This is a genomic window from Vibrio maerlii (assembly GCF_003415655.1).
Lineage (GTDB): Bacteria > Pseudomonadota > Gammaproteobacteria > Enterobacterales > Vibrionaceae > Vibrio > Vibrio maerlii.
The window spans coordinates 1-57,014 of the sequence record NZ_QRHC01000018.1; the positions used below are offsets into that span (position 1 = coordinate 1).

At 43.9% G+C, this 57,014-nt stretch carries 44 protein-coding genes; 25 read left to right on the plus strand and 19 right to left on the minus strand.

The annotated features are described in order from the left end of the window. From DPF91_RS20770 to DPF91_RS20810, 9 genes are all read right to left on the minus strand, one after another. A partial coding sequence (locus tag DPF91_RS20770) for a transposase (protein WP_206355536.1) occupies positions 1-207 on the minus strand: 207 nt, incomplete at its 3' end. Positions 208-303: 96 nt separating this feature from the next. Beyond that, the gene (locus DPF91_RS20775; RefSeq protein WP_117236347.1) at positions 304-2,175 is read right to left on the minus strand and encodes a response regulator; all 1,872 of its coding nucleotides are present in this window, start codon (positions 2,173-2,175) and stop codon (positions 304-306) included. 4 nt (positions 2,176-2,179) lie between these two features. After that, positions 2,180-4,534 carry an ATP-binding protein gene (locus DPF91_RS20780; protein ID WP_117236348.1) on the minus strand — a complete coding sequence of 785 codons (2,355 nt, stop codon included), beginning with the start codon at positions 4,532-4,534 and terminating at the stop codon, positions 2,180-2,182. Then, positions 4,521-5,624, minus strand: a complete 1,104-nt coding sequence (locus DPF91_RS20785) for a cytochrome-c peroxidase (protein ID WP_117236349.1) — start codon at positions 5,622-5,624, stop codon at positions 4,521-4,523. Before DPF91_RS20785 ends, DPF91_RS20780 begins: the two co-directional genes overlap by 14 nt. A 147-nt stretch (positions 5,625-5,771) precedes the next feature. Continuing rightward, positions 5,772-6,824: a porin gene (locus DPF91_RS20790; RefSeq protein ID WP_117236350.1), complete on the minus strand. Its 1,053-nt coding sequence runs from the start codon at positions 6,822-6,824 to the stop codon at positions 5,772-5,774. 1 nt (position 6,825) lies between these two features. Next, a complete protein-coding gene (locus tag DPF91_RS20795; RefSeq protein ID WP_117236351.1) occupies positions 6,826-7,281 on the minus strand; it encodes a hypothetical protein in 456 nt (151 codons plus the stop codon). Next, positions 7,272-10,376 (minus strand): response regulator, encoded by a 3,105-nt coding sequence (locus DPF91_RS20800; RefSeq protein WP_117236352.1) that lies wholly within the window; start codon positions 10,374-10,376, stop codon positions 7,272-7,274. The genes DPF91_RS20795 and DPF91_RS20800 overlap by 10 nt, the downstream gene beginning before the upstream one ends. A 241-nt stretch (positions 10,377-10,617) precedes the next feature. Beyond that, a complete protein-coding gene (locus DPF91_RS20805; protein WP_117236353.1) occupies positions 10,618-13,089 on the minus strand; it encodes an ATP-binding protein in 2,472 nt (823 codons plus the stop codon). Positions 13,090-13,230: 141 nt separating this feature from the next. Then, positions 13,231-13,638, minus strand: coding sequence for a hypothetical protein (locus tag DPF91_RS20810; protein ID WP_117236354.1), 408 nt, complete (start codon positions 13,636-13,638; stop codon positions 13,231-13,233). 493 nt (positions 13,639-14,131) lie between these two features. Between DPF91_RS20810 and DPF91_RS20815 the strand changes: the two genes are divergently transcribed. Beyond that, complete coding sequence (locus tag DPF91_RS20815; RefSeq protein WP_117236355.1) at positions 14,132-14,620, plus strand: L,D-transpeptidase family protein; 489 nt, start codon at positions 14,132-14,134, stop codon at positions 14,618-14,620. A 153-nt stretch (positions 14,621-14,773) separates the two neighbouring features. Here DPF91_RS20815 and DPF91_RS20820 read toward each other — a convergent pair whose 3' ends face one another. Together DPF91_RS20820 and DPF91_RS20825 are read right to left on the minus strand one after the other, a co-directional pair. Further along, positions 14,774-21,709 carry a calcium-binding protein gene (locus DPF91_RS20820; RefSeq protein WP_117236356.1) on the minus strand — a complete coding sequence of 2,312 codons (6,936 nt, stop codon included), beginning with the start codon at positions 21,707-21,709 and terminating at the stop codon, positions 14,774-14,776. A gap of 124 nt (positions 21,710-21,833) precedes the next feature. Further along, a complete protein-coding gene (locus DPF91_RS20825; RefSeq protein WP_241033866.1) occupies positions 21,834-22,859 on the minus strand; it encodes a hypothetical protein in 1,026 nt (341 codons plus the stop codon). A 239-nt stretch (positions 22,860-23,098) separates the two neighbouring features. Between DPF91_RS20825 and DPF91_RS20830 the strand changes: the two genes are divergently transcribed. The 11 genes from DPF91_RS20830 (at position 23,099) to DPF91_RS20880 (ending at position 34,781) form a co-directional block, all read left to right on the plus strand. Beyond that, entirely contained in the window at positions 23,099-24,352 is a 1,254-nt protein-coding gene (locus DPF91_RS20830; RefSeq protein ID WP_117236357.1) for a PP2C family protein-serine/threonine phosphatase, read from the plus strand. Beyond that, a complete protein-coding gene (locus DPF91_RS20835) occupies positions 24,304-24,636 on the plus strand; it encodes an STAS domain-containing protein (protein WP_117236358.1) in 333 nt (110 codons plus the stop codon). The genes DPF91_RS20830 and DPF91_RS20835 overlap by 49 nt, the downstream gene beginning before the upstream one ends. A 10-nt stretch (positions 24,637-24,646) precedes the next feature. Beyond that, positions 24,647-25,771 (plus strand): nucleotidyltransferase family protein, encoded by a 1,125-nt coding sequence (locus tag DPF91_RS20840; protein WP_117236359.1) that lies wholly within the window; start codon positions 24,647-24,649, stop codon positions 25,769-25,771. Between the two features lie 14 nt (positions 25,772-25,785). Beyond that, on the plus strand, positions 25,786-26,244 hold the full coding sequence (locus tag DPF91_RS20845; protein ID WP_117236360.1) for an ATP-binding protein: 459 nt from the start codon (positions 25,786-25,788) through the stop codon (positions 26,242-26,244). Positions 26,245-26,315: 71 nt separating this feature from the next. Beyond that, positions 26,316-28,178, plus strand: a complete 1,863-nt coding sequence (locus tag DPF91_RS20850) for a glycosyltransferase family 2 protein (RefSeq protein WP_117236361.1) — start codon at positions 26,316-26,318, stop codon at positions 28,176-28,178. Beyond that, on the plus strand, positions 28,168-29,496 hold the full coding sequence (locus DPF91_RS20855; RefSeq protein ID WP_117236362.1) for a DUF3131 domain-containing protein: 1,329 nt from the start codon (positions 28,168-28,170) through the stop codon (positions 29,494-29,496). Before DPF91_RS20850 ends, DPF91_RS20855 begins: the two co-directional genes overlap by 11 nt. 9 nt (positions 29,497-29,505) lie before the next feature. Next, positions 29,506-30,912, plus strand: coding sequence for a DUF3131 domain-containing protein (locus tag DPF91_RS20860; RefSeq protein WP_117236363.1), 1,407 nt, complete (start codon positions 29,506-29,508; stop codon positions 30,910-30,912). 30 nt (positions 30,913-30,942) lie between these two features. Continuing rightward, entirely contained in the window at positions 30,943-32,304 is a 1,362-nt protein-coding gene (locus DPF91_RS20865; RefSeq protein WP_241033867.1) for a DUF3131 domain-containing protein, read from the plus strand. Continuing rightward, a complete protein-coding gene (locus DPF91_RS20870; RefSeq protein WP_117236365.1) occupies positions 32,301-32,618 on the plus strand; it encodes a hypothetical protein in 318 nt (105 codons plus the stop codon). The genes DPF91_RS20865 and DPF91_RS20870 overlap by 4 nt, the downstream gene beginning before the upstream one ends. Before the next feature lie 16 nt (positions 32,619-32,634). Next, positions 32,635-33,423: a family 16 glycosylhydrolase gene (locus DPF91_RS20875; RefSeq protein WP_241033868.1), complete on the plus strand. Its 789-nt coding sequence runs from the start codon at positions 32,635-32,637 to the stop codon at positions 33,421-33,423. 74 nt (positions 33,424-33,497) lie between these two features. Continuing rightward, positions 33,498-34,781: a glycosyltransferase family protein gene (locus tag DPF91_RS20880; protein ID WP_117236366.1), complete on the plus strand. Its 1,284-nt coding sequence runs from the start codon at positions 33,498-33,500 to the stop codon at positions 34,779-34,781. A gap of 112 nt (positions 34,782-34,893) precedes the next feature. Here the strand turns inward: DPF91_RS20880 and DPF91_RS20885 are convergent, their stop codons facing one another. The 3 genes from DPF91_RS20885 to DPF91_RS20895 form a co-directional block, all read right to left on the minus strand. Next, positions 34,894-35,247: a hypothetical protein gene (locus tag DPF91_RS20885; protein WP_117236367.1), complete on the minus strand. Its 354-nt coding sequence runs from the start codon at positions 35,245-35,247 to the stop codon at positions 34,894-34,896. 66 nt (positions 35,248-35,313) lie between these two features. Next, entirely contained in the window at positions 35,314-36,417 is a 1,104-nt protein-coding gene (locus DPF91_RS20890; RefSeq protein WP_117236368.1) for a hypothetical protein, read from the minus strand. 320 nt (positions 36,418-36,737) lie between these two features. Then, a complete protein-coding gene (locus DPF91_RS20895) occupies positions 36,738-38,153 on the minus strand; it encodes a DUF3131 domain-containing protein (RefSeq protein WP_164684258.1) in 1,416 nt (471 codons plus the stop codon). A 158-nt stretch (positions 38,154-38,311) separates the two neighbouring features. On the opposite strand from DPF91_RS20895, the gene DPF91_RS20900 reads away from it, so the two are divergent. The 3 genes from DPF91_RS20900 to DPF91_RS20915 all read left to right on the plus strand — a co-directional run bounded on the left by DPF91_RS20900 (position 38,312) and on the right by DPF91_RS20915 (position 42,320). Then, positions 38,312-40,012, plus strand: a complete 1,701-nt coding sequence (locus DPF91_RS20900) for a type I secretion system permease/ATPase (protein WP_241033869.1) — start codon at positions 38,312-38,314, stop codon at positions 40,010-40,012. A 5-nt stretch (positions 40,013-40,017) separates the two neighbouring features. Continuing rightward, on the plus strand, positions 40,018-41,337 hold the full coding sequence (locus DPF91_RS20905; RefSeq protein WP_117236371.1) for an HlyD family type I secretion periplasmic adaptor subunit: 1,320 nt from the start codon (positions 40,018-40,020) through the stop codon (positions 41,335-41,337). A gap of 263 nt (positions 41,338-41,600) precedes the next feature. Further along, entirely contained in the window at positions 41,601-42,320 is a 720-nt protein-coding gene (locus DPF91_RS20915) for an LUC7 domain-containing protein (RefSeq protein ID WP_117236373.1), read from the plus strand. A 104-nt stretch (positions 42,321-42,424) separates the two neighbouring features. Here the strand turns inward: DPF91_RS20915 and DPF91_RS20920 are convergent, their stop codons facing one another. Next, entirely contained in the window at positions 42,425-43,096 is a 672-nt protein-coding gene (locus DPF91_RS20920) for an aldolase/citrate lyase/malate synthase family protein (RefSeq protein ID WP_117236374.1), read from the minus strand. A 345-nt stretch (positions 43,097-43,441) separates the two neighbouring features. Here DPF91_RS20920 and DPF91_RS20925 point away from each other — a divergent pair, with 345 nt between their 5' ends. Further along, positions 43,442-43,810: a nuclear transport factor 2 family protein gene (locus DPF91_RS20925; RefSeq protein WP_241033870.1), complete on the plus strand. Its 369-nt coding sequence runs from the start codon at positions 43,442-43,444 to the stop codon at positions 43,808-43,810. Between the two features lie 180 nt (positions 43,811-43,990). On the opposite strand, the gene DPF91_RS20930 is transcribed toward DPF91_RS20925, so the two are convergent. Next, positions 43,991-45,883 (minus strand): fructose-specific PTS transporter subunit EIIC, encoded by a 1,893-nt coding sequence (locus DPF91_RS20930; RefSeq protein WP_117236375.1) that lies wholly within the window; start codon positions 45,881-45,883, stop codon positions 43,991-43,993. A gap of 196 nt (positions 45,884-46,079) precedes the next feature. Here DPF91_RS20930 and DPF91_RS20935 point away from each other — a divergent pair, with 196 nt between their 5' ends. Next, positions 46,080-46,385, plus strand: a complete 306-nt coding sequence (locus DPF91_RS20935; protein WP_117236376.1) for a PTS fructose transporter subunit IIB — start codon at positions 46,080-46,082, stop codon at positions 46,383-46,385. 28 nt (positions 46,386-46,413) lie between these two features. Then, complete coding sequence (locus tag DPF91_RS20940) at positions 46,414-47,190, plus strand: PTS sugar transporter subunit IIA (RefSeq protein ID WP_117236377.1); 777 nt, start codon at positions 46,414-46,416, stop codon at positions 47,188-47,190. Between the two features lie 3 nt (positions 47,191-47,193). Here the strand turns inward: DPF91_RS20940 and DPF91_RS20945 are convergent, their stop codons facing one another. Further along, positions 47,194-48,033: an AraC family transcriptional regulator gene (locus DPF91_RS20945; RefSeq protein ID WP_117236378.1), complete on the minus strand. Its 840-nt coding sequence runs from the start codon at positions 48,031-48,033 to the stop codon at positions 47,194-47,196. A gap of 429 nt (positions 48,034-48,462) precedes the next feature. Between DPF91_RS20945 and DPF91_RS20950 the strand changes: the two genes are divergently transcribed. Together DPF91_RS20950 and DPF91_RS20955 are read left to right on the plus strand one after the other, a co-directional pair. Beyond that, positions 48,463-48,903, plus strand: coding sequence for a PTS sugar transporter subunit IIA (locus DPF91_RS20950; RefSeq protein WP_117236379.1), 441 nt, complete (start codon positions 48,463-48,465; stop codon positions 48,901-48,903). A gap of 11 nt (positions 48,904-48,914) precedes the next feature. Then, positions 48,915-50,312 carry a PTS fructose transporter subunit IIBC gene (locus DPF91_RS20955; RefSeq protein ID WP_117236380.1) on the plus strand — a complete coding sequence of 466 codons (1,398 nt, stop codon included), beginning with the start codon at positions 48,915-48,917 and terminating at the stop codon, positions 50,310-50,312. Positions 50,313-50,481: 169 nt separating this feature from the next. On the opposite strand, the gene DPF91_RS20960 is transcribed toward DPF91_RS20955, so the two are convergent. Beyond that, positions 50,482-51,495: a TRAP transporter substrate-binding protein gene (locus DPF91_RS20960; RefSeq protein WP_420855630.1), complete on the minus strand. Its 1,014-nt coding sequence runs from the start codon at positions 51,493-51,495 to the stop codon at positions 50,482-50,484. A 623-nt stretch (positions 51,496-52,118) separates the two neighbouring features. On the opposite strand from DPF91_RS20960, the gene hppD reads away from it, so the two are divergent. From hppD to maiA, 4 genes are read left to right on the plus strand one after another with little or no spacing between them, the layout of a single operon-like run. Further along, positions 52,119-53,192 carry a 4-hydroxyphenylpyruvate dioxygenase gene (hppD, locus tag DPF91_RS20965; RefSeq protein WP_117236382.1) on the plus strand — a complete coding sequence of 358 codons (1,074 nt, stop codon included), beginning with the start codon at positions 52,119-52,121 and terminating at the stop codon, positions 53,190-53,192. Further along, positions 53,185-54,336: a homogentisate 1,2-dioxygenase gene (locus DPF91_RS20970; RefSeq protein WP_117236383.1), complete on the plus strand. Its 1,152-nt coding sequence runs from the start codon at positions 53,185-53,187 to the stop codon at positions 54,334-54,336. Before hppD ends, DPF91_RS20970 begins: the two co-directional genes overlap by 8 nt. Positions 54,337-54,363: 27 nt before the next feature. Continuing rightward, the gene (locus DPF91_RS20975) at positions 54,364-55,398 is read left to right on the plus strand and encodes a fumarylacetoacetate hydrolase family protein (RefSeq protein ID WP_117236384.1); all 1,035 of its coding nucleotides are present in this window, start codon (positions 54,364-54,366) and stop codon (positions 55,396-55,398) included. A 19-nt stretch (positions 55,399-55,417) separates the two neighbouring features. Then, positions 55,418-56,086 (plus strand): maleylacetoacetate isomerase, encoded by a 669-nt coding sequence (gene maiA / locus DPF91_RS20980; protein WP_117236385.1) that lies wholly within the window; start codon positions 55,418-55,420, stop codon positions 56,084-56,086. A 44-nt stretch (positions 56,087-56,130) separates the two neighbouring features. On the opposite strand, the gene DPF91_RS20985 is transcribed toward maiA, so the two are convergent. Further along, positions 56,131-56,475, minus strand: coding sequence for a DMT family transporter (locus DPF91_RS20985; RefSeq protein WP_117236386.1), 345 nt, complete (start codon positions 56,473-56,475; stop codon positions 56,131-56,133). Positions 56,476-56,807: 332 nt separating this feature from the next. Between DPF91_RS20985 and DPF91_RS20990 the strand changes: the two genes are divergently transcribed. After that, positions 56,808-57,014: transposase (locus tag DPF91_RS20990; RefSeq protein WP_206355536.1), on the plus strand; the 207-nt coding region annotated here is incomplete at its 3' end.

Consider the following 57,014-nt stretch of genomic DNA (forward strand, 5'->3'; position numbering starts at 1 on the left):
TACACTCTTGGAACTCTTTCCATTTCGGCTGTTATTGGATTTAGAAGGTTGGTGTTTTTCATAGCCAAGATGCTCATCCATTTCAGCGTTGAGAGCAGCCTCAACAGTGATCTTTTTGAGCATCTGACTGAATTCAGTTAAGTCTTCGGGAGTTTTAATTCCCTTTGCAGCTTCTTTAGCAAAAGCTTCAAGTGCTTTCTTATCCATGTGCCTATCCTTAGCCATTACGGCTTTAAGTTTAGACAGTTACACAGAATTTAAGACAGTCTCTCCCCCTCAGATTACGCCTTCAGAATTGTTGCTTTAACCTGTCGCTTTTAACTTCTGAGAAACCATCAGCACTTCTTCTATCGCAGACTTCTTCAATGGCTTATAAATGACCGCGTTGGCACCATTGTTGATAAACTCTTGTCTAGCCAGTTCAGATGTATCTGCAGTACAAGCAATAATATTTGCGTCGGCGTCTACCTGACTAATGATGATATCCGTTGCTTCTGTACCGGTCATGACGGGCATATGGTTATCCATAAATATGGCGTAATACTGATTTCTTTTTGTTAACTCGATGGCCTCAGCACCGTTTAGTGCGTGGTCAATACTTTCAAATCCCAGATTCTTCAAGAACTTCATCAGTATCATGGCATTTACGCGGTTATCCTCAGCAACGAGAACGCGCTTTTGAGGTTTCTCAACTCGGCTTGAATTGCTTTCAATGGCAAGGGGTAGGGTGATCGATATTCGAGTTTGCCCCTTATCTTCTAAGTGTTCTAGTGAAAGTCGGCCGTTTAGTTGTTTGATGATTTCGTTTGCTAACTGAAAGCAGGAAGCCATACCGGCACTGACTTGTTTCGAGTTGGCAGCGTCAGAATGGTTAATGGCGTTAATTCTTCTATAACTCTTTCCATTGTCATCAACGGTGATCTCGTAAGCGATGATAGCATTTGTTGGTTCATTCTCTTGATTAAGATCGAGACATCTCATTTGAACGACTCCTTCGTTCATACTAGTGATGGTGTTGAGAGCGAAAAAATAGAACACATTGTGGATCAATTTCTCGTCGCCACAATATAGAGAATCTACATTGAGTGATACGTCTTTGATGAAATGAACCTGACGGTATCGGGTTAATTGAGAAATATGCGTAGCAATAGAGTTAACCGTTTTAGTTAATGAAAACGCTTGTTTGTTCATTGAGAGGGCATCTAAATCAATGCATGATAGAGCATTGAGGTTTGTTGTGATGTCTTGAATGGATTCACCAATTTGCATGACCTCTTGAGCAAAAGATTGGACGTTGGTATCTGAGCTTTCATTCTTGAAAGCCTTGGCTCTGACATTAAGGTCAGAGAGAGGACCGCTGATTTCGTGTGCCATGAGTGCCATGAAATGCGTTTTAGTCGTATTTGCTTGTTGAGAGATATTGACTCCACTTTCTAGGCGAAGCTCCAGCTGCTTTCGTTTCGTGATATCTCGTTCTACTGCAACAAATCTAACAAGCTCTCCCTTCTCAAATACGGGCGTAATAGAAATATCAATCCAGTACGGGGTGCCGCTCTTATGGTAGTTTATGATCTCGAGCTCAACAGCCTGGGCAGATTTCACCGCGTTGGAGAGTGTTTTTACTGCCATTAGATCTGTTTCAGGACCTTGTAAGATATCTCCGGGCTTCTTATTGATGACCTCGTCAAGCGTATAACCTGAAATATTAGTGAAACCTTTATTTACCCATGTTACCAAACCCTTTGCGTCGGTAATTATGATGGCATCTGTCGCATACTCAGCGACTTCCCCGAGGGTCGAGCGAAATTCTGCTACAGCCAAGTCAGATTCTGCTTTGGCTAGATTTCTTGCTTTATGAATCAATACCAGACTCACAATTGCGACAATCCAAATGGCATAGATAGCTAATATTCGGTTTGAAACTACTTTCCACGCTTCTCCGCCAAAAGGAGATAAATAAAAACCTGCAAGCGTGAGTAGGGTACAAATGATGGCCCACGAAAAGGTATGTGCTGGTTTACTGGTGATAAGTGCGAACAGTATGACCGTGATATAGGGAACACCCGCTGCAACACCAAGTGGTATAGTGAGATCTAAGATAAACACGACAGATGCGAGAATGGCTAAGCATGCTTGATACATCCACGGATTCAGTTCATTAATTCTTTGAATCATGCAGTCACCCTGCCTGTTGATGATTTTGGATCTGTTTGATCATTCGTTGAGTCTGATGGCTATTAACGAGCATCAAATTGATAAGCTTTTGGAGTATGTCACCGTCAGGAACCGTTCCATTGCGAGCTGATAGTTCAGCTTCTCCGGAAAGACTAGTCAAATTACTGAACTGCATTTCTGCCGAGCTCCCTTTAATTGAATGAAGCAGCGAATGAAGCTCTTTGACGTTGTTGTTCGAGAAAGCTTCGATGACCGCCAGAGACTTGGTTTCAAACTCCTCATGTACAGATTGTAATAAAACTATGGTCTCCTCATCGCTCAATTCCATTTCATTGATCATTGGGCTTTGAGAAAGTTCTTCTTCGGTGAGTGCAAGTCTTTCCACGCTTGGTCTAAATAATGAAACCACATTGCTTGCTTGGTCGCAGGAAGGTGAGGCGACTTTATGGCGATAAACGATATCTTCAAATTGACGAATAGCACGTTCAAGATTTTGTTTTTGCAGCGGTTTGGTCAATACAAAATCGGCACCCGCGGTTAGAAACTCATCGTGAGCCTCTTTAAATACATCAGCGGTATACGCGAAGATGGCGGTGTCTAGGTTTAACTCTTGTCTGACACGTTTAATCGTTTCGACACCACTTAAATTAGGCATATGATTATCCATCACAATGAGGTCAAAACGTTGTTCTTTGAGTTTGTCGATAGCCAGTAAACCGTCTGTTACCCATTCAATTGTGTGACCACAAGAGTTTAGGAAGCTTTGTGCGACAATCGCATTCACTCGATTGTCTTCTACTAAGAGTATGCTCAACGCGGGGAGGTTGTCGGTCTCATTTTGAATCGGGTGTTGTTGAGGTTGTTCATCTTTAATGACCTCGAAACCAATCGGTATGTTGAGTGTGAATTCTGTTCCTACATTGGGCTGACTAAATATCTCGACCTCTCCACCCATTAGCTCGGCAAGTTGTTTAACAATGGCAAGACCTAAACCCGTACCTCCAAATTTGCGTGTAGTAGAGAGATCCGCTTGCTCAAAGGGACTAAAGATGGTGTCGAGTTTGTGCCTTTCAATGCCGACACCTGAATCCGCGACTTGAATGTGTAGAAGCGATTGTGGAGTGTAATTGAGCTCAATTTTTACATCGACATGGCCGATGTTGGTGAATTTAATGGCGTTCCCTGCCAAGTTGAAAAGAATCTGCCTCAAACGAGCGGAATCACCATGCAAACGCACATTGCTCGGAATTGAATTGTTGATGTTGAATTCAATATTTTTATCGTCTGCCAGTGGAGACAAAGAGTGAATAAGGTGCTGAATGACCTCGTCGATAACAAACGGTCGGCTCTCTAGCTCCATTTTGCCTTCTTCAACTTTTGAAAAGTCTAAAATGTCATTCAATAACGTGACAAGGTGCTGGCCTGAATCCACTATGACTTTAGCATGCTCTCGAGACTCTGGGTCGGGTGATTCTTCTTTAATAATCTGCGCCAGTCCGAGTACACCGTTCATTGGAGTTCGAAGTTCATGACTCATATTCGCTAAGAACATCGACTTTGCGTGATTTGCCTTGTCTTTTTGTTTGAGTGTTTCCTCAAGTGCACGTTGGTTCGTTTTTATTTCCTTCATTCTGAATAAGTAAAGAGTGAAGGCAACGATGGCGATAATGAGTATAAAACTGGTCTCCAATTGGACAATATGACCCCGAGTTAGAGTCTCAAAATCATTCATTTGATGCTCTACTCGCTCGACAAAATTAGTGTTCTCATGATTGAGGAGAAAGGCAAACAGTGCTTGTTTTTGTTTTTCGACTTCTTGATAGCTGTTTATGATATTTGAGAGCTTGGGGTATTCTTCGATGTTTATTTGGGCAGATTGTAGCTTCCTTAATAGTATATTTCGCTGTGCTGAATTTAAGGTTGAGTTCTCCGCTTCATACGCTAGTTGCTTGGTTAATGATGCTAGCATCGACTCTTGAGCAACCAATAAGCCGATGACATGGTCTAAGGCATCGGTGATTAAGACCGCATCAACAGTAAACTCTTTAATGGCAGAATAGGTTTCTTGCTTGTACAAGCCAACGGTACCCTTGGACTCTCGTTGGTAGGTCGTTAGCATGTCTTCGATATTTTGCTCCATTCCCACCACTGCGTTGGCAAGGTAAAACGGGTCAGATGTTTGATTTAGAGCTTGTTTGGTCACTCTATCCTTGAGTTCAATCAACTCGTGACCAACACCACCTAGAGTCATCCTATGCTTAGCTAATCGCTCTGATTCTAAGTACAGAAAATACGCAGCTGTCAGCATCAATAACGTAATGACGAAGGCGGCCAAAAATAATGGCTTACTCTTGTTCATTAGCAAACTCCTTCAATATTGATGGGTTTTCACCTGATAAGCTGTTTAGAAACGCTACGATATCATCAATAGTTTGGGGTTCGAGTGTCTTACCTAGTTGACTCTCACCCATAATGGTGACTGCTTCTTCAAGCGATTGAGTTCTACCGTCATGAAAGTAGGGTGCGGTTTTCGCTACATTTCGTAGGCTTGCCACTCTGAATAAAAACATATCTTCTGCTTTCGAAGTGGTAAGGAATCGCCCAGTATCTTCGCTTCGTTTATTGCCCATTTTGTCTTCACCGAAAAAGCCGAATCGCATTACCATTCCACCACCGATGTTTTGCCCCCGGTGACACGTCACACAGCCTTCGTCTTGAAATTTCTGCCAACCACGTTTAGCGCTGCTATTCAAAGCCTCTCTATTGCCCAATAGGTATTGGTCAAAATCAGAGTTTGGCGTATTGAGTGCTTCCATAAACTCAACCAAGGCGGACTTGATGGATTGTTCAGATATTTTCAAACCGAGCTTTTCGAAGTCATCCGAATAGCGTTTGGACTGTTTGACATAGGTTTCGATATTGTTCCAGTTCGAATCCATCTCTTGTGGATCATGAATAGGGCCATCAATCTGCTCAGAGAGACGATTCACACGACCATCCCAAAAAAAGCGGTAGTTGTAGGCGACATTGAACACCGTCAAAGAGTTACGAGTACCTTGGCCACCAACTCCAACAGATACCTCGGTAAGTTCAGCGCCGTTGGTGTTGAGGTTATGGCAGGTTTCGCAGCTAACGCGGCCATTTGAAGAAAGATTGGGGTCCTTAAATAACTTCCATCCCAGTTTGGCTTTTTCTTTATCTATATGATCAATAGAAGTAGGAATTGGGATAATGACGCTTTGGTTGGCAGTGACCGGATTATAGGACTCTGGGTGGTGCGAGTGGTCATGGCCGACATCTGCGTGCTCGGAAGTATGACTATCTGCTTGAGAAACGTCTTGGTGGTGATCAGAATCGTTGTTCGCAGGATGGAATGCATGAGAGAGCAGAAGGCCTACACTCCCTAAAACGATCACACTGCCAGAGAATATCCATTTCTTGTTTTCCATGCTTTGTTCCGTTTTCTATAACTGCAACAAATTCCATAAAGAGCAGTAAATATAAAAAGTGTAGGATATCCATTTGTGTTTTCTACAAAATCACTGCCTTAATTACTCTTTTATGTCCATGACTTTTATAATGTTAAAGCGCCAAGGCTAAAAAACATAATTAAGCATAATAGTGTATAGATTGGCTGACTGACCAAAGCCAGTCGTGAATGAACCTCGTCGAGATCCTTCTTCGACTGTATCAAAGTACTGCCATTCGGCATTGAGCGAAACGCTTGGTCTAAGGTTATATCTCAGCCCTGCTGTGAAGCTGTCAGAGGATTTGTCGTTATCTTCACCATAGATTTCGCCGTACTGCACATAAGGAATCAGGCTATGGAATGTGGTCTGGACATTGGTATACCAGGACTTTGACACCCGATTTCTTTGGCCTTCAATAGACAGCGTTAAGTGTTCAAACTCATACATGCCACCTAATGTCCACACAGAGATATCTTGGTCTTTGAAAGTGGGAAGAGTCATACTGCCCAGCGTTACGGTCATATCGTATTCTGACTCAAGGTAGGTTGTGCGTAGCTTGCCCCTATCAAACTCCAAATCAACAGATACACCATACATTCTTTTGGTATCAAAATGGTACTCTTGGAAGTCATTGAAGCGTACATCTGAGTCTCGCTGAATCGCATAGAACGGCTCAATAGATAAGGCCATCTCGTCATTGACCTCGGTGCTGTATTGTATGCTCCCGCCATCGAAAGAAGTGATACCAAGCACGCTATTATACACTTCATCTGAAGGTCGAGCTGTGGTGTAAGCATGGCCAACATAGTAGTACTCAGATAGCAAGAATAGCGGGAGCCTTAATCGACCTAGTCGAAAGTTAAAGTTGTCGGTTTCGTATCCAATATAAGCCCATTCTACCTCTGGAGAGCTCCATTCATCTTGAGGCCTTTTAACGACTTGAAGTGATGTGCTGAACGCTTCGTAATAATAATCCAGCTGAAGTCCAAAAGTGGTATCACAATCCCAACATGATTCGTCGTTTATTTCTCTATTGATGAGCAGATCATTCTCGTTGTCAGATTTGACCCACGAGGTTGAGCCAAATCCGCTGACGAACAGATTGTCCGTAATCTCTATAGCAGAAAATGCCGGTGTAGATAACAAGGTGGAACAGAGAAGATAAGGTCTAACATTCATATTATTTCTCCGCTTCGATGACGTAAATAACATTGGCTGATTCGGGTAAAATGTAGAGTGGGGCATATCCTAATCGGTTGTTTTTCTGAGACATCCAGTTCAATAAGTAGGTAACATCAGGCTCTGATATTTCTTTGGGTGGGCGAGTCCCTGAAAAAGTAAGGCTGGCCCAGTGAGAGTTCATCTGAGCAGAGTCTTTTCCCAATAACTCCTGATAGAAGTTATCTCGTATTTTGCTGTTCTTGGGCCAGTCTGATAACTCAACCCGTTTACCACTGAGCCTGGTGGTTTTGCCTCGATATATCTTTCGTGCTTTCACTTTGGATATGGGTTTTATCGAGTCATCTAGCGTGAAAATAGCTATATCCGCGTTGGCTTTGGCTTCCCAGTTGGTAAGCACTGATAGAGAAATGAGCAATACCATTGGAGTGATGGACCGACAGAGATTTATGCACATGCGTTACGCTCCTGCCTATGTAGCTTATGGATTTCATCCAACAGCTTTTGTTTCTTGATGGGTTTAGAAACATAGGCGTCCATGCCTGAATCGAAGCAAAGCTTAATATCATCATCAATTACACTGGCTGTTAATGCGATAATAGGGGTTCTATCAAGGGTGTTTTGTTGCTCAAAGTCGCGAATACTACGAGAGGCTTCAAAACCATCCATTACTGGCATCATGCAATCCATCAATATGATGTCGTACTGATTGTGTTGCTTCATAAGGTTTAGAGCTTCTAATCCGTTGTCAGCGATATCGAGGTTGAATCCTGCCTTGTTCAGCAGCACAGAAGCCACTTTCTGATTTACTCGGTTGTCTTCTACTAGAAGAATTTTACTCGCTGAGTCGGATGGTACCTGAATGGCCGTTTGCTCAGAGTTGCTGCTACCATCCTTAGCCTGGTTAATTGCTTTATTGAGCTTCTCTTTGAGGATGTTCGATTTAAAGGGTTTAGGGATGTAGTCGTTCATTCCAACATCAAAACATCGAGTGATGTCGTCTTCTAAGATACTCGCAGTAAGTGCCAATATCGGAATGGGTTTTTCTACCTTGATTTCTTGCTCAAATGCCCGGATTCTTTTGGTAGCTTCAAAGCCGTCCATCACTGGCATCATACAGTCCATTAAAATCGCGACATAGGCATTGTTTGAGCGATACTTTTGAACACCCTCTTGCCCGTCGTTGGCAAATTCGAAGTCAAAACCAGCTCGTTTGACGTGCAATCCTGCAATCTTTTGGTTTACTGCATTGTCTTCAACAATGAGTATGGTTTTGTTTGCAGATCTATCAGGAGAAGCATCTTGCTGAGGTGAGTCTATGAGACATTGTTCCAATGCATTTAAAAGGCGGGAGCCATAAATAGGTTGGTTTATCAATGCATTGATACTGTTCCCAAAGTCGTGAGTATCTGACAAAAACATACGAACTAAGCAAATAGGAAAGCCGGCTTGTTTCAAATTGCTTAATGCAGAGTCTTTTCCTTTCAAGGTGAAATCTTGCGATTCGACAATCAATAAAACAGGTTTTGATGATTTGCTATCAAGATAATCATTCTGGTCTGGTAGTTGATTGATGACCGATAAAGAGGAGTGAGGGCAAAGTAACTGAACTTCTCGTTCTATTATCCCAATAGCATTGGACTCTTGCCCAACAATGCATATCGCTCGGTTTTGGGATAGGTGACTGTGTTGTCCTGCTTCATCAATCTTTACATCAACATCGAAGTAAAAGCGGCTTCCTTGTCCTTTTTCCGATTCAAGCTGAATTTTTCCACCCATCAATTCGACAAGTTGTGTACTGATGGCAAGGCCAAGGCCGGTTCCACCAAATTGGCGTGTTGTTGAATCATCCTCTTGGGAGAAGGGTTCGAAGATCTTTTTCTGTTGTGTTTTGTCAATGCCCAGCCCAGTATCTTGAACCGAGAATTCAAGTGTTGTGTTATCTGGGTTATAGCGTTTAACTTTGACCCCCAAAGTTACGGTGCCCTCTGAGGTGAACTTGACCGCGTTGGACATGAAATTCATGAGGATCTGTCTTAGACGATGATCATCCACCATAAGGCGATAAGGTAAGCGTGGGTCGATATTCACCTCTAAGTCGACTTGTTTTTCTTTTGCTTTGGGTGCAACGATTGATGCAATGTCGTATAGCGTCTCTTTAATGTTAGTTGAATGAGGACTAATCAATAGCATTCCCGATTCAATCTTAGAAAAATCCAAAATATCGTTGATTAAGCTAAGCAGTAGTTGCGATGAGGTTTCTATGGTATCGACATAATCCCGCTGCGTTGCCGTCAGCTTGGTATCTGAAAGAACCTCGGAAATTCCGATTACGCCATTGAGCGGTGTGCGTATTTCATGGGACATGTTGGCGAGGAAACTGCTTTTGGCTTTACTTGCAAGGATGGCCTGGTCTTTTGCTTTCTCAGCGGAAGTTTTAGCTGTTTCAAGTTTTGTATTTGCTTCTTCCTTTTCGGCGGTTAATCTCAATACCTCTCTGGCGAACTGACTGAGCTCGTTTCTCCCATCGCTGATGGAGGCAATGAACTCACGTGAGGCTTCTGGACTGTCTTGTACGAAATGCAGGATGTTATTCAGTTTGCCGGTGATGCCAGATGCAAGCTTCCAAACGATGAATGCAGCAATGGTAAAGGCAATGAAAAGAGCAGATACGTATAGGTAGATGAGTTTTTCTGCGGTATAAGCTTCTTGGTTAATCGCGACTAGAAGTTCAGATTCTATGGTTCGTCCAACGTTGTCCAATAGATTTAATCTCGCTCTTAACTCAGAAAAACCGAGCTCTAATGTTTGTGTTGCCAGAGGTGTGGTGAATTTGTGGTTGAATACGAGTTCTTTGAACTCTCGGCTCGAGTTGAAAATGGGGTTTGAGAACACTTCTACCATAAGCTCTACTTGAGTTTCATTGGCATTCAGATCAATAAAGCGTTTTAATAAAAATGCTTGATTGAGTTGTAACACCTTTGCTCTCTCTTTGAGTTCTTGGGCGTATTCAATGTCTTCTTTTGCAATGGCGACAAAGGCTTCCGTTAAAAGCTCCTCTTCATGAGCCCAGAACAATATCCATTCGATTTGAATCAACGCTGTTAAATGGCTGGCTGTTTCACTACTTAAGTCACCAATTTCGATGGCTTCTAGTTTTGTGAGGAGATCGGAGTAAAGAGATGCTCGCCACTCGTCATTATCGATACTTTCATATATATCTTCGGGTTCGTGGATAGTAGCTTGTTTGAACTCATCAAACGTACTCGAGACAATTTGACTATTCTCTGTGAATAGATGTTCGATTTGATGGTCAATCGATTCACTCGCTGCCAACTCTTGTTGTTGGTGATTTACTGAGCTTTGATAGACATTAGACAGATGCTTGAGGTAACCGGCATAGTCTTTAGTTTTGTCTAAACTCTCTATCTTGGTGTTCAGCAACATCAGTTCTACAGCTGAAACGGCTATAAGTAACGTGACGGGCATTATCACAATCGCCATGAGTTGTTGCTTGATGGTGAGCTTACTCATTAGTTGGTCTAGTTTCATAGGTAATCCGTTACATTATTCCGTAGCCAATCTGACACTCGATGAGATCTGTACTTGAATCTGCATGAGCCGTAAGTATTATCGGTAATACTTTTGAATAACTTAGGAGATGAGTTGGAGTTTCCAACTTTAATTTACTGAGAAATTAACAATTAAGATTGAATGTCTAAGAATTTGAGGGCTTCGAAGAAAAGCCGTTAGGGTAAGAAGGGCTGTATAGCAGTTATATTGAGTGTGAAAACTATGGATGTTTTGGTGTTCTGAATTGGAGTAGAGCGCCTTCTGGAGGAGCTTGCTCCAATATTCGCTCACCTTCATGTAAGTTAACCTGTAACAGATTAATGAGTTGTTGAACGGCTTCACTCGGTGGAAGGATGCCGTTTCTAACCTGTTCGTCTAGGCTGAGCACTAGCTTTGAAAGGGTAGGTAGGTTCATACTGATACACATGCCTTTGAGTGAGTGCAATGCTTTGTGTAGCGGTTCCAACTCTTTAGTCGCATAGTTGTCGAGTATGATGTTCATGGCTTGTTCAAATTCAAAGCACATCAATTTAACCAGTTCATTTCGCGAAGCGATATTACCTTTCAGGCCTTTTAACGTTTCTGAGTGCGTCAGTTCTTCTTCAGTCAATTTGAGTTCATCGACAGGCTGCCGGTGCAGGATAGACATATTGCTCTCAACTTTGTGACTGAGTTTGTTTCTGTTGAGCCTGGTTGCAAATCGATCGAGAGCACTCAAAAAACTGTCATATTGTAGTGGTTTAGTGAGCACATGATCAACGCCAGCGTGAATCAGTTTATCGTGAGCCTCTCTAAATACATCTGCAGTGTAAGCAAAAATCAATAAGTCAGAGCTAATGTGTTTGCGAATATAGTCGGTAGCTTCAACCCCATTCATGTTTGGCATATGGTTATCCATGACTACTAAGTCATAGTGCTTGGCCCTTAGCATTTTTGTCGCGATGACACCGTCTTCGGCAACGTCGACTAAGTAACCGAGATCCTCACAAAAACGGCGGGCTACGACGGCGTTAACTTTGTTATCTTCCGCAATAAGAATATTGAGAGATAGGTTTACGCTAGAATGTTTGCTGTCCTTTTCGTCGTGCGAATCTTGTTTGGTGAAGCTTTCACTCCATTGTATTGGAAGCTGCACTAAAAACTGGCTCCCAACACCGACTTCGCTGGTTAGGGTGACTTCACCATCCATCAAGTCGATCAGCTTTTTGACAATAGTTAAGCCAAGCCCTGTACCCCCAAATTCGCGGGTGGCCGAGTTGTCTACTTGTTGAAAGCTACTGAATATCGCGATGTGTTTGTCTTGCGGAATCCCTATGCCAGTATCATGTACAGATAGGTTTAAGATACCGCGATTCTTATTCAGGGAAACTTTAATGAGTACATGCCCTTGCTGCGTGAACTTAATGGCATTGCCAACTAAGTTGAACAGTACTTGTCGTAGTCTTGCGCTGTCCCCTGTAAATCCAATATTTCTTGGCAAGTCATTCTGTAAAAGAAGCTCAACGTTTTTATCTTGTGCAAGAGGGGAAAGGGTATTCCACACAGGTTCAAGCACTTGGTTAAAGAAGAAGTGTGAATAATCGAGCTCGGTTTTATTCTCATCAATCTTAGTGAGATCGAGGATGTCATTCAAAATAGTAAGGAGATGCTGACCAGAGTTGAGAATCATCTCTGAATATTCTCGAGTCTTCTGTTCATTGGTTTCATTATTGATGATCTGCGCGATACCCAGCACCCCGTTTAACGGAGTGCGGATTTCGTGGCTCATAGTAGACAGAAAATCGCCCTTGGCTTGAGCTGCAGCTTCAGATTTCTCAGAGGCCTTGATGAGCTTTTCGTTGTATTCCAGCATCTTGTTGTCTTTTTCGACCAGGCTTGTTGTCATGTAATAAAAGCTTTCTGTTAGTTCACTGATTTCATCTTTTTTGGTGTTTCCAATGTGACGACTTAACGATTCAATCCCTAATTGCAAGTGCCCCGAAGAAATGTCTTTAGTCGTTTTTACTAATGACTTTATTCGTCTGTTAATTCGAGAAGAGGAAAGGACAGAGACGGCAATAGAAATGAGTGCCGCTAATATGGTTCCGGTGAAAAGAATGAAAGAAGTCGATTGCGCAGAATACTCTGATTTTGCGGCTTGTATCTCGATAAGCTGCTCTTCAACCCTGACAAAAGCGTTTAACTCGTTACGTATTGAGTCAATAATTTCTTTGTTGGCTCGAGCCTTTATTATGTTGTTCATTGAGTCAGCAGGGATAACGCCTTGACCAATTAATCGACGATGGTCTATCTCTTGCTGCCCCGCGATAGAGAGCCACTGCAAGTACAGTTCTTTTATGCGTTTTAATCGATCAACTTGCTGTGGGTTGTGACTAACTTGCTTGGTGAGCACGCCGATTTTGTCACCTAATAACAAGTTGGCTTCATTGTACGGTGATAAAAACTCCTCTTCACCGGTAATGAGAAAACCCCGCTGACCATTTTCCATATCTACGATAAGGATCAATACTTCTTGAGCTCTAGCGATAGTGAGATGGGTATCAACGACACGTTTGTTGTCGTCAGACATAGATTGAGTGTTTCTGTGAACCGCAATAGACACCGATAGCATCAAAATCACTGGGATACTAAAGCAAATAAAGAGTTTTGAACGTAATGAGATTTCGTCAAACCATCGCGAAACTGATGACATGTACTCTACCTATTTGGGTGTTTAAAACAGTCTAGGATAAGAACAATAGTTGACCACTAATTTGGGCAAGAAAGATTAACGCCTAACGATAGACCTTACATCGAAAATAATAAGAGTAGCTGGGCGTTAAACTAATATTGTCTAGTGCCTCAATCTCTCAAGGACATCATTGGGTAAGCGAATTTGTGTATTTTCTTGTCCGACTAATTGAACGAGCTGACTCACGATATACTGCTCTGCAAAATCAATGAACTTGGCATCATCATCAATGACATACAAATCGATCGCTTTACACATTGTTTGTTGTGCGACATCAATAAGGTCGATGAGGTTGAACTGCTTATGCACCAGTGGCAGTGTTTTTCGTGCTAGATGGACAAGTAAAGGTAGGTGCCGTTTTACGATGCGTTGTAAAGCTGCATCATCACCGATTTGGGCAAGCTTACATTCAAGAGCGTCTGGGTCGTAGACATCTTTCGGTGACGATCCTGATTGGAACACAGTATCTGTGATTGCGTAGTTTATGTTGGCTACTTTCTTAGGGTTCAATCTCGAATTCCTTCTCTGTGTACTTTAAGAAACCAAAGATCCGTCATTTGGTAATGCTTCATCAAAAGTAGATAGGTTGTAGACATAAAGTTTATGTAAAGAACTAGTCGTAAGACTCTTTAATTACATATAAGACTAGTTGCAATCCTATTAATGGTCAATTAGACCAACAGCGCATATTGTAATTATTTCGAACTTGTATGGTTTTAGATTAAATGCTCGTTTTTATTTGGTTTTTACTAAATTAAAGTGTTTCTTCATAAGTATCTGTTTATATTTATGTATTATGACGCCCTTGTGATCTTAATGTCTTCTATAAATTATTATCATTCATATAAATTTGATGAGTGCATCAATTAATAACCCTCTAAATTAGTATGATTAATACTTTATGGTTACTTCAATTGTTTGTTGAAGACCAGTTCTTTCTTCCTATCTTGATTATATGCCCAATGAGCTAACTTACTGACGTGTTAATAAGGATATGAAGGTTATGGATAAGAAAAAAGCAAAACGCGTAATCACCTCTCTATTGATATTTATATCCCAAACAACCTTAGCGATAGACTTGGTCAAAGTTGATAAGTCTGAGCGCAGAATGTACTTATTGAAAGCCACTGAGGTGGTGATGGAGTTTCAGGTAGCACTCGGCAAACAACCCAAAGGACACAAGTTACAGCGTGGTGACCAGCGCACACCTGAGGGCAGGTATGTACTTGATTATGTGAAGCTTGATTCGGACTTCTACCGAGCGATGCGTATCAGCTACCCCAATGAGAAAGACATAGAGCATGCAGTTCAACGTAATGTATCTCCAGGAGGGAGTATCATGATTCACGGTATTAAAAATGGTGAGACGATTCCTGCAGAATATATCCAAAGATTTAACTGGACCGACGGCTGTATCGCGATTACCAATCCGGAGATGGATATATTTTTGGACTTGGTGAAAGTAGGGACGCCAATCGAAATCCAATGGTGATAATTCTAGAGAGTCATCATGCACAGTAAAGGAGCGAAAATGCTGCTTTTTTGTCCTGATTTACGCAAGTTTCGAATCATGTCCCGTTAAAAAACGTATTAATTAAATGAACCTCCACTACGGGAGGCTCTTTGATAATCGCAAAGTTTTTAATTATGAGTTGGAAGAGTCATCAGGGAAGTTGATCAACTCTTGAGATGAGTCAAGCCACAATCCAACCTCTTGCCCGGCCTCGTTCTCAAAGCGGTAACCATAGAGCGTACCGGTGTCAATATCGCTCGCTTGATAAATACTTTCGAGTTGAGCTCCCATCTCAATATTGCTCTCAATTAGATGCCAACCTGCTCCTGATATATCGATAGTAGATGCACCAGAGACAACAAACTGGCCTGCTGCTTCGCCTGTTGTGTTGTTCGCTGCAATCTTATCGAGAGCGATTGCTACATCTGTATCTGATGCACTGATGCGTAATCCCTCAATTTCCTGTATCGACGTATTGGTCATATCGATGCTTTGACCACTTGAAGACTCATTCACTACGAGCACATCAAAACCGGATCCTCCGCCAAAGTTGACCATACCATCTTCCACTACCAAGTCTTCCGCATCATAAATCAAGGTATCATTCCCGGCGCCACCATAGAGAACATCGGTACCGCTACCACCATCGAGTAAATCGTTACCAGTTTGACCGTAAAGTGTGTCATCACCTTCATCCCCAGAGAGCTGATCGTTACCTAAACCTCCGTCGAGGACATCTGCATCAGCATTACCGCTTATGATGTCATCACCTTCTGCGCCAGATATTTCATCAGAGCCTGAACCACCTTGCATCATATCGTTACCCTCCATGCCGTAGAGTTTATCGTCACCGTCTCCTCCCGAGACAATATCGTTACCATCGCCTGCATAAACGGTATCTACGCCATCGCTACCAAATACGGTGTCGTCACCTTCTTCGGCTTCAACAGTATTGTTGCCAGTCGCTAGGGTAATGGTGTCATCGCCCAGGCCAGCATTTACCGTGTTGTTTTGACCAGATACAGTGACCGTATCGTCACCTGTTCCTGCATCAACGATGTTACTTTGACCGGTGAGATTAATGGTGTCGTCGTCTGCACCCGCGTTGATTTGGGTGTGATTGTCACCACTGATATTGATGACGTCATCGCCATCACCGGTATCTAATGAAGTGCTATCGGCTGTGATATTAACGGTGTCATTACCAAAGCCTGTATTGATGGTGTTGTAGTGACCCGTCACCGAAACCGTGTCATCACCTTCGCCTGTGGTTACAGTGTTGGCTTGACCATGAAGTACGACAGTGTCGTCGCCATCACCGCCATCAACGATGTTGTAATGGCTTGAGTCTTCAATGTAATCATTACCTTCACCACCTTGAAGATTATCGACACCAGCGCCGCCGAATATGATGTCATCACCAACGCCACCTTGGATTAAGTCGTTGCCGTCACCACCATCGATAGTGTCATTACCTTCGCCGCCGAGTAGGGTATCTTGACCGTCGCCCGCACTGATGCTGTCGTTGCCATCGCCTGCGTCGACAATGTTTGAGCCGCCACTTATGCTGATGGAGTCATTACCTGAACCGGCATCGACTGTATTGTTGTGGCCGACGACTGTGATGGTGTCATCGTCATCTCCCGCAGATATCTGGCTGTTATTGTTACCCATGACTTGGATATTATCGTCACCTTTACCACCAGAAATATCGTTGTTTTCACCGGAAACTTGGATAGTATCGTTACCTTCACCACCGATGATCGTGCTGCTACCAGAATCATCTTGAATCAAGTCATTGCCGGTACCACCATCAAGCGTATCCATGCCAGCGCCACCAACTAGGGTGTCGTTACCGCTGCCACCAAGGAGTTGGTCATCGCCTTCTTCACCGTACAGTTTGTCACTGCCAGATCCGCCATCTAGCGTATCGTCACCGGTACCGGCCCACAAGGTATCTGAGCCACCGTTCCCTTCAAGAGCGTCATTACCCTCGTTAGCAATCAGCGTATCTTTACCAGAGCCGCCTAGCATGGTGTCGTTACCCAAGCCGCCGGATAGGGCATCGTTGCCGTCGCCGCCGGATAGAACGTCATCGCCATCGCCACCAGAGATGGCATCGTTACCGCCACCGCCAGAGATGTTATCTGCGCCGATGTCACCGTATAGGGCGTCGTTGCCGCTGCCGGCAGTAATGGTGTCATCACCAGTACCGGCATAAACGGTGTTGGAGCCTGAGCCTACAGTTACGTTATCGTCACCTGATCCTGAATCTACAATGTTGCCATCACCTGCAACGACAACCGTATCCGCGTCATCGCCAGAAGCGATTTGGGTATTGTTGTCGCCAGTGACGGAGATTGTGTCTTCACCTGCACCACCAATAACGATGTTGTCATCACCAGTAACGGAGATGGAGTCGTCACCGATGCCGCCATCAAGGGTATTACCGTCAGAGTTTGCAGAAAGAGTATCGTTGCCTGCCTCACCGTAAAGGGAGTTTGCGCCTGTTCCGGCGTTGATCACGTCGTTACCAGCACCACCAAATATGGAATCATTACCAGAGTCTGTAGTGACGGTGTCACTGCCATCGCCAGCTAGGATGGTATTTGAGCCACCTGTCGCATTAACAGTGTCATCACCGTCGCCAGCATCAATGGTGTTGCCTGATCCGGTTACGGTGATATTGTCAATATCGTCACCGCCAGAGACCTGTGAGTTGTTACCGCTCAGCTCAATGGTGTCTTCGCCGTCACCACCAGAGATAGTGTTGGCGTTACCTGTGACGTTAATCATGTCGTCGCCAGTGCCACCACCAACTTGGTTGTTGTTGCCTTCGACATCTATGGTGTCGATACCAGCGCCTCCGGTTACGATATTTCCGCTGCCGTTAAGCACGATGGTGTCTTCACCTTCACCACCATCAACGATGTTGTTGCCTGAACTGTCTTCAATGTAGTCGTTATCGGCACCACCTTTGAGGGTGTCGGCGCCTGTGCCGCCGAGTAGGGTATCGTCACCTTCACCACCTTCTAGGACGTTATCACCGCCTTCAGCAAGCAGTTTATCTTCGCCTTCACCGCCATAAAGGGTGTCGTTACCAATGCCTGAGTAAAGCTCATCATTACCAGCATCTCCAGATAGGGTATCGTTGCCAGCGCCGCCAAAGATCAAGTCGTTGTCGTCACCACCAGAAACCGTATCGTGACCTTCGCCAGCATCGATAAGGTCTTCACCTTCACCGCCAGAGAGATTATCGTTACCGCCTGCGCCTGATAGGGTATCAGCGCCCAAACCACCCGTTGCGGTATCCGCGCCATCACCACCGTAGAGGGTGTCATCACCTTCGCCTAGGGCAATGGTATTACTGCCTGATTCGCCGTAGACCGTGTCATTGCCTGTACCTGCATCGATTTGATCGTTGCCAGAACCTGCAAATAGGGTGTCGTCGCCACCTGCGCCTGTAATGGTATCGCTGCCTTCACCGCCATAGAGCGTATCGGCTGAATCGCTACCAATTAAGGTATCATCACCTTCGCCACCAAAGATGTTGTGGCTACCGCCTTCTGCAGCGATTAGGGTATCGTCACCACCTTCACCAAGAATGAAGTCTTCGCCGTCATCTTGGATGGTATCGTTACCTTCACCACCGGCTAGGAAGTCGAATCCGGCACCGCCGACAAGTGTATCGTCGCCATCGCCGCCGAATAGGGCATCATTACCTTCACCACCGTGAAGCGTATCGTCACCAGAACCAGCGTCGATGTGGTCATCACCAAGACCAGCAGCAATAACGTCATCCCCGTCACCAGCGTAGATTTGGTCGTTGTCTGCACCGGTATCTATGTTGTCACTGTTTACACCGCCAAATACAAGGTCTGAACCTGCGCCAGTTGTAATGGTATTACTACCAGCTTCACCGTAAACCGTGTCATCGCCGTCACCGGTGTCGAGGGTATCGGTACCAGAGCCTGCGTAGACCGTATCGTTACCCGCACCGGAAGAGATTTGGTCATTACCGGCACCACCAGAAAGGATGTCGTCTTGGTCAGAACTGATCAGGGTATCGTTGCCGTCTTCACCGTAGAGCTCGCTTCGACCTTCGCCACCGTCTAGGGTATCGTGACCAGTACCACCGACAAGAATGTCGTCACCGGCTTCACCACGGAGGATATCGTCACCATCTTCACCGAGTAGAACATCATTACCTTCACCACCGAGTAGGGTATCGTTGTCGCCACCACCAAACAGGGTATCGTTACCTTCACCTGCGGTAATAACATCATCACCTTGGTTACCTTCGATAACGTCATCGCCGAGGCCTGCACTAATCACATCATCACCGCCGCCACCGTATAGTTGGTCACCCTCTACTGAACCGGTGATGTCATCTTGACCTGTACCACCGTGAATGATGCTTGCGTTTAGACCGGCGACAATGGTGTCATCACCGCCTTCACCGTAGAGTTCGTTGTTACCTGATACACCTTGGATATCATCGTTACCTTCGCCTGCATACACGGTATCGCTGCCTGCACCGACGTTGATTTGGTCATCGCCGGATCCAGTAAACGCCGTATCGTGACCATCACCGAGGTCTACGATGTCGGCATCCGCACCGGAATAAACCGTGTCGTCGCCAGCGCCAGCAGTAATCGTATCTTCACCAGCACCGCCGTAAAGCATGTCAGCTTCATCGCCACTGATGATGGTGTCGTCACCGTCTTCGCCGTAGATTTCGCTGCGGCCAGTGCCGCCATCAAGGGTATCGTTACCGGCGCCACCAACAAGAATATCGTCGCCAGCTTCGCCCTTGAGGATATCGTCACCGTCTTCACCGATAAGGGTATCGTTACCAGCGCCACCCAAGATGGTGTCATCGTCGTTACCGCCGAATGCTACATCGTGACCATCGCCGGCGTTAATGACATCACGACCATCGTTACCTTCGATAAGATCATCACCAGCATTGCCTTCAATAACATCATCACCTTGACCACCGTAAAGCTGATCACTCTCGTCTGAGCCGGTAATGGTGTCATCACCGCTGCCACCGTAAACTTGGCTGGCGTTCGTCCCTGCGTAGATAGTGTCGTTGCCTTCTTCACCAAACAGTTGGTTGTTACCTTCTGTGCCGTAAATAGTATCGTCGCCTTCGCCTGCATAGACTTGGTCATTACCGCTTCCGGCTGTGATCGTATCTGTGCCATCGCCGGTAAACGCAGCATCGTTACCAGAGCCTAGTGTGATAGTGTCATCGCCGCTGCCTGAGTAGACGCTATCGTGGTCATCACCAGAATCAACGACGTTATCGCCATCGCCAGCATAAATGGTGTCGAAGCCTGCACCGGTTTGAATGTCGTCATTGCCGCCTTCGGCATACATCAAATCGTCGCCTTCACCTGTGCGTAGGACGTTATCACCGGCACCTGAGTAAATTTCGTCATGGCCTTCGCCAGAAATAATGTGGTCATCGCCTGCGTCAACGTAGATAGTGTCGTCACCGGATGCGGAATCAATTTGGTTGTTGCCCGTTTCACCGAAGATGACGTCTGAGCCTTCACCGGTCGAAATAACATCATCACCGTCGCCCGCGTAAACTTGGTCATTACCTTCACCAGTGGTAATGATGTCGTCACCCTCGTTAGCGTGGATAATATCGTCACCAATACCACCATCGAGTGTATCGTTACCCTCACCACCAAACAGTTGGTCGTTGCCTGCGCCACCGGTAATGGTGTCATCACCAGAATCACCGAACATGGTGTCGTGACCTTCGCCACCGATGAGGGTGTCGTCGCCGTATTCACCGACTAGGACATCATCCCCCTCATCACCGCGAATGATATCGTCATCGTCGCCACCAAGAAGCAAGTCGTTGCCTTCACCACCACTGATGTCATCTTGTCCGGCACCACCTAAAACCAGATCATCGCCAGAACCTGCGCTGATTACATCGTCGCCTTCTTCACCATGGATCTCATCGGCTCCTTCGTTGCCTTCGAGAATATCAGCACCTTTACCACCAAATAGCTTATCGTTGCCTTCGCCGCCGTAGAGCTTGTCCGCACCATCATCACCAATAAGGGTGTCATTTCCGACATCGCCGTAAAGAACATCGTCTCCGATTTCACCCATTAATAAGTCGTCACCTTCGCCGCCAGAAAGTACATCATCACCATCGGAGCCGAGTAGGGTATCGCTACCGGCATCGCCTTGTAGCCTGTCGTCACCACGACCACCAATTAAGACATCATCACCTTCGCCACCGTATAGGGTGTCATCGTTAATATCGCCATCAAGGAAGTCGTTACCTTCACCACCAAAGATGGTGTCATTGCCTTGTTGCCCTTTAATGATGTCGTCACCGGAACCACCATCAATGGTGTCGTCGTAGATTCCGCGAACGGCAATATTTAAACTCAGCATGGTATCGATGACGTTATCTTGGTCGTCGTAAAAAGTGAATGTCGCGAGTCCATCATCAGGTAAACTGCCTTCAGGGATATCGATCTCTGCCATCAACATGCCATCTTCAGACGTTTTGATGTCTTCTGTCGCAATCACATTGCCCGCACTGTCTGTAATCACAACCGTCACGACTTGGTCAGCTTCAAAGCCAGAACCGGACGCTGAAGTACTGACGTTCTGATTCACCGCGTAGCTATTATTCATCTGAGTGGTATGAGACGAGCGCCCACTACTTTCGCCTCCCTCATCGCTAGAGCTCCCGTCATACTCATAAACCGTTTGACCGTTACCCCAAGAGTCATCATTAGATGCGGGTTGGTTTTGATCTTCTTGAGGGTACTCAACATCGCCTAATACGGTATCGGCGCCGCTACCGGAGTTAATTTGGTCACTACCTTCGCCACCAGCAATAAAGTCATCGCCTTCCTTGGTATCGATGTAGTCATTACCGGCTCGGCTGTTTACTGCGTCAGCTTGGTCGGTACCGATGATCACGTCATCGTTCATGGTTTCTTGATCAACAGAGTTGATCATTGATTGGTCTTGTTGTTGATTGCTCTGTGAAGAGGCGGAATTGTCCGATGTGTTTCCTGCCATGACACGTCTCCCTTATTTGTGACAAGCGGGTGCTTGTTGCGAGTGGTCTTAAAGGCAAGTTAGTAATCGAGAGAGTAAAATCCACGAAATTTTAAGGATATTTTCGGTTGGGTAGGGTTAAGCATTAAAAATCGAAGCTATAAGCAATCATAATTGAACCATGTTTAAATAAACCGGTATCTTCTGCCCTTTCACTTGATCGCCAGCGATTGCCCGAATAGTTGTTGTATTGAACAGTAATGGTGCCAGGCCGCCAATCAAAATAACCAAAACCGTAAGTAAAGTCTGGGTTCCACGGTTGTCTTTGTTCTTTATCGAAGTAGTAAAAAGCCGTACCGTTGATATACCAATTACCTACGATTGAATACTTGCACCCAAGGCTAAGGGTTTTGTGATGATTCTTGTAACTGGTTGAAGCAAGATCAAAATATTCAGGGGTGTAGTTAAAATCGAACTGACAGCCAATAGAGCCATCATCGGTAAAAGTCAGAAGTTCTTTGAACGGAGATGTGATGGGAAACTTCCAACCTAACGCCCATGTACCTTGTTGAAACTCGGTCACTTTATTCCCATCTTCTGGGTTGAATCTGTTCCCCCCATAGTTGGAGTAAACCAAGCTAAAGGTATACGGCCGCCAATCGCTGTAACCAAAGACATAAGTAAAATCAGGGTTCCAAGACTGCTTTTGGTCCTGGTCTATGTAGTAATAAAAGCTACTTGAAACAAACCAGTTACCAATTATCGAGTACTTGAGAGACAAAGACGCGACCTGATTGTAGTTAGATGCACTCTGGCCGCTACCCGCCGGCAAATTAGCCGGTTCAGTTTCCGTTAGCGGTTGGTTGAATGCGATATTCGCCGACCAGCGATCCCAAAAGCTTCCATCTTCCCACTCTTCAAATGGGAGGCTGAAGGAGCTGTTTACGCCATTCCAAATATCGTCAAACGTTTCACTTTCATCTTGCTCATCTTTCGATTTTTGATTGTCGCTGTTGCCCCAATGGTAGGTTGGAGCTTCTTTTTGAACTGCGATGGGCGCAGTTTTAGTCGCATAATCATCGGCTTGAGCTGAAATTGATATCAGCAAAGCACCGTATAAGCAGAGTGAACGGTTAGACCTCTTTAAGTGGCGTAAGCTTTTGTAAAACATGAGTTAAAAATCCATTTCAATTCAGTCTTTGCGTTGCTCTTTGGCCTGTCTATAAGCAGCCGAAAAAGAACGATATACATAACTTAGGAGATAGAAAGTGAAAGTCGATTCTTAAAATTTAGAAAAAATATTTGAATCATAGAATTACCTACCTAACTTACCTTTTAACTACTCAACACAAAGGCCGTAACGAAGGATTCGTTACACAAGGCCAGAATGATAAGAATAAAAGGTTACACATGAGCACTATTTTATTGGTCGATGATAACCGCACAATATTGGTATTTATGGGTACGCTTCTGAAAAAGCGGGGCTACCAACTGCACACTGCAACGAGCGGTGAGCAGGCTCTCGAGATTTTGGCGGAACATCAAGATATACAGTTTGTACTCAGCGATTGGGAAATGCCGGGTATGAATGGTGTAGAGTTGTGCCAAGCGCTCAAGTCAAAAGACTTCAGTCGTTATATTTTCTTTGTTTTGCTTTCATCGAGAAGCGACAAACAGTCAATTATTGATGGTATTAATGCCGGTGCCGATGACTTCGTTGATAAGAAGACATCCGTTGATGAGTTAGAAGCACGCATCAAAGCAGGGTTTCGAACCCTTGATTTGCACAATGAAATCACTGAAACCAACAGACATCTAGATAGTGCTTACGAAACAATGAAGCGAGATTTGGATTCCGCGAGCGATCTTATTCGTCAAATCTTACCGAAATCACGCAGCTTTCCTGCTGTTGAACTGAGTTACGTTTCTTTACCGAGCGCCCAAATTGGTGGGGACATGTTGGGCTATATGCAGCTCGATGATTCCCATATTGCTTTTTACCTTCTTGATGTAGCGGGTCACGGTGTGTCTTCGGCTTTAATGTCCTTCTCTGTGCAAACCACGCTATCAGTCATTAATGGCAGTTCATCTATTGTTATGACAAATGACGATGACGGTTCACATATTACGCCACCTCAAGAAGTCGTATCGCGCCTTAACCAAATGTATATGGGTAGCGAAAATAGTCTGCTTTATTTCACCATGATATACGGCGTGTTGGATATAGAGTCAGGTCAACTCTCATATTGTAGCGCGGGTCATCCACCTCTTGTGTGGTATCACAGCCATTCGGGACAAGCAGAATTAATCGGCCAAGACAATTTTGTTGTTGGCGTGTTTGATGAAGCGGATTACGAACCGGCAACCATTCAATTGGAGCCTTTCGATAAGGTTTGGTTTTACTCGGATGGCATTACAGAAGCAGAGCGCAATTCCGCTCAATTCTCGGAAGATGGATTGAAAAGCACAGTCGAGGAGTTGCACCCATACCCAACTCATCAACAAACCCAAATGGTAATCAACAAGGTAAGAGACTGGCAAAAATCTGAGTCATTTGAAGATGATGTCAGTGTTCTTGTCGCCCAATGGACCGGTCCTTCTCAAGGAGTTAGACAATGCAATATGAAATTAGTCAACAAGGCAACAGCACAGTTCTTCAAGTAAATGAAGCGCGTTTTGATGCGAAGTTAGCACCTGAGTTTCGAAATCAAATTGAATCGATCAAAGAAGATCTTTCGGAAAACCTGATTTTGGATATTGAAAGTGTGAGATTTATGGATAGCAGTGGCCTAGGAGCTGTAATGGGAGTGTATAAGTTGTTGAAAGACAAACGTATCCTCGTTGCGAATGCTCAACAACCGGTTCTTGATTTATTCAAGCTGACTCGAATGGATCGCTTAATTAAGACATATCCGAGTTTGGATGAAGCATTACACGTGGCAGTTTAAGGAGGCTGTTATGAAAGGGATGATTCTCGCAGCGGGTAAAGGAACTCGAGTTCGACCAATTACTCAGTCGATACCTAAACCTATGATCCCAATCTTAGGTAAGCCTGTCATGGAGTCTATGATAGAGCTCTTTGCTCAACATAGCATTGATAAAATCGTTATTAACACTAGTCACCTTGCAGAGGCGATAGAAGGTTACTTTGGTGATGGTCACCATTTTGATGTTCAGCTTTCTTACTCTTATGAGCGAGAACTGATAGATGGTGAATACCAAAGTAAGGTCTTAGGTTCCGCTGGTGGGATGAAAAAAATCCAACAGTTTTCGGGTTTCTTTGACGATACTTTTGTCGTTGTTTGCGGTGATGCTTGGATTGACTTGGATCTCTCCGAGGCCGTTAAACAGCACAAGCGAAAAGGCGGTATTGCCACGATTATCACCAAGCAAGTTCCCATTAATGAGGTAGAAAAATACGGTGTTGTCGTCACCAATAACCGAGGCATGGTAACCAGCTTCCAAGAGAAGCCGAAGCAAGAAGATGCTCTGTCTCAGCAGATTAATACCGGTATCTATATCTTTGAACCAGCGATTTTCGACCATATCCCAGAACAAGGCGAATACGATATTGGTAGCGAGCTATTCCCTGATCTGGTTGAAAAGCACCTACCGCTTTACGCGATAGACATGCCATTTCAATGGTTAGACGTGGGTAACGTTACTGATATATGGAGTGTGACCCGGGATATTCTTGATGGCAAAGTGCCTGGTTATCGAATTCCTGGAACTCAAATACGTTCAGGTATCTGGCAGGGTATTAATACATGCATTAATTTAGACGCTTGCAATATCGAGCCTCCGGTAGTAATTGCCAGCGGATGCAAAATTGAAGATGGTGCAACGATTATTGGTCCTGCAATCATTGGCCCTAATGGTGTAATCGATAAAAACAGTGTCGTCGAAGAGTCTCTCATTTTCGACTACATACACGTCAAAGAAGGGGCTCATGTTAAGAACCAAACCATCTTTGGTGATTACAGCTTTGATCACAACGGTGTTGCTTGCCCGAAATACGATTGGGAGCACTTGCGTTCAAGTGGTCAAAACAAGCGAGTAACCGATCTTCTTACAGCTCTGTAGGAGTGGGATGAGATATGAAACAGTTGAGATTCGAATCGACTTACCCGAGTTCTTTGGATGCTTCAAGAGAAGCTGGTGAAGCGTTGACTGATTTCCTTAACACGCACCACATTGATGATATTACGGTTACTCAGGTGGAGTTGTGCATCGTTGAGATGGTCAACAACGCATACGAGCATGCGTACCAAGAGCAAGAAGGTAAACCTGTAACGGTTTCTTGCGTGCTTAGTCCGAGAGTTGACGGGCACTCGTTAGAGATTGAAATTGTCGATTCGGGTGAAAGCTTGACTCAACAAGAACTAGAAACTGCGTTGAGCAAAGACTTTATCGAGGCCGATCCTGAAGATGAAACCACATGGGAAACATCAGGTCGTGGTTTTACCATCGTCAAAACCATCATGGACTCTGTGCAGGTGAATACCGAAGGCAATCTCAATCGTTTCTTGATGAAGAAAGCACTCGTCACTGGATAAACATAATGTCACGTTGATTAATATTCAGCGCAACACCTTTGGCTAGGTGACCCAAAACAGGGAGTGAACAAATGGATAGATATTTTGAAAAGTTCGAGCATCGAACGCCACCGGAACCCGTTCCCCACAGTATTCCGAGGGAACTACTCTATCAGTACTTAGCAACATGTAATCTGACATTAGGTATTTGGTACTTGGGTTGGCGGTGGATGTATGCGCTTAACTATGAGGCCTTGTGGTTTTCGTTGCCATTAGCCTTTGCGGAATCCTGTGCATTTATTGGCTCTCTACTATTTACCTATAACCTTTGGCGTACTGACGACGAACCCAAAAAGGCGCCACCTTTTAAGATTGCGGAATGCACCAAAGATAATGATGAAGAGAGACCAATCAGTGTCGATATGTTCTTTCCATCTTACGATGAAGAACCAGAGCTTGTTCGTTTAAGTATCCGTGATGCAAAGAAAGTGCGTTATCCGCACCCTATCGATATTAAGATTTATATCCTTGATGATGGCAATCGCCAGGAAATGAAAGAGCTTGCTGAAGAGATGAATGTAGGTTACATCACTCGTGATGGCAATGTTGGCTTTAAAGCCGGTAATCTTCGTAATGCGATGGAACGAACCAGTGGTGACTTTGTTGTTATCTGTGATGCAGATACTCGTCCATTCCCAACCATGCTCGAAAATACACTTGGTTACTTCAGAGATCCAAATGTAGCTTGGGTTCAAACTCCGCAATGGTTTTTTGACCTTCCCGAAGGCGAGCGTTTACCAGACTGGATGGAAAAGCGTTTAGGTAGATGGTCTCGTTTCATGGGGAGTGGCTTCGAGAAACTCTATGGTCCGGTGACATTAGGTGAAGATCCTTATGTGAATGATCCTCAGATGTTTTATGACGTCATCCAGCGTCGTAGAAATGGAGCCAATGCGTCGTTTTGCTGTGGTGCTGGTTCTATTCATCGACGCGAGGCGGTGATGGAAGCAGCGTTGCGAGCTTATGCAGAGCAGATCACCAAAGAACAAGATGAAGTAGAGAAACAGATTCGTAGTCTAACCAAAGAGAAAAGCGTGGATAGTGCGATATCTGAAAACCTGCGCAATGAAATACTGTTTGATACTGAGTTTACACCATATAAATTTCATGTATCGGAGGACTTGTATACCTCAATCGTTCTGCATTCCGATAGCGAACGTAATTGGCGCTCGGTGATGCACCCGCAGGTAGAGAGTAAAATGCTTTCACCTCAAGACCTACAAACCTGGATGGTGCAACGTTTTAAGTACTCCGGTGGCTCAATTGATATCTTCATGAACGATAACCCTATCTTTCGTAAAGGGCTGAGTTTGAAACAGAAGCTGATGTACGGCGCGAGTTTTTGGTCTAATTTGTCGGCCATTTGGAATATCATCTTCCTTGCCTGTCCGATTATCTACTTCTTGACATCGATTGCACCAGTGAGTGCTTATGATGTGACCTTCTATCTACACTTTTTGCCTTATGTCATCACGGCGGAGCTCGCGATGATGGTGGGTACTTGGGGCGTGGCAGGTTACAAAGGGAAAACTAACTTCCTTTCCTTCTTCCCAATCAACTTTCGAGCGTTATGGACGGTTTTGAGAGGGAAGAAGATTAGTTTCCCAACCACACCAAAAGAGCGCCAGACCGGTAACTTCTTTAAATTGGTCATACCGCAGACTGCCGTGTTCTTACTGAGCTTGTTCAGTATGTGTTTCGCATGGTGGGGCTATCTAACAGGCATGTGGGGCAACTATTCTGCTGGAGGACTGATTTTCAACTCATTTTGGACTTTGAACAACATGATGGCGATGTGGGGAATGATTGCATCCGCCTTTTGGACACCTGAGGGACAATCAGACGGCGGGCAAGAAAGCACGGTCGAGTCTGAGGAGGTAAACTATGGCATTTAATAAATCACTACTGGCTGCACGCCACCACATTGTTTTTCTAATTGGTTTGATGAGTGCACTTGTTATTGCATTCGCTATAGAGTCACGCGAATACAAAAGAGTACTTGGCAATATTACGTTCGAGGCATCAGAAGAGATACCATTTAAAGAATCGAGAGTCTTGTCATCTAAGGAGTACGATTGGGCAACGATTGCTTGGCAATACTTTGAAAACAACTATCAAGAAAACACCGGGTTGGTTAACTCTGTTGATGGTTATCCTTCAACAACGATGTGGGATACGGCGTCATACTTGATGGGATTAATTGCAGCTGAAAAGATCAACGTTGTTACTCAGGATGTGTTTACATTGCGTATGGAGAAGGCACTCACAACCTTGGCTCGATTGCCACTAGTGGATGGCAAGTTGCCAAACAAGGTATATAACACCCAAACCCTTGAGATGGTGGATTATGCCAATAACCCTCAAGAGTATGGTATTGGATGGTCAGCAATTGATATTGGTCGAATCTTAGTGCCAATCAATATTTTGGTTTGGCAGTACCCTCAGTTCAACAAACAAGTAAACGACATTTTAAATCATTGGAAAATCAGTGAAATGCTGATTGATGGCTATATGTACGGTGCTCGCAACCTACATGAAGGTTCACAAGAAATGGAACTGGTACAAGAGGGTCGAATTGGCTATGAAGAGTATGCGTCTAAATCGTTGGCTTTGATGGGCAGAGATGTATTTAACTCAATGAAGTATATCGATTTTCTAAATCTGGTTGACATCTATGGCGTTGAAATCCCAACAGATTATCGAGACCCTGACAAATACCACGCGCACAACTACGTGGTGAGTGAGTCCTATATTCTCGATAGCATCGAGTTTGGAGCAGATAGTGTATCAAAAGTGTTCGCGCATCGAGTCTACAAAGCACAAGAAAATCGCTTTGAAGATACCGGAATCTTAACGGCCGTCAGTGAAGATAATGTCGATGAGGAACCTTACTTTGTCTACAACACGGTCTTTTCTGATGGTAAAAAGTGGAATGCGATCTCTGATGATGGTAAAGACCAATCACATCTTAAAACACTATCAACCAAAGCTGCATTCGGTTGGTATGCCTTGTACGACGCTAAATACACCGACTTATTGATAGATGCTACTTCCGACCTCTATACAGAAGAAAAAGGCTGGTATTCAGGTCGTTATGAATCTGACCAACGCATCAACAAAGCAATCACAGCGAACACAAATGGAATTGTCTTAGAGTCACTTGCCTATATCGAAAATGGTCCGTTGCTAAAGGTAGGCGAGAGCGATAAATAAGGATGAGCTATGAAAGCAAAAATACTCAACATATGTATGGTATCTCTGTTAGCCGCAGGTTGCGGAAATAAATATAATCAATTTTCAGAAGATATCGTAGAAAGAAAATCTCATTGGGATGTACCAAGTGCACGATTTGGTGACTTAACTGAAGAAGAGATGAAGCTTGCTAGAGTGGCCTGGCGTTACTTTGAAAACAATTATCAAGAGAGTACCGGTTTAGTTAACGCGGTAAACAATTATCCGTCAGTAACATGGTGGGATGCTGCCTCTTACTTGGCAGGTATGGTGAGTGCGAGAGAGCTAGGCATTATCGATAAGCAAGAGTTTGATCGCCGCCTTGTTGCTTTTCTAACGACCTTGAATACGCTCGATCTGTTTCGTGGCGAATTACCAAATAAGGCCTACAACACGCAGACAGCAGAAAAGGTGGATTACGGTAACCAACCTGGTGAGATTGGCTATTCCGCTCTCGATTTGGGGCGCTTGATGATTTGGCTATATATCATCAAACAGCGATACCCTGAGTTTACAACTAGCATTGATTCTGTGCTGTTGAGATGGAATTACTGCAACGTGGTCGATGAAAACGGCACCATGTTTGGTGCATTACTTGAGAAAGATAAGCCAGTTCAATATCTACAAGAAGGTCGGTTAGGTTACGAAGAATATGCAGCCAAAGGTTTTGAGCTGTGGGGCTTTAACACTAAGCAAGCCGCAATGGCTGAACCTTATGCAACAATTAACCTGTTTGGTTACGATGTACCTTATGACACACGAGACCCGCGCAAACTAAAGGCACACAGTTATGTGGTAACTGAGAGCTACGTTCTTGATGGTATTGAACTTGGTTGGGATCTGGTTGAAGATCGAACTCCTCATGATTACAGCTACAGTCACGATTGGGTTGCGGAATTTGCACTGCAAATCTATCGAGTTCAAGAAGAGCGATATAAGCAAACCGGTATTATTACCGCACGTACAGAGCATCAATTAGATAAAGCGCCTTACTTCGTGTACGACACGATCTACACAGACGGCTTTGCTTGGAACACGATATCTGAGCCAGGAGACTACCTACCTCAATACGCAGCAGTGGCAATAAAAGGTGCGATGGGCATGTGGGTGCTTTGGGATACGCCATACACTGACCTTTTGTATGACCATGTCTCGACCGCTTATCACCCTGAAAAAGGGTTCTATGAGGGTATCTATGAAAATGGTACAGGGATGATCAATACCTTTACCTCGAATAATAATGGAATCACTTTAGAAATCCTCTTGTACAAGCAGCAAGGCAAACTTCTTACTTACAAAGAAAACCCAGCGCCAAGCTTGTGGGAGAAAGCGCTAGAGTCTCCATTTGGTTATGAGGGTCAGTGCCTGCCAAGAAAAAATGTAGCCTTGACGAAGTAAGGGCTCCCTATGCGAAAGGAATTGATTGCTATGGTTTTAGCTCTATCTGTTTCTGGGTGCGGGGTTATCTATCGAGGTGTGAGTGAAGGCGTGACGGCTATAAATCAATCACAGTTTTTACGTCAAGGTAGGTATGGCCAGTTAACGGAACTTGAAGTGGCCTGGGCTCAAACCGCATGGAAATACATAGAGAACAACACCCAAGTGTCAACGGGCCTTGTCAATAATTTAGACAAGTATCCCACTACCAACATGGAAGGGGTGGCGGACTACATTATCTCGCTGCTTGCCGCGAGAGAGCTAGAGCTGATTACATCAAAAGAGTATGACGAGCGCCTTACGCTGGTATTACGTTTCTTGAACACGATGGATCTTAGTTATGGTCGGGCTCCAAATCGTGTTTATAGCACTGAAACAGGGAAAAAGGTTAACTATGCCAACCAAGAACAAGATATCGGCTATTCCTCACTTGAAGTCGGTCGTGTATTGGTTGCTTTAGCGTTGGTAAAACAATATTCACCAGAATTCTCAGAATATGTCGATAAAGCGGTATTGAGATGGAATTTTTGTCACTTAGTGGGTGAAGATGGTGAGCTATATTCGGCAACAGTTCATGATGGGCAATTACAGCGTCATAAAGATGGTCGGCTAGGAATCGAAGAATACGCTTCTTATGGGTATCTCGAATGGCAAATCATTCCCTTTAAAGCCATGAGCATCGAACCCTATGATGTTGCAACGATATACGATGTAGACATCCTTTTCGATGGGCGAGATCCACGGGAATTTGAATCCTTAAGACCAGTGTATAGCACGCCTTATCTGCGGATGGGACTCGAGTACAATTGGGATTATCATGACGATGTTAGTTCAACCGATGCAAGCCACAGTTATCAAACCATGTCTGCCATCGCCGACTCAATCTACCGTGTTCAAGAGTTGCGCTGGGAAAATGAAAGAATCTACACTGCTCGTGCTGAACACGTGACGACTGAATATCCACACTTTGTTTATGACGCCATTTATGCGCTTGGCACTCCATGGTTCACGGTTGCTCCTGATGCTACTTCATATGACGAGTTAGCCCTAGTATCGACTCGTGTTGCCTTCCAAATGTGGGTGTTATGGGAAACTGATTACACCGACAGACTTGTCACATTGGTGAAAGAGCTTTATGACGAGCAGCGAGGTTGGTATGAAGGGAGATATGAGCTGACTAGTGCCTATGAGCGAAGCATCACGCTTAAAACAAATGCTGGTGTGCTCGAAGCCTTGTTGTACAAAAAACAAGGAAAGTTAAGTAAACAGCGAGACGTGAAAGAGTACAAAGACGTCAGATTCGATTCTCGCTTTGACCATCCGGGTAACTGCTTTGTGGAGACATTCCGATGAAAAGTTATGCCGTCACAGTCTTTTTGTGTTTATCGACTTTCGTTGTGTGTGCGAAACCAGTATATGAGGAGCCTGTATATGAGGACATAGTTATCGCGACCCCTCTGGACGTGCAACCGGTGATAATTGAGTTTGACTACGTTTCTGGTGAAGAATTGCGTATTGAACATAACCTGATTAGTAACAACTCTGAACTACAGACACCATCTTCTCAACCCAAAGCTTCGCAGATTTATACAGGCAAACCAACAACGGTAGAAGGCGGCCCGCGCCATTTTGCAAGGGGTATGCGTTTGAACAACACTGACGAATAATACGGAGCTCGCATTTATGACGCTAAAAGGATGTATTCGACAGATAATGCGTAAGATGCTTATAGGCAGTGGCATTAGTCTGCAAGTGGTATCGGCAGGAGAGTTTGAAGATTCTCTTCAAGCATTGGAAACAGAAAAATGGCGAGTGGCAGATGGTTGGGGAAATGGTTATCCCTTTGTCAACGATTGGGATGATGGAGCGATAACCTTTAACGAGCAAGGGATGGCGATAACCTTAATGACTCAGTCTTTGCCCAAGACCCCGATGATGTCCGGTGAGATAAGAAGTCATGGGTTCTATGGCTATGGTTGTTTCGAAGTCGATATGAAACCAATAAAAGCCCCTGGGGTGGTGAGTTCTTTTTTCTTGTTTTCAGGGCCACATGATAAACCGGAAGATGGAAATGGGATACATAACGAAATCGATATTGAATTTTTGGGCTCGAATACCAACATGGTTCAACTTAACTTTTGGACCGACGATGACGCTTATGAAAACAGCCATGAAAGCTTAGTTTTTTTGCCGTTTGATGCCTCAAAATCTTTTCATCGTTACAGCATTGACTGGAGCGAAAAGGGGATAGATTGGTTGATCGATGGTAAATTGGTTCTAAGAGCCAAAAATAATAAATCCGATCCAACCCCAAGTGTGAACAGCTCAAAATTAAGAATAATGAAAAATGTCTGGGTGGTAGATAGGAAGTTGTCAAATTGGGCTGGAAAGTTTAAGTTAGACAAGAAGAAAACGTATTCTGCATATTATAAAAATTTCAAATACACACCCAATAAAAAATGCTCGTTATAGAGTGAATTAAATTTGAGATTAAAAATATTCATCCTAATTTATTTTTGAGATATTCAAATAGTTAGGAAAAGAATATGGAAACTCAACTATCTAGAACAATGGATTTAATTAGTAATGCTAACCAAGAGTTTGATCTTACCAATCCATTTCATCAAAAAAGTCTCATATCTTTATCTGAGCATTTATTACAGTTAAATAAAATTACGATTGATAATCACAAAGAGCTCATTCGTAGGTTGAATACGCCTCTTGAATATCAACTTGCTGTTAAGCTACTGGAGTCGCGTCGTTGTATAGAGAACATTGCTCAACCTTTGAATATCGCTGTCGTCTTCGCGATGTGGGGAGAGCACAATCGCTTGCTCCCCAAGACGGAACAAAATCAGAATGGTGAAGACTCATTAATCGCTAAAATATCTCAACTTGAGTGGATCACTCGTGGCACCAAGGTTAATTGGCATCTTTATGCTGTTGATGATGGATGCCCTCATCAAAGTGGTGCAATAGCCCAACAACAACTAGAACGCTGCACACAAGCCACAAGGGAGAAAGTAACGGTTCTTCATTTGGAAGATGCGTTACCCGCAGAATCGGGGCCGCTTGTTAACCTTAAAAGTGCAAACGATTCGAGAAAAGGTGGTGCTATCGTATATGGATGCCACCAAGCATTAGCGCAAAAAGTCGATGCAGTTATTTATACCGATGCAGATAACTCCGTACACTTGGGTCAAGTGGGTCTACTTTTAGAAAAGTTTGTCGAACAAGGCTCCCATGTCGTACTTGGGAACCGTAAACACCCGGACTCAATTCTTGTAAAACAAGAAGAGCGCTGGGGTATTGGTATTAAAACATTGCGCCATATGCAACGCATGATTGGTTCAGAGATTTTTGAGAAAGGTATCAAAGACACTCAAGCCGCGTTTAAGCTTTACAGTGCAGATGCATTAGAGGTTATTCTCGCAAAACCAACGGTTTATGACTTTTCTTTCGACACGGATTGGATATTCGCCGCGATGGAAAAGAACCTACCGATTGTCACGGTACCTTTTGCTTTCATTGATTCTGCGGCTGAATCAGCCTCTATCGTGCAAGGGCCAATGACAACCTGGTACGTTTTACTTGATGGTTTAGTACAAGCAGCTCGGGCGAGAGGCATCTCTCATAGTGAGGAAATGGCGGATGTATTTAAAAGTGAGATTTCATCGCATGAAGATCTTGAGTTGATCATTGACACTTTACCTCCTGAGCTTGCTTCGGCCAAAGAGCAAGATCTAGGTAATCCAGCAGTGATGTCGCCTCAATCGGTGAGAATGTGGTTGCACAGTGCCAAGTCTATGAAAGCTCAAGCTGCGATGTAAACTGTCTCGACTAATAAAACCCATAGCCAACACTGTTGGATATGGGTTTATTGATATTGGTAGAAAGGTGAGAATGGGGGGATAAGGTTGAGTGAAACTTGTTGGTTAAATTTCAAAGGTACATTTCTCTCTTAAAATCAGTCACTAATTGGGTTTGTATTTGATATTTAATATCGATGAGTCCCATAATCGATAACTTAATATCTTCTTCATATGGAACATTATCTCCTTTTGATGAGTGCTCAATTTTTCTAATGTACCGCGCAGTTTCATTTTCACATAATAGATGTAATGCGTAGGATAGGTGGTGAGTTAGGTGATAGAGTTTTCGCCACTGATGATTTTTATATAGTAGGTTGATGTCTTCATGGGCAAATTTATTCTTCTCCATATATTGATTTAAAATGGTTTTAACTGCTTCTTGGTCGTTGTGCAAACGCTCGTTTAATTTAATCATATTAATCATAACAAACTCCGATTTAGTAAGTGTTTATTGATGATCTAAGTTAACCTAGTGATAGGCATATTTAGGCTATGTGTCTTGGTTATCTATCTCTTTATTGCCCGGAGTGTAAGTCAGAGAGATAATGCCTTTAAATTCGTAATTAGGATAAAAGTCGTAACTTTTTTGAATAGAAACATCATCAGATATGGAAACAAATGAATCATTGGCCAGATCGATTAGCTTTCCATTACGTACTTGCAAATCAAATGCTAAATCAGAAGATATTTGTGAGAGTGGGGTGCCTTTTAGAATAAGGTTTGGATCAATGGACTCATAAGCCATGGTGAAGCTTTGAATCTCAATGTTGGTGATAGGCTTTTCTTCATCACAAAGCTCGAGGTGTTCATATTCACTGCCTAATACCGCTAAGCTACCTTCTTTGATGACTAAGCCTTGAGACAGACAGGCAGAAGCAATTTGTTGATGGTTATCGAACAGTAATAGCTTGCCATCCTTACTATCCCATGTGATCACAAGGTTGTGCTGCTGGCCATCGTTGACGTTGATTTCCTCAAAGGCAACGCGACTATCTGAGTCAAAATCAATACCCAGTCCACCGGTTTTATTAAGAACGTAAAGGCTTATCCCTTGCGTATGTTGGTGGTCGTTACTTACACCGAAAATATTTTCTATTAGACCTTGATGCTCGCCCGTTGATTGGTAACTAAATTCGATAGTAAAGGCGTCGTAAGACTCTAACGTATCGGCAAGCTTTATCTGTCCTAAGCCATTACCACTGAATGTGATGGTGTTGTTTTCAACCAATTTTCCTGCGTTACCTGAGTATTGAAGGTTATGGATTTGTTCTTGATCGTTAAGCTCAAGTCCCAAACTTTGCTTAATTTGGGTGGAACTTAGATGAAACTTGACCTGATTTGGTTCAATCTTGGTGTTGATACAGTCATATCGGGTTCGTCTATCTTCGACACTTTCCTCTAGTCGTGAAACGATGTGTATTGATTGAAATTCAGTAAAGGAGTTCGCAGCTGCGTAAGTTTGTAGATCGACAATGTCGAGTGGCTGAAGATTATCGCTGTATGAGTAATGATTAGAATCTAAGTCACTCGATGAGTACGTACCTTTGGTATCGTCGAGTGCGTCCCTGATTGGGTTAAAGTTTCCAATTGACATTCCATTGCTCACTTTTAGTGTCACTTTATCTAGCAATATAGGAACAAAAAACGTTATTTCTAATAAATTTTCAGCTCAAACACGTATTTATCCGTTTGGCATCGAAAATCTTAAGTGATTGATTTTAAGTGGTATATAAAGTGAACAAAAATTTGTCTCTCAAAAACTATCTACTAGACTGCCTTTTACAAAAACACGCGATCATACATTGCCTTTAATTTTCACTTTGTACTTAAGTCACTTTTAACTTCAAGTCTTGAGAGGAGAAACGGGAGAGTGATAAGAGTTATTGGTTTGTGTTGAGTATTTTGGAGTGCTAGTCACTCCGTTTTTTTTTGCTCGTTTAGTATCGGTTGATTGCCCCTTTGCTTGTACCAGAGGGCGACAAGGATTAGGGAGTTCGTGTTAATGTTGAACGCAGTGTTTAGTCTACCATCCTGGTAGATGCCCGTCGGAATTGAGCGATAGGTAAGGCTACTATCCAATACTTGATTGAACAAGGCATGACTGTAGTTGTCATTGAATAGGACACTAAACCCGATAGCAGCTTTACTGCTGAAAGTTTGTGGGTTGTCTATTTTGTTGCCACCCGGTGAGACACTTACCCATGATCTTCCAGCATAATGAACATTGTTATATGCAAACCAAGGTTTACGATTCATCGCATCTTCTGCATAAGCGGTAAGAACACCAGAATCCAACCATTGTTCTTTATGTAGCTGATAAAAATGGTCTAGCTGATTCCATTGCCTATCGATACCGTATTCTAATGCTGCCAGTATTAGAGGGTCACTGGTGAGATAAGGTAAGTTGCGACTATCGATTTGTATGGAAACGCCTTCTATTTCGACAAGTTTAAGGAAACCTGGGAGATCAGGTAGGTCAACATCAACCCCATGCAATCTAAAACCATGAGCCGCATACTCGAGATAGCCGTGCCGCCCTTCCTGGCGATAGTACTCTTTTGATTTAGTTAGCTTGGTACCAAACAAAGTGCCTTTGTTTACTGCAAGCTCTAATGTCCAATCGTTAATAATTTCAGCCACTTGTAGTTCTAGATTCGGATGGTATTGGGTAACAATATCAAGCCAAATCAATAATCGCCCAAGATCTAATGCAGACCAACCGTTACCATTGGACGTTGACTGACTGTATCTTCCGGCAGGCAGGGCATCTTTGGTGCTGTACTCTCGGTTTGGAAGCTTGTCCTTGTACAAGCGTAAAGATCTGATGGTAGTCAGTAGCTTTTCTAAGGTAGCAGTTGTTTGCTCATGGCTTTCCATCCCCAAACCTTCTAACGCCAGCGTTGCTGCAATCCCGCTGGCGATATCCCACATTGTCGTGTAAGGGTATCCCTGTACAGAATCCCATAGGCCTGTATCTGCTCTTAAATTTCTAGAGAAGTAGTAACCTGCCTTTTTTGCTAGAAGGCGCTCGTTACGGCTCAGCGGTTGGATAATGTTGGGGATCTGCTTTGGCGAACTTATTGTGTCTAAGCTTTCCAATTGTGCATCGATAGTGAGTTTATCGATAGGCGGAGCGATCGCCCTTTGCGTGAATCCTAGTTGCTTCTGTTGAGTTTGAGGTGCATGAAAGACACTTCTTTGGCCGTAGAAGCTTGCTTCTTCATCAGGGTGCGCAGATACGTCCTCTACATTTGCTAAACATGTAGAAGATAAGAAGGATAAAACGCAAAGTGATGTGAGCCCTTTGGACTTGATTGTTCTTCCTGACAATATGCTGTCCCTAATTAGCACGTCCTTAAATGATAATAAGATAAAAGCGTAATGTTTCGAGGTTAATTGTCAGATTTATCTTGGGAAGTGAATAAATTAGCCATCGTTGATTGCCATCCTATACTGCTGAAAATGACACAACGTAGATGGCAATAATTATGAAAAAAGGACCTTTTTCTGCTGTACGAAAGGAGTGCTGGGCAGCGTTTTCGTTTAGTGCAGGGATCAGCTTATTGGCGCTTGCGGTACCGGTGTACAGTTTACAGTTGTTTGATCGAGTTATGAGCAGCGCGAGCTTAAACACTTTGTTTGCTTTATTGGCGTTGACAGTAGGTTTGGTTGTTGCGCAGTCGTTGCTTGAATACATTCGAACTCTATTATTGCAGCGATCTGCACTCAAACTGGATACGCAATTAAGTGGCCGTTTGTTGGACCTTAGTATTTCTCAGTCCTCTGTCACCAACCGCATAGCAAAAGAGCCGTTGCAAGATCTAACAACGTTAAGAAAGTTCTTAGTATCCCCCTCAACTTCATCCATTCTGGATTTACCTTTCACACCATTATTCCTTGCTCTGATTTTCTTTATGCACCCTTATATCGGTGTTGTTGCTATTAGTGGTGCTTTGGTTTTTTCCCTTCTTACCCTGCTGATGATGTTGAGCGGGCGCAAAGCGAGTAGTGAGGCCCAACAAGAAACCATGCGAGTCAGCATGGAACTGAATGATTATCTACGAAATGCCCCGATGCTAAGAGCGATGGGCATGAGTAAGAACATTGGTGATGTCTGGGAAGACAAAAATGCTCAAGTGCTCGAGCTTCAATGGAATGTTAACTCCAGAGTAGGCTTGCTACTGTCACTCAGTCGATTCTTTAGGACCTTGTTGCAAGTGGTGGTTTTAACTTTAGGCGTGTATCTCGCGTTGAACCAACAAATTGGTTTAGGTGCTGTCATTGCAAGTTCAATCTTGATCGGTCGTGTTTTAAGCCCGTTTGAGAGTGCCGTCAGTGGTTGGAAGCTTTGGTACAGCGCGTATCAAGCATGGAGACGCTTGACCAAAAATACCAATCTGAATGAAAGTACCAAAAAGACTTTGTTACCCAAACCAGAAGGAAAAATTGAGTTTAATAATGTGGCATTGCAGTTCCCGGGAATAAAAAAGCCCGCGCTGCAGGGTATCAGCTTCAAATTAGGGGCGGGGAATGCACTGGCGATTATGGGCAACTCGGGATCCGGTAAGTCAACCTTTGCTAGCTTGTTGATGGGTATTCATAAACCAAGCGCTGGTGAAATACGAATTGATGGTGCAACTGTCGACAATTGGGATCAGCAACAGTTTGGTCAATACATCGGTTACCTGCCACAGCATGTTGGTCTGTTAGCAGGGACTGTACGTGACAATATTTGTCGTTTTTCTGATGGTGATGATGAAGCGGTCATTGCAGCCGCAAAACTTGCCTGTATCCATGAACTTATCATAGGTTTACCCAATGGTTACGATACATATATTGGAGAAGGTGGAGCTCTACTTAGCGGAGGACAAAAGCAGCGTATTGGTCTTGCGCGTGCTATCTATTCAAACCCTAAAGTTCTGGTTTTAGATGAACCCAACTCTAACCTTGATCCAGAAGGTGAAACTGCGCTTTCTATTGTTCTTCAATACTGCAAAGAACAGAAAATTACCGTCATTATGATCTCTCACCGTCCTGGTGTGCTTCGACAAATGGATTGGGTCGTCAAACTGAAAGATGGCCAAATAGAAAAAGCGGGAACCTGTGAGCAGTTCCTGGGACTTCACCTCAGTGATAACCCTGAGGCTGACAACAATGTGTCTGATCTGCGTCAATCTGCAACAGAGTGAGGTGAATGATGAAAGCGTCTTTTAATACTAATCGTTTGATTGTCGCCGGCACCTTAATTTTGGTGGTCACTATCGGTGGGTTTGGTTTCTGGTCTCTTACTATGCCGCTAAGCTCTGCTTCGGTGGCTCAGGGAAATTTGGTCGTGGAGAGCAAACGCAAGCAGATACAGCATTTACAGGGTGGTTGGGTCAAAGAAGTGTTCGTTAGAGACGGTGACCGGGTCACTTCAGGTCAATTACTTGCTGAGCTGTCTGATACCAAGTCTGAGTCGGAGCATCAAAGGTATCTGTTGAGAACGTATTCTTTGCTTGCGCAACAAGCTTGGCTAGTCGCGTTACTAGAAGATCAGGTTCAGCCCAAGTGGCCAACGGAGGTATTAGACCCCTCTGAAATGGATGCATTGTCTGTTATGGCTATCCTCAAAAGTGAAAAGCTACAGTTCGAACAGGCCGTGCTCAAGCGTCAGCTCATTGATTCGGTTTACTCGCAAAAATTAACCCTCTACCAAGAGAAGATCCGAGGCAATTCTTTTCAACGTAAAGCTATCGATTCTCAGCGCCGTTTGATCAGCGAAGAAATAGAGATGACAAAAGGTTTGGTAGATAAAGGGTACGTGTCAAAGACACGAATGTTGGAGCTTCAACGTCACCGAGCCCGAGTCGATGCGGAACGCGCAGAAGTGACGGTTAATATTGACGTAGCAAAAGGAGAGCTAGAAGCGCTCAATCGCAGTTACAAGACGCAACTACTGGAGCAAGATCAAGATTACTCTCGGCAGTTAGCGGGCATAGAATCTGAGCTTAGAGATATAGCTCAAGTGCTGAGAAACCTGGATGACGTTCGCTCTCGCATAGAAATTCGCAGTGAGTTCGACGGTACTGTAGTTGGGCTTAATATGGCAAGTGTAGGCGGTGTGGTTAAACCCGGTCAGGTTTTGATGGAGATCGTTCCACACAGCGATGAACTGATAATTGAAGCTGTGTTGTCACCGAAAGATATTGATGTTGTTAGAGCGGGGCAACAAGCAAGAGTGCGCTTGACTGCGTACAGCTCGCGCAATGTCCCAGCGGTATTAGGGGAAGTCGTCAATGTTTCAGCCGATAGAGTGTTAAGTGAGGGAGATGCCAATGGAGTCGATCAGGGTTATCTCGTGAAGATCAAGTTTGATCGAGATAATCTCGAGCGCATTAAAGCTAGCAACGGTATAGAGCTCTATCCAGGCATGATGGCAGATGTACTGATACTAGTGGAAGAACGAACCTTATGGGACTACCTAATTGGGCCAATCACTTCCAGTCTTGAGCTAGCGATGAGGGAAGTATGATGGAGAGTCCAATGTTGTTTTGGCTAACGTTTTATTTGCTCTTTTTTCTAGCGAGCTCGTTGGTGGGATATTACAAAAACCAAACGGTAGCGGGTGTCTTGTTAGGTTACGTGTTCGGGCCCATTGGACTATTACTTCTGCTAATGAGCTCGGATAAGAGGCGAGGGAAGTGTAAACACTGTGGCTCTATGGTGGATAAGCACGCTTACTATTGTCCCAAATGTAAAAACAAGTGCTTTAAACAATTGATTTAGGAGCATGATATGAAAAGTACGAGGACAGTTATTTATGGAACCTTAGTCATTGTATTTGTGTCTGTTCTAGCGTTCCAATATCGATTCTTTAAGGATGATGCCAAAGTTGTAGAGCAACATATCTTGGAGCTTAAGAAGGTCAATCGATCACTTCAAGACGATATCACTATTGTGACTGCTGAGCGTGATGCTCAACATGAGAACTGGATACTGTTATCTAAAAAAGTTGAGAAGCAATCAGAGGTAATATCTTCCCAGTCCCAACAAATCTCACGTTTGGAAGGCTTATTGGCAAACAGTGAAAAACGTTCCAAGGAATATCAAAACAAATACAACAATCAACGAGCTGAGTCCCAAAAAGCGCAGTTAGCCTATGAGGAGCGGTATCAACAAGACAAGCAAAACCTAGAAGTACAAACCAATAAACAGCTACAAGAAAAGCTTCAGGCCTTAGAAAGCGAATACTCTGATGTCGCGACCATTAAAGAAAAAGAAGAGCGCGTTGATGAGCTAATGGAAGAGTTTACCGATCTAAAAGTGAGTCTGGATGTGATGAACGTGTGCGATAAGAGCTATGTTGAGCGTTACAACCAAGCCAAAGGTATGCTGAGCCACATGCGAACTTATTTAAGGCAGCATGAGCTCAATAAAGATTTTTATCACTTTGTTATTTTGAACGATGCACAGATAACCCAACAAGCAAGGGAGGTCTGTATCGAGCCCGTATAGTAGGGTTTTAAGTAAAGACTGTTTTGGTCAAACTGCAAACGGTAAGCCCTTGATGTTCATCAAGGGCTTTGTTCATTATTTGAGTTTACCTATTCTGTGAATGACTATCGAATAGTCACTGAATGCCAATGGCTAATATTGGACTGAGAGACTTGTCTGTAAACGTAATTGTTTTTCACGCGACTCGAAATCGCGGGGGTATGAATCGAGACGTTAAACTCCTCTAGAACTTCCATAGCATGATGAATCTGTGATGCAATCACAAGTGAGTGTGCTGAAATCGTTACGTGAATTGTACTTTGCTGAAGACCAAAGTAGTCCTCGGTAAAGCTGAGCAACTCCGCCCACCAAGATGCTTCTTCAATGCTTGCGATGTTTGATAAATGGATGTTGATGCACTCGTTGATACTGACCTTCTCCAGATAGTTGAAGTAGAAGTAGAGCGCAAAGTCAGTGAGGGCACATGATGTCTTGTGGCCCTCAATGTCAAAAGAAGGTTCTACGTCATAGTAGACTCGAGAGTCGAACATGGTGATAGGAATAGCAGGCTTTCTTTTGGGACTTGGTTTGCTCTTCGAGGTCGAGCGTTTTTTGGGTTTGCTCTTGTCTTCATTACGTTTGTTGCTTGTTATTCTGGCGTTTATCAATACAGACATACGAGCAGCAAAGCGGTTATGAAGGTGAGTGATGAACTTCAGGGATTCCTCTGGCAAGGTCTGTTGATCTGTAGAGAGAGGTAGACAATTAATGTCTACATTGATGTATGACTCAGACATAATCGTTAGTTCCTTTTAACGCTAGATAGTCGGCTATCTATCTGTGATGCAAAGTAATATAGGAAAGAAAACCATCAAGTCATTTAAATTTAATATGCAACTTATTTATCTGACTGTTCTTTAAAGATTTGTTTGTATTGAGTATCAACTCGTATGTTTTGGTTGCTTAGGTTGTTAAGTTGTACCTAATAGTTCATTAGGATCACACCGACTTATTTTATGGCCCACCTACTTATACTTAATGACGAAACGAATCAAAGGGAGCCTAAAATGAAAAAATTAATCCCACTTACCTTACTGTAGACTTTTCTTTTTTCATCTGTAAGCATCGCAAGCACCGAGTATGTGAACAAACAGGCAGTTCAGGATGCCGTCGCGATCAATCAAGAGTCTTTATGGGTAAAACCACAAAACCCAGTTGCGAGTGGCAGTGAAAACAGCGAAGCATTAAAGGTTGTGCAAGGCTTCTTTGCTGCGTATGCCAACGAAGATACTGACGCAATGAAAGAGTTTGTAGCAGAGGATATTGAGTGGTATATCCCAGGACGTCATAAACTAGCAGGAACCAAGCGTGGTATTAAAGAGTTTACGGAGTTCTTCGCGAAGTTAGGAGAAGCGAGCTTCAAAGCTGAAGTTATGATCTTGGCAGCGAATGACAACTACGTCATTCGCTGCACACCGCGGGTTCAGCACTACTTCAGAGCAAAATATTGATATTAATTGGATCCTCTTATATCAAGTTGAAGATGGAAAGATTAAGCGCGTACAAAACTTTTCCGGTGACCTTTATGCTTCAGATGCGTTCTTCAACGAATTCTCACTGAGTAAGAAATTACTCTTGTGAGCAAGTTTATATGAGTATATGAACAAGCAGCCTAACGAGGCTGCTTGCTGTTATTGTGCAACGTACCTTGCTTCTTGCTCTCCATGTTTTGATATCAGCCTTTCAGGGTCATGTATCGCATCTTTTGTTTCTACATTGATGGTAGGAATTGAGTTAAATCGTTCAGCATTTTTGATCGCGACATCATTGGCGAGAATGGCGAATCGCGCATTCTGGATGTCTTTGTCTGTGATGCGATTGATAATACCGTTTGCGCCTTGGGTTTCGACTTTAATCTTTATGCCCATTGAACTCGCGGCTTTCTCCAAAGACCGTGCGGCAAGGAAGGTATGCGCCACTCCAGATGGACAAGATGTCACGGCGACGATTTCTGCTGTTCCTTCTTCCATGGTCGCTGTGTCGGATTCTATAGTGTTGGTAGATTCAATTTCTTGGGTAATGTCTTTCTTCAATGAGATAACAATGGTCGCTGTGGTCATAGCGCCGATAAGTGTACCGACAATATAACCAAACATTCCATCAACAACAGGGAGAACTATCCAGCCACCCCAAGGGGCATGATTGACCACATTAAACAGAAAGCCTGTGACATTTCCGACGATGCCTCCAGCGACGACGGCAGGTAATACGCGAGCGGGGTCACTTGCTGCGAATGGGATTGCGCCTTCACTGATGCCGATCATTCCCATAATCCCCGCGGCTTTTCCAGCTTCGCGCTCTTCTTGATTAAACTTGCGTGGAGACAACCAAGTAGCTAATGCCATGCCCAATGGCGGGGTGCAAATTGCAATGCCTACACCTCCCATCAACCATGGTTGAGTATTGATTTGAGTTTGAGCGAACAGAGTTGCGATTTTATTAATTGGACCACCCATATCAAATGCCGTCATTGCACCTAATACGCTCCCTAACACTATCTTTCCCGATCCCGCCATACTGGCAAGCAGTAAGTTCATTTGCTCCATTGCGTAAGAGATAGGTTTGCCGATCCCCCACATCACAATACCGCAGGTAATGAAAGTGCCGACTAGTGGATAGATAAATATCGCGCTAAGTGATGCCATACTTTCTGGAAGCTTAATTCGTTTTAATGTTTGTACGGTGAAGCCGGCAACAAACCCTACGACGATAGCGCCGAGAAAGCCGGTTTGGTAATGCTCCATAGTGACCCATGAACCAATCATTCCCGGAGCAAGGCCCGGTTTATCTGCAATGGAGTAGGCTATATAGGCACCTAAGACTAAGGTGAACAGGCTCAAGCCACCTTGTCCCATCTTAGCAACATCCGCTAAAAAGCCGGACTGAGGTAAACCGCTACTGCCGCTAAGCATGACTGATAAAGAAAGGAGTACACCACCTGCAACAACGAAAGGGATCATATGAGAAGTCCCATATAAAAGGTGCTGCTTTACACGTCTTAATTGAATCTTGTGGTGAGATATCGAGGGTTTGGTTATCGTGGGTGAGTGAGGTGTGAATATCGGCTCGTCTGATGAGTCGTTTGAGAAAAGAGAGAGAATCTCTTCTTTGGACTTCGCTTTCTTCAATTTTGTAACAAAGCCATCCTCAACCAGTTTTGTAGAAACTTGGGCAAGAACTTCTATGTGATGGTCATCGTTATTATCTGGTGACGCGAGCATAATGAATACATCTGAGCATTCACCCGTTTCAGAACCGTAGTCTATGCCTTGCTGACTTATTCCTATCGCAATGCACGGAGCAATTGCCGTTTCACTTTTGGCGTGAGGAATTGCGATACCTTCATCAAATCCCGTATTACCAATGTATTCACGCTGCCATAGAGCATCCAAGAATAGTGTTCTATTGGTAAGCTTGCCTGTACTGTCGAGCATATCAACAAGTTCTTCGAAGACGTCTTGTTTGTTGGCCGCTTTTAAGTCTAGGCAAATAGTATCTGGGTCAATGAAGTCGATGATGTCCATGTCTATCACTCTTACTCAAACTATGGACAGATTATCGACCAAGTAACTTGGGTTATATAGCAATAAAAACTCATTAACTGGATTTTTGTAACCAAGAATCAAGAGTGTGACATTACTCTTTATCCTAGCTCAATTTTCCCTTTAAAATTCAATGGTTTTTGCTTGAAGCACTATATTTATACCATAGAGAAAGTCGATGAGAATTGTAGCGGTAACGGCATGTCCAACAGGAATTGCCCATACTTACATGGCAGCAGACAAGTTAACCAAAATGGCAGCGAAGATGAATATCTCCATTAAGGTTGAAACGCAAGGCGCGATGGGGGTAGAGCATCAGCTCACAGCCGTCGATATTGCTCATGCGGATAAAGTGCTCATTGTTTCTGATATTGAAATCGAACAACCCCAACGTTTTGACGCAAGCAAGACGGTTTACATTGAGATGGAAGATGTGTTGCTCAATGTTGAAAAAGTACTTGTTCAACACTGTCGCAGTGTCTGAGCTATCTCTGTGAGAGTCCAAGTATCCTGTGAATAGAGAGTACCAACTGACCTTCTTTGTTGAAGATACATCGGCTACTAGTTTTGTAGCTCAGCCGCTTTGTAAGCTGGCTCGTCAGTTCAAAAGTCAGCTCCAGATCATCAACATCACTCAGAATAGTCAGGCCGACTTATCTAATTCATTGGCGATGCTGCAGGTGGCGCTGAAGAAGGGGGATTTGGTTCAGATTACCGCGACGGGTATTGATGCTGAACTTGCTTGTTTTGTGCTTAAGGATCTCGTAGTGGAGCACTATGTTTTGGTTGGTTCGCAAATTACACATGAGTTTTCCCCTGAACTGACTCAACGCTTCCCGCAAATAAGTCCAAGGTGTGAGACGCGCTGGCTTCATGCTAAGGCGCAAATGCCGTTGACAAAGTTCGAATGTTTAAAGGGACTTGCAAAGTTAGTCTATCCAGATGATCCAGACCAACTCCTCCTGTCATTTATCAAACGTGAGGAGCGCTCTTCAACCAGCGTTGCTCATGGCGTGGCATTGCCTCATGTGATGTTCGAGCATGTGGATGATGTATCAGTTGCTGTCATTACCACTGACAATGAAATTGATTGGGGCTCTCGTATGGGACCTGTGACCGTTGCGATTGCATTGGTTTTGCCTGTTGCACCAAGCCGAGAGCAAATCATTGCATCGACGACATTAACTCGCAACTTACTCAACGATAACGTTTTACTGCGTTTGCAAAAAACGCGCAGTAGTATCGACCTTCAAGCGCTACTCATGTATCTCACCCTACGGTTGATCTAGGGGTTAGCTCACACCGCGGTACTCGCTCGGAGTTCTCCCTGTTCTATTCTTGAACACCCGACAGAAATAGTTAACGTCTTTAAAGCCACACCGTACCGAGACCTCATTAAGTTTAAAGTTGTATTTCTTCAGCATGAACTTAGCACGGTCGATACGCACTCGTGTGATGTACTCTGCAAGCGTCATGTGGCCTTGTTGTCTGAATAGGCGAGATAGATGGTTGGCTGACAAGCTGAATCTATCGGCGATACAGTCTCTGTTAAGCGGTCGGTGAAAGTTCTCTTGAATATAGATACAGATACCTTGATACAGGTCTTTGACTCTGTTTTGTGGTTCTGCAATCGGGCTATCAAGCATAGTGCAGCTGTATTGAAGCAAAGCTTGGATTAACGACTCATCCATCGGCTTTTTGTTGCTTTCGCGAGAGAGGGAGTTTAACGCCTCTAGAATGCTATCGATCGCAAAGCCAGAGCGAGTTTGTAGGCTGTGCTTCTGAATATCACTGAATCCAGTTTCGCCATGGACTTTACTCACATAACTGAAACCCAGCTGGCTGCGACCAAACAATAAACTCAGTACAGAGCAACCTTGCTCCCAGTCTGGCTTGTTCCAACAGTTTGGTGGGATAAAAAACACATCACCCGCCTTGGCAGTAAGCTTTTCTACCTTACGCTCATGATTTTCTATTTCATTAATGTACTCACCGTTTAACACGATTTCGAGCCTCGGAAAGTTAACCTGGTAACTAAAAGTTGGAGGGGTATGGAAGTCACCTGCAAACCAAATCTTGTTGTTGGTTTGACGTTGCTCAAGGACCGATGAAAGTACAGATTGGAAGTTCATAAAGCGCACCCTGCGATGCATGAGGATAATAAGCGTATATATACAGTGGTAGATAAATTACGTCTATTACTGTCGGTCACACTTTGTATTCTTAGATACAAAAATCCAGTTAATAAAACTAAATTACAGTTTTATTTCCATCTTTTTAGTCGGCGTGTTACCAGTAATAAACGGTGTCTCAGCAGGGTTTGCTGCTTTGTCGCCTTGGAGAACGTGCAAAACGTCTGTGACTTAAGGTTCTGAAGATACTTAATCAACACAATCGCCATTACTGATGATTTACTTTCGAATTTCATAGTCTAGTGAGATATTTATCACACTTGATATTCAGTGATACAAAAATACTATTTTTGCTTTTTTATTACTATTTCTGAAATTTTATTGTTCTTTTAAATTTAACTCATCAAATCAATACAAATGAGTTAAACCATGCTTGACCAATTAACAAATACCCAACTAATTAAGCGCCAGCTTAGTGCAACATCGAAAACAGAAGTATTTGAAGAATTAGCCCAAATGCTGTTCGACAATCAGTGCATCAATAATAAAGCTGCTTTCCTAGATGACATCCTGACTCGTGAATCTTTGAGTGTGACCTCTATGGACGGCATTGCTTACCCACATGCCAAGAGTAAGGCCGTAATAGAACCTGCAATTGCTGTTGGTGTGAAGCAAGAGGGGATTGATTACGGCGACGAAGATGGCGTGAATCCAACGGTATTTTTCATGATTGCCTCACCTGATAACGGTGCCGACCACCATATTTACGTTCTTCAAGAGCTGTTCGGCAAATTTGAAGAAACGTTTATTCAAAACATCCAAAACGCGAAAGATGAAACTCAGATCCTAAATATTCTAATTAATTCATAAGGTCATACACTATGAGCACTCTAACAGCACAGGCTACTAATAATAGTAGCGATTTTAAAAAGCTTTTAAGCACGATGAAGGGACACCTTTTATTTGGTACTTCACACATGTTGCCCTTCATTGTCGCGGGTGGTGTTCTACTTGCACTCGCCGTTATGGCGTCGGGTAAAGGTGCCGTTCCTGCTGACGGATTATTGGCTGATATTTCCAACATCGGTATTAAAGGGTTAGTACTTTTCCCAATTATCCTTGGTGGTTTTATTGGTTATTCAATCGCAGATAAACCAGCTCTGGCTCCTGCAATGATTGCTTCTGGCATCATGGCAGACATGGGGGGGGGGTTCCTTGGTTGTATCGTAGCGGGTTTTATTGCTGGTGGCGTGGTACATCAGCTTAAGAAGATTCCACTTTCAACCAACATGACAGCACTTGGTGCCTACTTTATTTATCCGCTAATCGGCACCTTGATCTCTGCAGGCATTGTCTTGTGGGGTATCGGTGAACCAATCAAGCTGTTTATGGCATCAATGAATGAGTTTTTGGCATCTATGGCGGGTGCTTCGAAGGTCGTTCTTGGTTCAATCCTAGGTGGTATGACAGCATTTGATATGGGCGGTCCAATCAATAAAGTTGCAACTCTATTTGCTCAAACTCAAGTAGACACTCAACCTTGGCTAATGGGCGGTGTTGGTATTGCGATCTGTACACCTCCATTAGGTATGGCGCTAGCAACATTCCTGTTTAAGAAGAAATTTACTAAACAAGAACAAGAAGCGGGTAAAGCGGCAGTCATCATGGGCTCGATTGGTATCTCCGAAGGTGCTATCCCATTTGCTGCGAATGACCCAATGCGTGTTCTTCCGTCAATCGTAGCAGGTGGTATTGTTGGTTGTGTGTTTGGTTTCCTAACAGACGTGTTACTTCACGCACCATGGGGTGGTTTAATTACAGCGCCTGTATCAAGCAACATTCCAATGTACGTAGTAGGTATCGCGTTAGGTTCATTAACAACGGCAGTGATCGTTGGTTTCTGGAAACCAATCGCTGAAGAAGAATCAGAAGAAGAGATGGTTCAAGCAACGCCTGTACAAGCGGTACCTCATGCTGGTGAAGGCGAGTACGATATCGTAGCAGTAACTTGTTGCCCATCGGGTGTCGCACACACCTTCATGGCAGCCAAAGCACTAGAGAAAGCGGGTGTTGCAGCGGGTCTGAAGATTAAAGTAGAAACTCAGGGTCAAAATGGTATCCAAAACCGAATAACTGACCTAGATGTCGCGAATGCGAAACTGGTGATTCTGGCTCATGACATTCAAGTGAAAGATGCACATCGCTTTAGTAACGCAAACGTCATTGAATGCTCAACGAAAGAAGCAATGAAAAACGCAGCAACACTAATTGTTGCTTAATCTAAGTAAGCTCCTAAGTATAGAGTCCTTCCCAAGGACTCTTTTTTTATTCACAAGTTAGATACCCAGTTAGTCCAGTTTCCAAAGAACCTCATAAACATTGATCGTTACAAAGAAAAAGCCCATCCAATGATGGGCTTCAAGTATGAAAGACGTATTCAATCTTAACTTATTCGTGGTTTAGGTAAGCCTTGGTTGAGATGTTAGTCCATGCACGCACTTTCTTTGCATAGTCAGCTTGAGAGTCGATAATTTTTTTTGCTAGAGGATCCTTTGCCGCTTGCTCTTCAAGAAGTTCGTTGGTTGCCGAGCGCATAGTCTCAAGGACCTCTGGCGGGAAATCACGCACTTTGATATCTGGGTAATCAGACTGCATGGTCGCCCAACTGTTTGCGTTCGCATCTAACGCTTGAGTGTACATATCAAATGCAGCAACACGGAACGAGGTCTCCAAGATCAACTGAAGATCTTTAGGTAGTTTATCCCAAGTCTTTTTGTTTACTAGGAATTGAGTCTCCGAACCTGGCTCATGCCAAGCGGTGTAGTAGTAAGGGGCAATTTTTTGGAAACCCATGCGTAAATCAAATGCTGGGCCCACCCATTCAAGCGCATCAATCGTGCCTCGCTCAAGCGAGGTATAAAGTTCTCCAGGTGCTATGTTCGTTGGTTTCGCACCAACTTTTGCAAATACTTCTCCTGCAAAACCGGGAATTCGCATCTTCAGACCTTTTAAGTCCTCGATTGAGTTGATCTCTTTTTTAAACCAACCTCCCATTTGAATATCCGAGTTACCTCCAGGGAAAGAGAGCAGGTTGTGTGGAGCGTAGACCTCTTGCATCAATTCCATGCCACCGCCTTGGTAGAACCATGCATATTGCTCAGTTGTCATCATTCCAAAAGGCATAGAAGAGAAGTAGAGAGTATTTGGTACCTTGCCTTTCCAGTAGTATGAACTCGAATGACCAAGGTCATACTGGCCTGACTTCACCATGTCAAATACGCCTAGCGGCGCTTTGTGCTTGTTCGCTGAGTCGATACGAATCTGTAAACGGCCATTGGACATTTCATTAGCAAGTTTTGCCATGTTCTTGCTGGCGTCACCAAGTATTGGTGTGTTTGGCCCCCAAGTTTCAGCAAGTTTGAGTCGAAATACTTTTTCTGCTGCTTGAGCAGAGAGAGACATTACCGCAATAAGAGCGACTGAGGTGGTTTTTATAAAGGGAATTATTTTACTTCTGACTGTCATGAGTTTTTCGTCCTTGGTTTTAATAATTATTGTCCAACCTTAGATTTACGACTTCTATCCATGAGGTCAATGTAACAAGAGTGTTGGCGGTCTATTTTTTGTAGAGTATTTGGTTGACATTTAACCGATTAAAGGGTGCTTTTATATAGTGGTTTGATGCTCATCCAGAAAATTATGCTGATAAATGAATTGAAATGAAGTGGAAATATTTATTGTCTAATTGTTGGCCTGGTCACATTACCTTAACAATTACTAGATGGAAGCTCCTCCAGCGATTTGACCCCAGCATGCCTCTCGATAAACAACCGGGGTAATATTTTCTTAACAATTATCCATTGACTGTAAAGTTAAGTTCAGCGTAATAAATGTCTGATTATTCGTTTATTTTGATCGTCTGCCTTTGTGTGTAACATTTAATTTACATTTCAAGTTATCTTTTATGACATTCTCCATCTTTCTTCAATGCTTTCCAATATTTCAGGTTGTGGGCCAAATTTAAGTGAGGACAAAACAACACTTAAACACGTAAATACAAATCAAGAGATACAGGGAGAAAGCTCATGGTGGACACATACAACCCCCTCGGTACGGATGGATTCGAGTTTGTTGAATACACCGCAGTCGACCACAAGGGAATTGAGCAGCTTAAAGCACTGTTTGTGTCACTTGGTTTTGCGGAGATTGCCAAACATCGCTCTAAAGAAGCTTGGTTATATCGTCAGGGTGACATCAACTTCATCGTCAATGAACAACCACATAGCCAAGCCGAACATTTTGCTCAGTTACACGGACCATCGGTATGCGGTATGGCTTTTCGTGTGAACGATGCGACCACGGCAATGACTCAGGCATCTAAGGGCGGAGGCGAAGAATACAAAACAGAAATTGGGCCAATGGAATTAAGTATCCCGGCTATTTATGGCATTGGTGAAAGCTTGATCTATTTTGTTGACCGTTACGGCAAGCAAAGTATTTACGACGTAGATTTCCGATTCTATGAAGATGCTGAAGAACGTATGGCAAAGGCCGATGCGGGTCTATATGAAATCGACCACCTTACTCACAACGTAAAACAAGGCAACATGGACTTGTGGTCGGGTTTTTATGAACGTATAGGTAACTTCCGTGAAATACGTTACTTCGATATCGAAGGTAAGCTTACCGGTTTAGTAAGTCGTGCGATGACATCGCCGTGTGGCAAAATTCGAATTCCTATCAATGAGTCATCAGACGACAAATCGCAGATTGAAGAGTTTATCCGTGAATACAATGGTGAAGGCATTCAACATATCGCCCTGGCAACAAATGACATCTACAAAACGGTGAAGACCTTGCGAGACCGCGGCATGGACTTTATGCCGACGCCTGATACTTATTATGAGAAGGTTGATGAGCGAGTGAAAGGGCATGGTGAAGATACAAACCAACTTCGTGACTTACGCATTTTGATCGATGGTGCGCCAATGAAGGACGGAATCTTACTGCAAATTTTCACGCAAACGGTAATTGGACCTGTGTTCTTTGAAATCATTCAACGTAAAGGCAATGAAGGCTTTGGTGAAGGTAACTTCAAGGCGTTGTTTGAGTCCATTGAAGAAGATCAGATTCGTCGAGGGGTATTAGACGATGCATAAGTGGATCTCCTTTCCTCATCGGGAAGGGGTGTGCTCGAAACAAGCGCATGCCGACTTCCCCACAGAGGCAATTTATGAGCGAGAAGCTGGCCGGAGTGGTTTTTTCGGTCCTGCGGCTCACTTTCATCATCAACATGCACCAACAGGCTGGTCTGAGTGGGAGGGCGATTTGCGTCCACGTGCTTTTGATTTCACTTTAGTAGAGAACGCAAGCCAGAGTTCGCCTTGGCGGGTACCTCACTTGTTACACAATGCGGATTGTAAAATTCGCGTCTGGCGGGTGGATGAAAAGATGGACTTTTTAGCGCGAAATGCTGATGGCGATGAGCTCTTATTTATTCACCAAGGTAGCGCCAATCTATACTGTGACTATGGCCACTTGGAGGTGAGCGAAGGGGATTATGTGATGATCCCACGCTCGACCAGTTGGCGACTAGAGCCTAATGAGCCGATGTTCGTTTTGATGATTGAAAATACAGATGCGGCTTACTCGTTACCAGAGAAAGGCATGGTCGGGAATCACGCGGTATTCGACCCAGCAGTGCTTGAATTACCATCAATTAATGATGAATTTCGTGCTCAGTATTCAGAGAATCAAACCCAAGTTCAGGTGAAGCGCCATGACCAAGTCAGCGTGATTACTTATCCATTTAATCCACTCGATGCTATTGGGTGGCACGGTGACTTGGCGGTGGTGAAAGTCAATTGGCGTGATATCAGGCCGTTAATGTCACATCGCTATCACTTACCGCCTTCTGCACATACCACCTTTGTTGGCGACGGTTTTGTGGTGTGTACTTTCGTACCTCGTCCAATTGAGAGTGATCCCGGAGCGTTGAAAGTTCCTTTTTACCATAACAATGACGATTACGACGAAGTGTTGTTTTATCACGCTGGTGACTTTTTTAGTCGTGACAATATTGAAGCGGGCATGGTGACTTTCCATCCTTCGGGCTTTACTCATGGACCGCATCCTAAAGCGTTTAAAGCAGGGCAAGAACACAAAAAGAAATTTACTGATGAAGTGGCCGTGATGATTGATACCCGCCATGCGCTGCAGTTCTCGAACGAACTCGATAGTGTTGAGAACAAAGAGTACGTGTATAGCTGGCGAGATATTGAATTACAAAAGATGAGCCAATAAGCCGCTGATAAGAGATAAGGAACAAGGATGAAACTAGCAACCAAGAGAAATGGTACTCGTGACGGCTTGTTGATGGTCGTGAGTAAGGACCTTAAAAAATGCATGCCAGCCACTGAAATATTTCATGCGATGCACCTAGCTCCAACCATGCAAGTGGCGCTGGACAACTGGGATAAGGTGGCTAGCCAGTTAAATGAACTATATGAGTCGTTAAATAAAGGCCATGTAACAGGTAGTGAGGTTTTTAACCAACAATTTTGCGAGTCACCGTTACCTCGTGCTTATCAATGGGCGGATGGCAGTGCTTATGTAAACCACGTCGAGTTAGTCCGAAAAGCGCGTGGTGCTGAGATACCAGAGAGTTTTTGGACTGACCCTTTAATGTATCAAGGTGGTTCAGATGCTTTTATTGGACCTTACGACAATATTGAGTTTGTGAGCGACGAGTGGGGTATCGATTTTGAGGGTGAGGTTGCTGTTGTAACCGGAGATGTCCCTATGGGGGCGAGTATTGAACAGGCACAAGATTCCATTCGCCTATTGATGTTAGTTAATGATGTGTCGCTTCGGGGCTTAATTCCAGCAGAATTAGCAAAGGGATTTGGCTTCTTCCAATCTAAACCCTCGTCCGCGTTTTCTCCCGTAGCGGTAACGCCTGATGAACTCGGTGATGAGTGGGCGGATAGTAAGGTGCATCTACCGCTGATATCAACCTACAACGGTACGGCTTTTGGCTGTCCGAATGCCGGGGACGATATGACCTTCAATTTTGCAGAGTTGATTGTGCACGCATCCAAAACACGTCCTTTGTCTACGGGGGCAATCATAGGCTCGGGCACAGTTTCCAATAAGCAAGGTACCGATTATGGCACTTCGATTGCGGAAGGTGGCGTTGGTTACTCATGTATTGCCGAGGTACGTATGATTGAGACGATTCGAGATGGGAAGCCAACAACAAAGTTCATGTCTTTCGGTGATTCGATTCGTCTAGAGATGTTCGATACTGCAGGTGACTCTATTTTTGGAGCTATTGACCAGAAAGTTTCCCAATATCAAGCATGATAACCAAAGAGGCCAAACTATGAGTAAGGGAATGACGCTCTTTGGTTATTGGCGCTCGTCAGCGGCATACCGTGTGCGTATAGGTTTAAATCTCAAGCAGCTGAACTACGAGTCTATATCGGTACACTTAGTGCGTAATGGCGGTGAGCAGCATGCGCCGCAATATCATGAACTTAACACCAGTGAGTTAGTTCCTGTATTGGTCGATGGTGACGTTCAACTCAATCAATCTTTGACCATTCTGCAGTATCTCGATGAAACCTATCCTGGCAATCTGCTTATCCCTGAGCTGTCACCGCTTCGATACCAAGCATTGGCGATGGCACAAGACATCGCAATGGAAATCCATCCACTCAACAATCTGCGTGTGTTGCAGTATCTAGAGCGGGAGCTTTCGCACGGGCAAGAGATCAAAATAGATTGGTTGCACTATTGGATGAACCAGGGCTTTTCTGCGCTGGAAGAGAAGTTGGCTAAGCATCGAAAAGTAAACGGTGATAGGATTTACAGTCTTACCAATTCACCAAGCATTGTTGACATCTGCTTGGTGCCACAGGTCTATAACGCGCATCGCTTTAATGTTGATATGGCGCCTTTTCCTTTGATTAACTCGATTGTTGAGGCCTGTAATCGGTTACCGGCTTTTATTGAGGCGATGCCCGAGAACCAAGCGGATGCAGAAGTTTGAGCGCAGAGTCTTAGTGGATTGTATTTAAAGCATGAGTGCTAAGCCTAATGACTCACTGAACTCGAAAATAAATTTATGATCACCACGCCTGCCAGAATCAAGGCAATGCCAATGATCGCGTAGATATCGAGTTTTTGTCCGTAGACCAACCAAGATAAAGCTGCGACGAGCACGATTCCTGCGCCACACCAAATTGCGTATGCGACACCAAGCGACATGGTTTGCACTGTAAGAGACAACAGGTAGAAAGCACTACCGTAGCCGACCAATACTGCTGCAGTCACGGGTAGAACAGTAAATTGTTGGGTCTTAGGCAATAAAGAAGTGGCGACAACTTCAAGTACAATTGCAAGTGACAGCATCACGGCTGGTGGGAGAGATAGGAGCATACTTAAGTCCACTATATTAAAAAAGGCGCACAGAATATCTTAGTTTTATGTCGAATTCATTTCATTTTCAGTAAGGAGCTATTTCAGGTATTAGAAGGGTTTAGCAACGATAATTTTAAGCAAGCTTAAGGAATGTTATGAATCCCTATGTATGTAACAACTACTGTAATGGTTAATAACTGCCGATATGTCGAAAAACCGAAAGAATGCATGGTTCTTACAGGAGCGCTGTTTTCTTTTCTGGTTGGAACGGATCGTGATGGCAATTAGAGACTGTCTTAAATTCTGTGTAACTGTCTAAACTTAAAGCCGTAATGGCTAAGGATAGGCACATGGATAAGAAAGCACTTGAAGCTTTTGCTAAAGAAGCTGCAAAGGGAATTAAAACTCCCGAAGACTTAACTGAATTCAGTCAGATGCTCAAAAAGATCACTGTTGAGGCTGCTCTCAACGCTGAAATGGATGAGCATCTTGGCTATGAAAAACACCAACCTTCTAAATCAAATAACAGCCGAAATGGAAAGAGTTCCAAGAGTGTA

What these genes read in the sequence shown, in the direction of transcription:
- DPF91_RS20775 (WP_117236347.1), bottom strand. Translation starts at nt 2,175, where the DNA reads ATGATTCAAAGAATTAATGAACTGAATCCGTGGATGTATCAAGCATGC.
- DPF91_RS20780 (WP_117236348.1), bottom strand. Translation starts at nt 4,534, where the DNA reads ATGAACAAGAGTAAGCCATTATTTTTGGCCGCCTTCGTCATTACGTTA.
- DPF91_RS20785 (WP_117236349.1), bottom strand. Translation starts at nt 5,624, where the DNA reads ATGGAAAACAAGAAATGGATATTCTCTGGCAGTGTGATCGTTTTAGGG.
- DPF91_RS20790 (WP_117236350.1), bottom strand. Translation starts at nt 6,824, where the DNA reads ATGAATGTTAGACCTTATCTTCTCTGTTCCACCTTGTTATCTACACCG.
- DPF91_RS20795 (WP_117236351.1), bottom strand. Translation starts at nt 7,281, where the DNA reads ATGTGCATAAATCTCTGTCGGTCCATCACTCCAATGGTATTGCTCATT.
- DPF91_RS20800 (WP_117236352.1), bottom strand. Translation starts at nt 10,376, where the DNA reads ATGAAACTAGACCAACTAATGAGTAAGCTCACCATCAAGCAACAACTC.
- DPF91_RS20805 (WP_117236353.1), bottom strand. Translation starts at nt 13,089, where the DNA reads ATGTCATCAGTTTCGCGATGGTTTGACGAAATCTCATTACGTTCAAAA.
- DPF91_RS20815 (WP_117236355.1), top strand. Translation starts at nt 14,132, where the DNA reads ATGGATAAGAAAAAAGCAAAACGCGTAATCACCTCTCTATTGATATTT.
- DPF91_RS20820 (WP_117236356.1), bottom strand. Translation starts at nt 21,709, where the DNA reads ATGGCAGGAAACACATCGGACAATTCCGCCTCTTCACAGAGCAATCAA.
- DPF91_RS20825 (WP_241033866.1), bottom strand. Translation starts at nt 22,859, where the DNA reads ATGTTTTACAAAAGCTTACGCCACTTAAAGAGGTCTAACCGTTCACTC.
- DPF91_RS20830 (WP_117236357.1), top strand. Translation starts at nt 23,099, where the DNA reads ATGAGCACTATTTTATTGGTCGATGATAACCGCACAATATTGGTATTT.
- DPF91_RS20835 (WP_117236358.1), top strand. Translation starts at nt 24,304, where the DNA reads ATGCAATATGAAATTAGTCAACAAGGCAACAGCACAGTTCTTCAAGTA.
- DPF91_RS20840 (WP_117236359.1), top strand. Translation starts at nt 24,647, where the DNA reads ATGAAAGGGATGATTCTCGCAGCGGGTAAAGGAACTCGAGTTCGACCA.
- DPF91_RS20845 (WP_117236360.1), top strand. Translation starts at nt 25,786, where the DNA reads ATGAAACAGTTGAGATTCGAATCGACTTACCCGAGTTCTTTGGATGCT.
- DPF91_RS20850 (WP_117236361.1), top strand. Translation starts at nt 26,316, where the DNA reads ATGGATAGATATTTTGAAAAGTTCGAGCATCGAACGCCACCGGAACCC.
- DPF91_RS20855 (WP_117236362.1), top strand. Translation starts at nt 28,168, where the DNA reads ATGGCATTTAATAAATCACTACTGGCTGCACGCCACCACATTGTTTTT.
- DPF91_RS20860 (WP_117236363.1), top strand. Translation starts at nt 29,506, where the DNA reads ATGAAAGCAAAAATACTCAACATATGTATGGTATCTCTGTTAGCCGCA.
- DPF91_RS20865 (WP_241033867.1), top strand. Translation starts at nt 30,943, where the DNA reads ATGGTTTTAGCTCTATCTGTTTCTGGGTGCGGGGTTATCTATCGAGGT.
- DPF91_RS20870 (WP_117236365.1), top strand. Translation starts at nt 32,301, where the DNA reads ATGAAAAGTTATGCCGTCACAGTCTTTTTGTGTTTATCGACTTTCGTT.
- DPF91_RS20875 (WP_241033868.1), top strand. Translation starts at nt 32,635, where the DNA reads ATGACGCTAAAAGGATGTATTCGACAGATAATGCGTAAGATGCTTATA.
- DPF91_RS20880 (WP_117236366.1), top strand. Translation starts at nt 33,498, where the DNA reads ATGGAAACTCAACTATCTAGAACAATGGATTTAATTAGTAATGCTAAC.
- DPF91_RS20885 (WP_117236367.1), bottom strand. Translation starts at nt 35,247, where the DNA reads ATGATTAATATGATTAAATTAAACGAGCGTTTGCACAACGACCAAGAA.
- DPF91_RS20890 (WP_117236368.1), bottom strand. Translation starts at nt 36,417, where the DNA reads ATGTCAATTGGAAACTTTAACCCAATCAGGGACGCACTCGACGATACC.
- DPF91_RS20900 (WP_241033869.1), top strand. Translation starts at nt 38,312, where the DNA reads ATGAAAAAAGGACCTTTTTCTGCTGTACGAAAGGAGTGCTGGGCAGCG.
- DPF91_RS20905 (WP_117236371.1), top strand. Translation starts at nt 40,018, where the DNA reads ATGATGAAAGCGTCTTTTAATACTAATCGTTTGATTGTCGCCGGCACC.
- DPF91_RS20915 (WP_117236373.1), top strand. Translation starts at nt 41,601, where the DNA reads ATGAAAAGTACGAGGACAGTTATTTATGGAACCTTAGTCATTGTATTT.
- DPF91_RS20920 (WP_117236374.1), bottom strand. Translation starts at nt 43,096, where the DNA reads ATGTCTGAGTCATACATCAATGTAGACATTAATTGTCTACCTCTCTCT.
- DPF91_RS20930 (WP_117236375.1), bottom strand. Translation starts at nt 45,883, where the DNA reads ATGGACATCATCGACTTCATTGACCCAGATACTATTTGCCTAGACTTA.
- DPF91_RS20935 (WP_117236376.1), top strand. Translation starts at nt 46,080, where the DNA reads ATGAGAATTGTAGCGGTAACGGCATGTCCAACAGGAATTGCCCATACT.
- DPF91_RS20945 (WP_117236378.1), bottom strand. Translation starts at nt 48,033, where the DNA reads ATGAACTTCCAATCTGTACTTTCATCGGTCCTTGAGCAACGTCAAACC.
- DPF91_RS20950 (WP_117236379.1), top strand. Translation starts at nt 48,463, where the DNA reads ATGCTTGACCAATTAACAAATACCCAACTAATTAAGCGCCAGCTTAGT.
- DPF91_RS20955 (WP_117236380.1), top strand. Translation starts at nt 48,915, where the DNA reads ATGAGCACTCTAACAGCACAGGCTACTAATAATAGTAGCGATTTTAAA.
- DPF91_RS20960 (WP_420855630.1), bottom strand. Translation starts at nt 51,495, where the DNA reads ATGTCTCTCTCTGCTCAAGCAGCAGAAAAAGTATTTCGACTCAAACTT.
- hppD (WP_117236382.1), top strand. Translation starts at nt 52,119, where the DNA reads ATGGTGGACACATACAACCCCCTCGGTACGGATGGATTCGAGTTTGTT.
- DPF91_RS20970 (WP_117236383.1), top strand. Translation starts at nt 53,185, where the DNA reads ATGCATAAGTGGATCTCCTTTCCTCATCGGGAAGGGGTGTGCTCGAAA.
- DPF91_RS20975 (WP_117236384.1), top strand. Translation starts at nt 54,364, where the DNA reads ATGAAACTAGCAACCAAGAGAAATGGTACTCGTGACGGCTTGTTGATG.
- maiA (WP_117236385.1), top strand. Translation starts at nt 55,418, where the DNA reads ATGAGTAAGGGAATGACGCTCTTTGGTTATTGGCGCTCGTCAGCGGCA.
- DPF91_RS20985 (WP_117236386.1), bottom strand. Translation starts at nt 56,475, where the DNA reads ATGCTCCTATCTCTCCCACCAGCCGTGATGCTGTCACTTGCAATTGTA.